This window comes from Periweissella cryptocerci, assembly GCF_004358325.1.
Lineage (GTDB): Bacteria > Bacillota > Bacilli > Lactobacillales > Lactobacillaceae > Periweissella > Periweissella cryptocerci.
In genome coordinates this window covers 2,880,740-2,938,410 of the sequence record NZ_CP037940.1, presented here as the reverse complement: position 1 = coordinate 2,938,410, position 57,671 = coordinate 2,880,740, and the positions used below count along the sequence as shown (strand labels likewise).

The 57,671-nt window shown below is 41.2% G+C and carries 51 protein-coding genes and 1 pseudogene (2 of these 52 running past the window's edge); 8 read left to right on the top strand and 44 right to left on the bottom strand.

Annotation, left to right across the window (positions count from 1 at the left end; translation table 11 throughout):
- The 14 genes from EQG49_RS13215 to EQG49_RS13150 form a co-directional block, all read right to left on the bottom strand.
- A protein-coding gene (locus tag EQG49_RS13215; protein WP_133364433.1) for a cation-translocating P-type ATPase crosses the window boundary here: on the bottom strand, positions 1-38 show its 5' end (the start). Its footprint begins 2,731 nt before the window's first position; the window shows 38 of its 2,769 coding nt (coding positions 1-38); the start codon lies at positions 36-38; the stop codon falls past the left edge of the window.
- A 332-nt stretch (positions 39-370) separates the two neighbouring features.
- Complete coding sequence (gene recO, locus EQG49_RS13210) at positions 371-1,156, bottom strand: DNA repair protein RecO (RefSeq protein WP_133364432.1); 786 nt, start codon at positions 1,154-1,156, stop codon at positions 371-373.
- A 16-nt stretch (positions 1,157-1,172) separates the two neighbouring features.
- Positions 1,173-1,940, bottom strand: a complete 768-nt coding sequence (locus tag EQG49_RS13205; RefSeq protein WP_133364431.1) for a tyrosine-protein phosphatase — start codon at positions 1,938-1,940, stop codon at positions 1,173-1,175.
- A 168-nt stretch (positions 1,941-2,108) separates the two neighbouring features.
- Entirely contained in the window at positions 2,109-4,130 is a 2,022-nt protein-coding gene (locus EQG49_RS13200; protein ID WP_133364430.1) for a cation:proton antiporter, read from the bottom strand.
- Between the two features lie 75 nt (positions 4,131-4,205).
- Entirely contained in the window at positions 4,206-4,448 is a 243-nt protein-coding gene (locus EQG49_RS13195; protein WP_133364429.1) for a hypothetical protein, read from the bottom strand.
- Between the two features lie 565 nt (positions 4,449-5,013).
- Positions 5,014-7,110 (bottom strand): type I DNA topoisomerase, encoded by a 2,097-nt coding sequence (topA, locus tag EQG49_RS13190; RefSeq protein WP_133364428.1) that lies wholly within the window; start codon positions 7,108-7,110, stop codon positions 5,014-5,016.
- A gap of 186 nt (positions 7,111-7,296) precedes the next feature.
- A complete protein-coding gene (gene dprA, locus EQG49_RS13185) occupies positions 7,297-8,160 on the bottom strand; it encodes a DNA-processing protein DprA (protein ID WP_133364427.1) in 864 nt (287 codons plus the stop codon).
- Positions 8,161-8,771: 611 nt separating this feature from the next.
- Positions 8,772-9,542 carry a ribonuclease HII gene (locus EQG49_RS13180; protein ID WP_133364426.1) on the bottom strand — a complete coding sequence of 257 codons (771 nt, stop codon included), beginning with the start codon at positions 9,540-9,542 and terminating at the stop codon, positions 8,772-8,774.
- 2 nt (positions 9,543-9,544) lie between these two features.
- Positions 9,545-10,432: a ribosome biogenesis GTPase YlqF gene (gene ylqF / locus EQG49_RS13175; protein ID WP_133364425.1), complete on the bottom strand. Its 888-nt coding sequence runs from the start codon at positions 10,430-10,432 to the stop codon at positions 9,545-9,547.
- A 2-nt stretch (positions 10,433-10,434) separates the two neighbouring features.
- Complete coding sequence (locus tag EQG49_RS13170; protein ID WP_133364424.1) at positions 10,435-10,656, bottom strand: YozE family protein; 222 nt, start codon at positions 10,654-10,656, stop codon at positions 10,435-10,437.
- Positions 10,656-11,249: a YpmS family protein gene (locus tag EQG49_RS13165; protein ID WP_133364423.1), complete on the bottom strand. Its 594-nt coding sequence runs from the start codon at positions 11,247-11,249 to the stop codon at positions 10,656-10,658. The genes EQG49_RS13170 and EQG49_RS13165 overlap by 1 nt, the downstream gene beginning before the upstream one ends.
- Positions 11,250-11,280: 31 nt before the next feature.
- Positions 11,281-12,156 (bottom strand): SGNH/GDSL hydrolase family protein, encoded by an 876-nt coding sequence (locus EQG49_RS13160; protein WP_165964911.1) that lies wholly within the window; start codon positions 12,154-12,156, stop codon positions 11,281-11,283.
- A 101-nt stretch (positions 12,157-12,257) separates the two neighbouring features.
- On the bottom strand, positions 12,258-13,103 hold the full coding sequence (locus EQG49_RS13155) for a DegV family protein (protein WP_133364421.1): 846 nt from the start codon (positions 13,101-13,103) through the stop codon (positions 12,258-12,260).
- 132 nt (positions 13,104-13,235) lie between these two features.
- Positions 13,236-13,718 (bottom strand): hypothetical protein, encoded by a 483-nt coding sequence (locus tag EQG49_RS13150; protein WP_133364420.1) that lies wholly within the window; start codon positions 13,716-13,718, stop codon positions 13,236-13,238.
- Between the two features lie 172 nt (positions 13,719-13,890).
- Between EQG49_RS13150 and EQG49_RS13145 the strand changes: the two genes are divergently transcribed.
- The 3 genes from EQG49_RS13145 to EQG49_RS13135 all read left to right on the top strand — a co-directional run bounded on the left by EQG49_RS13145 (position 13,891) and on the right by EQG49_RS13135 (position 17,132).
- The gene (locus EQG49_RS13145) at positions 13,891-14,103 is read left to right on the top strand and encodes a DNA-directed RNA polymerase subunit epsilon (RefSeq protein WP_133364419.1); all 213 of its coding nucleotides are present in this window, start codon (positions 13,891-13,893) and stop codon (positions 14,101-14,103) included.
- Between the two features lie 3 nt (positions 14,104-14,106).
- Positions 14,107-15,783 (top strand): ribonuclease J1, encoded by a 1,677-nt coding sequence (rnjA, locus tag EQG49_RS13140; RefSeq protein WP_133364418.1) that lies wholly within the window; start codon positions 14,107-14,109, stop codon positions 15,781-15,783.
- Positions 15,784-16,196: 413 nt separating this feature from the next.
- Complete coding sequence (locus EQG49_RS13135; protein ID WP_133364417.1) at positions 16,197-17,132, top strand: diacylglycerol/lipid kinase family protein; 936 nt, start codon at positions 16,197-16,199, stop codon at positions 17,130-17,132.
- Positions 17,133-17,190: 58 nt separating this feature from the next.
- Here EQG49_RS13135 and EQG49_RS13130 read toward each other — a convergent pair whose 3' ends face one another.
- Positions 17,191-18,159: an ADP-ribosylglycohydrolase family protein gene (locus EQG49_RS13130; protein WP_165964910.1), complete on the bottom strand. Its 969-nt coding sequence runs from the start codon at positions 18,157-18,159 to the stop codon at positions 17,191-17,193.
- A gap of 88 nt (positions 18,160-18,247) precedes the next feature.
- Here EQG49_RS13130 and EQG49_RS13125 point away from each other — a divergent pair, with 88 nt between their 5' ends.
- Positions 18,248-18,874 (top strand): HAD family hydrolase, encoded by a 627-nt coding sequence (locus EQG49_RS13125; protein WP_133364415.1) that lies wholly within the window; start codon positions 18,248-18,250, stop codon positions 18,872-18,874.
- A gap of 280 nt (positions 18,875-19,154) precedes the next feature.
- Here the strand turns inward: EQG49_RS13125 and EQG49_RS13120 are convergent, their stop codons facing one another.
- On the bottom strand, positions 19,155-20,543 hold the full coding sequence (locus tag EQG49_RS13120) for a C40 family peptidase (protein ID WP_133364414.1): 1,389 nt from the start codon (positions 20,541-20,543) through the stop codon (positions 19,155-19,157).
- 1,241 nt (positions 20,544-21,784) lie between these two features.
- On the opposite strand from EQG49_RS13120, the gene EQG49_RS13115 reads away from it, so the two are divergent.
- Positions 21,785-22,351, top strand: a complete 567-nt coding sequence (locus tag EQG49_RS13115; RefSeq protein ID WP_133364413.1) for a TetR/AcrR family transcriptional regulator — start codon at positions 21,785-21,787, stop codon at positions 22,349-22,351.
- Positions 22,352-22,430: 79 nt separating this feature from the next.
- On the opposite strand, the gene glpK is transcribed toward EQG49_RS13115, so the two are convergent.
- From glpK to EQG49_RS13065, 10 genes are all read right to left on the bottom strand, one after another.
- Positions 22,431-23,933, bottom strand: coding sequence for a glycerol kinase GlpK (gene glpK / locus EQG49_RS13110; RefSeq protein ID WP_133364412.1), 1,503 nt, complete (start codon positions 23,931-23,933; stop codon positions 22,431-22,433).
- An 88-nt stretch (positions 23,934-24,021) separates the two neighbouring features.
- Entirely contained in the window at positions 24,022-24,210 is a 189-nt protein-coding gene (locus EQG49_RS13105; protein WP_133364411.1) for a 2-hydroxymuconate tautomerase, read from the bottom strand.
- A gap of 119 nt (positions 24,211-24,329) precedes the next feature.
- Positions 24,330-25,253: a YitT family protein gene (locus EQG49_RS13100; protein ID WP_133364410.1), complete on the bottom strand. Its 924-nt coding sequence runs from the start codon at positions 25,251-25,253 to the stop codon at positions 24,330-24,332.
- Between the two features lie 209 nt (positions 25,254-25,462).
- Positions 25,463-26,941: a DEAD/DEAH box helicase gene (locus EQG49_RS13095; RefSeq protein ID WP_133364409.1), complete on the bottom strand. Its 1,479-nt coding sequence runs from the start codon at positions 26,939-26,941 to the stop codon at positions 25,463-25,465.
- A gap of 83 nt (positions 26,942-27,024) precedes the next feature.
- Positions 27,025-27,648 (bottom strand): TetR/AcrR family transcriptional regulator, encoded by a 624-nt coding sequence (locus EQG49_RS13090; protein ID WP_165964909.1) that lies wholly within the window; start codon positions 27,646-27,648, stop codon positions 27,025-27,027.
- A gap of 161 nt (positions 27,649-27,809) precedes the next feature.
- Positions 27,810-28,340: a GNAT family N-acetyltransferase gene (locus EQG49_RS13085; RefSeq protein WP_133364407.1), complete on the bottom strand. Its 531-nt coding sequence runs from the start codon at positions 28,338-28,340 to the stop codon at positions 27,810-27,812.
- A 422-nt stretch (positions 28,341-28,762) separates the two neighbouring features.
- Positions 28,763-29,866: a prealbumin-like fold domain-containing protein gene (locus EQG49_RS13080; RefSeq protein ID WP_133364406.1), complete on the bottom strand. Its 1,104-nt coding sequence runs from the start codon at positions 29,864-29,866 to the stop codon at positions 28,763-28,765.
- On the bottom strand, positions 29,841-30,662 hold the full coding sequence (locus tag EQG49_RS13075; protein WP_133364405.1) for a class C sortase: 822 nt from the start codon (positions 30,660-30,662) through the stop codon (positions 29,841-29,843). The genes EQG49_RS13080 and EQG49_RS13075 overlap by 26 nt, the downstream gene beginning before the upstream one ends.
- 12 nt (positions 30,663-30,674) lie before the next feature.
- Positions 30,675-32,501 (bottom strand): SpaH/EbpB family LPXTG-anchored major pilin, encoded by a 1,827-nt coding sequence (locus EQG49_RS13070; RefSeq protein WP_133364404.1) that lies wholly within the window; start codon positions 32,499-32,501, stop codon positions 30,675-30,677.
- Between the two features lie 85 nt (positions 32,502-32,586).
- On the bottom strand, positions 32,587-35,163 hold the full coding sequence (locus EQG49_RS13065) for an InlB B-repeat-containing protein (protein ID WP_133364403.1): 2,577 nt from the start codon (positions 35,161-35,163) through the stop codon (positions 32,587-32,589).
- A 497-nt stretch (positions 35,164-35,660) separates the two neighbouring features.
- Between EQG49_RS13065 and EQG49_RS13805 the strand changes: the two genes are divergently transcribed.
- From EQG49_RS13805 to EQG49_RS13055, 3 genes and pseudogenes are all read left to right on the top strand, one after another.
- Positions 35,661-35,825 (top strand): hypothetical protein, encoded by a 165-nt coding sequence (locus EQG49_RS13805; RefSeq protein ID WP_165964908.1) that lies wholly within the window; start codon positions 35,661-35,663, stop codon positions 35,823-35,825.
- 222 nt (positions 35,826-36,047) lie between these two features.
- Positions 36,048-36,311: a hypothetical protein gene (locus EQG49_RS13060; protein ID WP_133364402.1), complete on the top strand. Its 264-nt coding sequence runs from the start codon at positions 36,048-36,050 to the stop codon at positions 36,309-36,311.
- A gap of 18 nt (positions 36,312-36,329) precedes the next feature.
- Positions 36,330-37,340: pseudogene (locus tag EQG49_RS13055) on the top strand (ISL3 family transposase); the annotation flags it as partial.
- Positions 37,341-37,487: 147 nt separating this feature from the next.
- Here the strand turns inward: EQG49_RS13055 and era are convergent.
- From era to EQG49_RS12965, 18 genes are all read right to left on the bottom strand, one after another.
- Positions 37,488-38,402, bottom strand: a complete 915-nt coding sequence (gene era, locus EQG49_RS13050) for a GTPase Era (protein WP_133364400.1) — start codon at positions 38,400-38,402, stop codon at positions 37,488-37,490.
- Positions 38,403-38,610: 208 nt separating this feature from the next.
- Positions 38,611-39,993, bottom strand: coding sequence for an argininosuccinate lyase (argH, locus tag EQG49_RS13045; RefSeq protein WP_133364399.1), 1,383 nt, complete (start codon positions 39,991-39,993; stop codon positions 38,611-38,613).
- 30 nt (positions 39,994-40,023) lie between these two features.
- Complete coding sequence (locus tag EQG49_RS13040; protein WP_133364398.1) at positions 40,024-41,250, bottom strand: argininosuccinate synthase; 1,227 nt, start codon at positions 41,248-41,250, stop codon at positions 40,024-40,026.
- Positions 41,251-41,708: 458 nt separating this feature from the next.
- On the bottom strand, positions 41,709-42,134 hold the full coding sequence (locus EQG49_RS13035) for a diacylglycerol kinase family protein (protein WP_133364397.1): 426 nt from the start codon (positions 42,132-42,134) through the stop codon (positions 41,709-41,711).
- On the bottom strand, positions 42,112-42,594 hold the full coding sequence (gene ybeY, locus EQG49_RS13030) for an rRNA maturation RNase YbeY (RefSeq protein WP_133364396.1): 483 nt from the start codon (positions 42,592-42,594) through the stop codon (positions 42,112-42,114). The genes EQG49_RS13035 and ybeY overlap by 23 nt, the downstream gene beginning before the upstream one ends.
- The gene (locus EQG49_RS13025) at positions 42,594-43,571 is read right to left on the bottom strand and encodes a PhoH family protein (RefSeq protein ID WP_133364395.1); all 978 of its coding nucleotides are present in this window, start codon (positions 43,569-43,571) and stop codon (positions 42,594-42,596) included. Before EQG49_RS13025 ends, ybeY begins: the two co-directional genes overlap by 1 nt.
- A gap of 98 nt (positions 43,572-43,669) precedes the next feature.
- The gene (locus EQG49_RS13020) at positions 43,670-44,908 is read right to left on the bottom strand and encodes a hypothetical protein (protein WP_133364394.1); all 1,239 of its coding nucleotides are present in this window, start codon (positions 44,906-44,908) and stop codon (positions 43,670-43,672) included.
- A 564-nt stretch (positions 44,909-45,472) separates the two neighbouring features.
- Complete coding sequence (locus tag EQG49_RS13015; protein WP_133364393.1) at positions 45,473-46,447, bottom strand: Ppx/GppA family phosphatase; 975 nt, start codon at positions 46,445-46,447, stop codon at positions 45,473-45,475.
- A gap of 23 nt (positions 46,448-46,470) precedes the next feature.
- On the bottom strand, positions 46,471-48,648 hold the full coding sequence (locus EQG49_RS13010; protein ID WP_133364392.1) for an RNA degradosome polyphosphate kinase: 2,178 nt from the start codon (positions 48,646-48,648) through the stop codon (positions 46,471-46,473).
- Complete coding sequence (locus EQG49_RS13005; RefSeq protein ID WP_133364391.1) at positions 48,645-50,156, bottom strand: Ppx/GppA phosphatase family protein; 1,512 nt, start codon at positions 50,154-50,156, stop codon at positions 48,645-48,647. Before EQG49_RS13005 ends, EQG49_RS13010 begins: the two co-directional genes overlap by 4 nt.
- A 302-nt stretch (positions 50,157-50,458) precedes the next feature.
- The gene (locus EQG49_RS13000) at positions 50,459-51,097 is read right to left on the bottom strand and encodes a plasmid pRiA4b ORF-3 family protein (RefSeq protein ID WP_133364390.1); all 639 of its coding nucleotides are present in this window, start codon (positions 51,095-51,097) and stop codon (positions 50,459-50,461) included.
- A 48-nt stretch (positions 51,098-51,145) separates the two neighbouring features.
- Entirely contained in the window at positions 51,146-51,526 is a 381-nt protein-coding gene (locus EQG49_RS12995; protein WP_133364389.1) for a hypothetical protein, read from the bottom strand.
- Between the two features lie 576 nt (positions 51,527-52,102).
- Entirely contained in the window at positions 52,103-53,347 is a 1,245-nt protein-coding gene (locus tag EQG49_RS12990; protein ID WP_133364602.1) for a tetratricopeptide repeat protein, read from the bottom strand.
- 139 nt (positions 53,348-53,486) lie between these two features.
- Positions 53,487-54,797, bottom strand: a complete 1,311-nt coding sequence (gene der / locus EQG49_RS12985; protein ID WP_133364388.1) for a ribosome biogenesis GTPase Der — start codon at positions 54,795-54,797, stop codon at positions 53,487-53,489.
- Positions 54,798-54,939: 142 nt separating this feature from the next.
- Positions 54,940-56,142, bottom strand: a complete 1,203-nt coding sequence (rpsA, locus tag EQG49_RS12980) for a 30S ribosomal protein S1 (RefSeq protein WP_133364387.1) — start codon at positions 56,140-56,142, stop codon at positions 54,940-54,942.
- 76 nt (positions 56,143-56,218) lie between these two features.
- Positions 56,219-56,914, bottom strand: a complete 696-nt coding sequence (gene cmk / locus EQG49_RS12975; protein ID WP_133364386.1) for a (d)CMP kinase — start codon at positions 56,912-56,914, stop codon at positions 56,219-56,221.
- A 27-nt stretch (positions 56,915-56,941) separates the two neighbouring features.
- Positions 56,942-57,598: a hypothetical protein gene (locus tag EQG49_RS12970; protein ID WP_133364385.1), complete on the bottom strand. Its 657-nt coding sequence runs from the start codon at positions 57,596-57,598 to the stop codon at positions 56,942-56,944.
- A 63-nt stretch (positions 57,599-57,661) separates the two neighbouring features.
- Positions 57,662-57,671: the end of a RecQ family ATP-dependent DNA helicase gene (locus EQG49_RS12965; RefSeq protein WP_133364384.1), read on the bottom strand. Its footprint extends 1,436 nt past the window's final position; only the last 10 of its 1,446 coding nucleotides appear in the window; the start codon falls outside the window, past its right edge; the stop codon is at positions 57,662-57,664.

Here is a 57,671-nt window from a genome sequence, read left to right as displayed (position 1 = left end):
TTTAAGGTCGCGGTGGTACTTTTTGAATAATACTCCATTAGCGTGCCCCCTTATGTTTGAATACGTCTGTAAATTTCTGAATACCACCCTTCCCCCAAAGTCTTGAAACGATGCTTATTTTTTGTAAGCGTATTTATAGTTTAACACGAGGAGATATAAAAAGAAACTAATGATAATTATTAGCGATTTATGCGCACAAAAAAAGCGAAGATTATCTCGAGTTTGAGAATTTCTTCGCTTTTGTTTAATACTCACGTACCACGGAATCTATCTAAGGCACTAGTTTGAGAACCATTACTAACTAACGCAGTGGCAAATTTTATTCAATCACACGTCAGACGGAATATAGCCGTAAACTTAAGCACTACTATCACTGCTCTTCATCACCTTTTTCACGTTTAATCAAAACATTTTGCCACTTGGTCATTTGATCCAAGAAGCGTTTTGCACGAATATGAATTCCCACTGAATTTTCATACAACAAATCAATGAATTTTTGGATATTGGCTTTTGTGGGTGCACTGACATTAATTGAATTAACCTTCGCCAAGTCAACCACACTAAACTGTTGAATATAGAAGACTGCCTTAGCTGATAAGTCTAGGCGGTGCTCATCTTCGTCCCAGTGACGCGCACAAATCAAGCCGTTAAATTTTTCGGAATAATCTAGCTGCATATCGTTACGACCGCATAGTACACACGTCCGTAACTCTGGTTGAACCCCAAATGCCCCCAACAACTGAATTGCAAAAATATTAGCAATCACTTGTGGATCCATCCCCGCGTCGAGTTTGGCTAATGCTGATACCGTCATGTCAAACCAACGCTCCATCGGTTGGCCATCTTCAAATGCAGCATCCAACAAGCCGATGATATACGTAAAATAGGCATTAATCACAATATCTTCGGTAATGTTTTTAAAATGTGTCGTTTGGATTGCCGTATCGAGAAAGGACAAACCTTTTGGATTCAGCTTACCTTCATATTGACCTAACGTAAACGGTAGCACGTCACCAGCGAGTGGATAGCTTGGCCGCTTTGCATTTTTCAGCATAAACATTCGCTTACCTGCTTGGCGTGTCAAAATTTTAACTAATAAATCACGCTCGCGATAATCACGCCGATACATGATGATGCCATCAAAGCGATTTACCATCGGCCACCTCCCTCAATTATTTACTAAATAAACGTTTGAATAAACTTGGTTTCGTTAAGCTTGCTGCCATAGGTGCCCGTTTAATTGGTGTACCGTTAACGGCCGCTTTTGCATTTGCTTCATATTCAGCTGCCCGTTGTGAGCCGAGCTTTTGTAACGCCGCGGTCATTTCGTATTTACGTCCGGGCAAGACGTGCGCATCTGAGACAACAAAATTAACCCAGTTCGCTGCTACCAACTGTTCGGCAAATTCCGCAACCATTGTGCCAAAAGTCCCCACATACGAACTAGCGGTGAGCTGTGCTAATGCGCCTTGTTTAAGTAAATCCTTTAGCAACTCGGGATTATTAATAATCGCTGTATTCCGCTCTGGGTGGGCAATAATTGGTGTATGTCCCAACCGTTGTAATTCATAGAAATATTGTCCAGCATAGTCTGGCACTACGTTATCAGGGAACTCAATTAAGAGATACTTAGCATTTTCGTCCGCACCGAGCAACTCACCAGCAGCTAATTCATCCAATAACCCCCGTGTTAGTCGAATTTCTTGACTTGGAAAAACGGTCAGTGGTATTTCATTAGCATCCAATTCTGCTTGGAACGCTGCTGTTGCCGCTATTACACTGGCTTTGGGGTTTTCATATTTTTCATTCATGTGATGGGGAGTCATTAATACATGGGTCACCCCATCGGCCACCGCTTGTTGTGCCAAATCTAAGCTTGCCGCTAATGATGGTGAACCATCATCAATATTTGGTAATAAGTGACTATGAATATCAATCATGTTGTCTGCACCTCATTCGTTAATTTATTGGACTTGATAAGCATATCAACAACTGGACGGGGATTATAAATAATTATCCTAAAATACATCAGTCGTTGTTTGTTATGTACGGGGATGGCACATATAGCTTGCCATCTCCAATATTAATATTATAGCATTTCCGTCAACTTAGTCTTCATCACTCAAGTTACCAGATGAGAACTGCACCATTTCAGAACTTGAAATCACTTCTTGAAGCTTCTTAGCCAAGGCATTATTAATAATTCCTGCATTCAAACTATCTGTAACATATTGATATTCAAACTGGAATGCTTGGACATATGCTTCATGCAACTGTGCGTCATCGAGTTGTACATCAGCACCTTCCCGTGTGCGGTTAAATTGGCGCCAACGTACTTGGTAAGCACTATAAACCGTATTAATTTCTGTCAAATTATCCTCGGTTGTCTGAGCTTCCAAATATTGTTGCGTGGCAGCTTCAACTGCTGCTTGCACTTGTTTGGTCAATTCAATTCGATCAGAAATTTTTTGATAGCGCTCTGGTTCGCGTTGTTTAAACTTTTCAACTCGGCGTCCCTTATATTTGTCTTTTAACTTAAGGTAGCGGCGTTTATGCACCCGATGCCGCCACACTTTAAAGGCGTGTTTAAACGTTTTAACTGTAATTTTTTGTTTACTACTGGTGTGACGTAAACTTTGTCGTAATACTTTAATCGCACTTTTAGGCAAATTACCCTCATCAATGGCATTCATAATGGTATCCGTAGAAACTTCATTCACACCTTCAAGCAAGCGTTGGATTTCTTCACGATTACCTTCTTTGAAACCATTTTGTGTCAACAAGTTATCGCTCACGGCTGACTGAATCGTATTATCAATACCAGTTTCCTTTAACCGATGGAGTGAAAACTGAATCATCTCTTCGCGTTTAGCTTGCAATTCATCCAAGGTCACCGATTCAACTTTGGCCGGTAATATCCGTGGGAAAACAACCGCTGGTACCAGTAAACTAATGAGAATTACATTTGCAGCGATAAAAATTATTTCATCGCGGTATGGGAATGCTGCCCCATGGAGTGTGAGCGGTAATGACAAGGCCATCGCCAAAGTAATTGTTCCGTGCACACCACCTAAACCAAATAAAATCGCATCGAGTCCTTTAGCGTCTTTTGGCCAGTGTTGATCAGCCAAATTTAAACGTACAAATAAATACCGTATCGCAACCATCAACACATAGATGAGTAAAGCAACGGTAAAACTCATAGGCATTAATTGCGGTGAAACATTATACATTTGCACCATTACTGTAGGCAACATCACCCCTAGTAAAATGAATACAAATCCATTTAAAATATCACTGATAATATCCCAAATTTCGGTGTTCACCACTTGCATCCGGGTTGAGGTTAAGCGTAATCTCGTGTGGAAAAACGCTTGCACCATTCCTGTAGCAACCACCCCTAAAATCCCAGACACGCCCAAATGTTCTGCCAACATATAAACTGCAAAAGGTGTCAAAATACTCAATGGAATCATCACACCTGTATCTGTAATTTCTTTGGCCATCAACTGGGCACGTAAATTAACGATTATCAACCCGGCCACCAAGCCGACCAATAAACCGCCAAAGAAAACATAAGCGAAATTACTCAAGCCCTCGCTAAACGAAAACTCATTTGTCATAATTACGGATAATGCTAAATCAAAAATCACTAAACCGGATGCATCGTTGAATAATGATTCATATTCCAACGACTGCATCACGTGCTTGGGCATCACCGTTGTGGCAGTAACTGACTTGACTGCCACTGCATCTGTTGGTGCAACAATCGACCCAAGGGCAATCGCTAATGGCAGTGTAAAGACCGCCACCCGCCAATTAACGACAAAACCAATTAAGACAATCGTTAGTACGGCTAATATTACTGCCAAGGTAAACGTTGATTTGAAGTGGCGCAAAATTGATTTCAAATTAATATTTTGGCTATCATTAAACATCAATGGCGCAATTATTACTAACAAGAACAATTTTGGTTCCATTTCAAAGTGATTCAAAAGTGGGATAAAACTCAACCCAATCCCGATGGCAATTTGAATAAACGCTAACGGAATTTTATTCAGATTACCACCAATCAGTTGGGCGATGAGCACACCCACCATAACTAAAATTATTACGTAAAAACTTGCCATATTATTGACCTTTCAAATCATACTTTAATAGCATTTAATTATAACAAAAAAGGCTCACGCATGTTAGCGCAAACCTTATTGATCATGCAATACATCCCGAATAAAAATGGCATTAAGAATCATCACCACTGCTGAGATAATCAAAATTATCGCCAGGAATGGCTTATTCATGTCATCATAAACGTCTGAGTGAATAATATCCACGAAGACATCGAGCACGATAAACACTGAGTTACTAATAAAAGCTAGTTCCAGTAAACTCAATAGAGTAATTGTAATCCACTTGTGTACTAAAAAAAGGCGTTGCGAGTCTTTCACGGGCACGTACCTTACTTTCTACCTCATGGGAGAAGTTGATTTAAATTTATCAATTTTTTACGTCTTGCTAAAATGTTATTAACATTATAACGTAAAACTATCCTCATTTCGATAGCAAAAACATGTCAATTGACTTTCAGTACCAGTGACAAGCTTCAGCGTGCTAAATAACGAAAACATTTCAGGCATCAGTATTAGTGAATATCGTGCCTACAAAAATAGCCCAATTTCACTTTTTATGAGTGAAATTGGGCTATTTGCGGCTATATTTTTTCTAACGTGGAATTGTTTTTAATCATCAAATTACTGAGGTTCTATTTTCAGTTTTCCCATGCACTGCGCCTGGGGTGATATGTGTAAAACACATGTCGCCGCTGAGGATAAGATGAGGCTTCTTAGGGATCTATTCCTTAGAAGCCCAGCTTGTCCGAGTTTGCCAAGAACGCACTTCGGCTTGGCAATGTGCTTCTAGCGTGGTGCGCCAAGTAATTTACTGGCACGCAGTGACCAATTTTCTTCAATCCCACGTCAGACAAAATAGAGCATGGTTCGATAATGAATTTATTTATTTTTGCACATCTTCTTCGTAATCGCCATTTGGACAAACAACTTGCTTGCCGCCCTTGACCTTCTTTTCGACCAAGAAGTGATCATCGTGTGGACAGTTACGTGCCAATGGCTTATCCCATGAAGTGAATTCACATTCAGGGTAACGTGAGCAACCATAAAATACCCGGTTGCGACGTGATTTACGTTCAACTACTTGCCCGATGCCACACGTAGGACAAAGCATCCCAATTTCTTTGACGACGGCCTTGGTATTCCGACAATCTGGAAAACGTGAACAAGCAAAGAATTTTCCGTAACGACCGAGCTTAACGACCATTGGGGCACCACAAAGTTCACAGTTGAATCCAGCTGGTTCATCTTTTATCGTGATCTTTTCCAAGTTTTCTTCAGCTTCTTGGACTTCTTTAGAAAATGGACCGAAGAAGTTTTCGATGACTTTGACCCATTCTTCATTCCCAACTTCGACATTATCAAGTTCTTCTTCGACCTTGGCCGTAAATTTAATATCAATGATGTCTGGGAAGAAGTCTTTGATGACATCTTCCACAATCATCCCAATTTCGGTTGGTTCAAAGCGCCGGGCTTCCAACTTCACATAGTTACGTCGTTGAATAGTGTCCAACGTTGGTGCGTAGGTTGATGGTCGACCAACACCGTTTTCTTCCAACGCTTTGATTAATGCGGCTTCAGAATAACGTGCAGGTGGTTGAGTAAAGTGTTGATCTGGATTGGTCGTACTCAAGGTAACGTTATCGCCGATTTCAATATCGGGCAAGACGTTATCTTTTTCCTTAGCTGATGGATATGCCTTTGTAAACCCGGCAAATTTAGTTTTTGAACCATTAGCGCGGAATGTGACCCCATTTTGCTCGATTGTTACTGTCATCGTATCCAAAACTTCAGGTGTCATTTGACTGGCAACAAAACGTGACCAGATTAATGAATACAATTTAAATTGATCATTAGTCAGCTTGTCTTTGATTGAAGCTGGTGTGCGGAATACTGAAGATGGCCGAATTGCTTCGTGGGCATCTTGGGCACCTTCTTGGTTTTTGACTTCACGTGGTTTGATTGCGGCGAAATCTTCACCGTATTCTTCATGGATAAACTTTGACGCATCATGCTTGGCAATTTCTGAAATCCGGGTTGAATCAGTCCGCATATAGGTAATTAACCCAACGGTACCTTCTTTTCCGCCCAAATTAATTCCTTCATACAATTGCTGCGCAGCCATCATCGTTTTCCGTGTCCGGAAATTCAACTGGGTATTGGCCGTTTGTTGCATCGTGGAAGTCGTAAATGGTGGTTGTGGTTGGCGCTTACGTTCCTTGCGCACCACATTAGTAATATCAAAATCACCCGCTTGGTCAATTTTGGCCAAGACTGCTTGCACAGCATCATTATCAGGCAACGGTGCTTTTTTACCATTCAAGCCATAGAAATTCGCTTTAAAATTAGTTTTATCTTTTTTAAATTCGGTATCAAGTGTCCAGTATTCTTCTGGCACAAAGGCTTCAATTTCTTTTTCACGCTTAATAATTAAATCCAACGCAATTGATTGTACCCGACCCGCAGATAAGCCTTTTTTGACTTTCTTCCACAGCACTGGTGAAATTGAATAACCAACCAAGCGGTCAAGAATCCGCCGCGCTTGTTGGGCATCCACCAAATTCATATCAATTGAGCGGGGTGTTTTAAAGGCATCCTTAACGGCGTCTTTGGTAATTTCGTTAAACACCACCCGGTTATCATCTTCAATATCCAAATCAAGTAAGTGACTTAAGTGCCAAGCAATGGCTTCCCCTTCGCGATCCGGGTCACTTGCGAGATAAACTTTTTTAGCAGCTTTGGCTTCTTTACGTAAGCCCTTGATAACATCGCCTTTACCGCGAATTGAAATGTATTTAGGTTCAAAGTGATTTTCAACATCAACACCCATTTGTGATTTTGGCAAATCACGCACGTGGCCTAGCGATGCCACAACTTTATAGGTGCTACCAAGGTATTTTTCAATGGTCTTGGCCTTTGATGGTGATTCCACAATGACCAAGTTTTTCTTGCGTTTTGTTGTAGTTTTTTTAGCTGTCGCCATGTAAAACGCTCCTAATTTTTATTTTTTCTTCTATATAAATACTGGTACAAATTTTAATATCAGTCAAATAGGACAATACCACAACTACATAAAAGATGTCAAAAAAATAAATTAAAGCGTTCTCAATAAAAATGACTATTCGCACCTAACATCTGGCTTTTCACCTGTTCCAAATCGGACTAAACGTTAATATGCTAAGACTTCATCAATAATATCTATTGGCGTGGTTACGCAAACTGCGCCGGCTTTAATTAATTCGTTGCATCCCCGTGATGATGGTTCATTCACCGGCCCGGGTACCGCTAAGACATTGCGATTTTCCTGCAATGCCAAATTAGCGGTAATCAAACTTCCGGAACGTTCCTGCGCCTCGATAACGACCGTGGCTCGCGCCAACCCTGCAATAATTCGGTTGCGTTCGGGAAAATGATGCTTCAAGGGCTGACTACCATTTGGATACTCACTTAATAATAACCCAGTACTTGCGACTTTTTCTTGAAGGAATGCTGAACTTTTTGGATATGCTACATCTATGCCCGTACCAATCACTCCAATCGGTACCGCGCGATGTGCGATTGCCACTGAATGGACTGTATAATCTGTCCCCCGTGCTAACCCACTAACGACACCAATCCCGGCCGCTTGCACCGCTGGCATCAAATAGTGCAACACCTCTGCGCCATAATGTGTCGCCTGCCGTGCACCAACTAATGCTACAAGCGGCAACTGGAGCGCCCGCAAATCCCCACGGTAAAATAACACTAAAGGTGCGTGATAAATCTCCCGTAACGCCACTGGATAGACTTCATCAATAATTGTAATGTAAGCGTCTTGCGCTGCCATCGCCTTAAAATGTTCCGCAGATAAATAGTAATCATGTAGCACTGTAACTTGTTTTGTGTTCGCACCAATTATTTCAATCATCAATGAAGCCGTTAACGGCAATTCCACTTGATTTTCCTGCTGTAACCAATGCCAAATCTTTTGACGACTTGCGATACCAAGTTCTGGAATAAGTGTTAAGGCCAATAAAAATTCTCGTAATTGCATTGTTTGTTCTCCTTGTAATAACGTTTGCGCTAAATGTCTACATGAATAATATACGTACACGTGCTTTAATTTTTTTAATTTTTCGGTAACTACATCGATTAGTCACGAATCATTATTTTTTGCCATAAAAAAAGAACCCCAAACCGGTTAAATACCTAACCGACTTGAAATCCTTTTATTTTAAAAAATATTATTTAATTAAACTTATTTGGTTATATATTTTCTAGCGTGAGATTGTCGTTTCTGCAATTTTCAATTGTCGAATTACTGAGGTTCAATTGGCAGCGTTGTTTTTTTCACGCTACTGCTGCCTATGGTTGGTAATTGTTTTTTGCTAGTTCGAGCATTATACCTAACTAACGAAGTGCCGGCAAATTGCTTGGCGGGCGCAGCCTTTACACCGCGTCTGGGGGAATATGTGTGCAGCACATATTCCCGCTGAGGATGAGATGAGGAGTCTTAGGAATTTATTTCTTAGAGTCCCAGCTTATCCGAGTTTGCCAAGACCGCACTTCGGCTTGGCAATGTGCTTCCAGCGTGGTGCGCCAAGTAATTTGCTGGCACGTAGTGGCCTATTTTATTCAATTCCACGTCAGAAGGAATAGAGTCACTTACTTTTCTGCAATAGCTTTCACCGGTGCAAATGTTTTCCGGTGGATTGGTGTAACACCTAGCTTTTTTAAACCCGCCAAATGTTCTTTAGTACCATAGCCAGCGTTGTTTTCAAAACCGTAACCAGGATAAATCGTGGCAAAGCCTTTCATCATGTGATCACGGGTAACTTTGGCGATAATGCTTGCGGCACCAATTGACGCCGAGCGAGCATCCCCCTTAATTAACTTCTCTTGGGGAATATCCAAATCAACCGTCATGGCATCAATTAATAGTTGCTGTGGTTGCGGATCAAGTTTTTCAATCGCGGCTTTCATCGCTAACCGACTCGCTTGATAAATATTAACCTCATCAATCGTTTCAGCATCAACTATGCCCACTTCAACGGCAAGCGCTTGATCCATAATTAGTGGAAATAACTCCTCACGACGCTTATCTGTCAGCTGTTTAGAGTCGTTAACACCAACCACGTCGAAATCAACGGGCAAAATTACGGCCGCTGCAATCACGGGACCGGCCAATGGACCACGGCCAACTTCATCGACCCCGGCAATGTACTGCACGCCACCTTCCCACAATTCGTGTTCAATAGCCAAATGCTCTTGTAAAGCTTCTTTGGCTTTTGTGGCACGTTCGTATTGCCGTTGCCAGCTTTTTAACGCGCTTTGGACGCCTTTACGCTCATCGGTAGCTAATTGTATCAAGTAGTTATCATCTGGCTGTGTAATCGTTTGTAAATGCGTTTTAATTGCACTAATTGATTCGGCCATGCCTACTCCTTGTTTTTAGGGATAAATGGATCCGTCATCATTGGACCATCAACTTTTTCAAGTGTATAGCGTCCCAGCTTACCACGCCGTAATTCCAAAATCATGCGTTCAGCTGAACGATCATAATCATCCTTAAAGCCCATTTTTTGCGTAATTTCCAGCAAAATTTCAACATCAGTCATTGTATCGTAAGCATCTGCTTGTAAGTGATAACGTTCCAACAAGGCACTAGGATTATCTTCGCGGAAAAAAGCAATCATTGATAACGCAATGTCATCTTGTGCCACCAATGAATCTTTAATCGCACCGGTCAAGGCCAAATCCTTTCCAACGCGGGGATCTTCAAACTTAGGCCACAAGACCCCTGGCGTATCCAAAAGTTGTAAGTTGGTTGGTGTCTTCAACCACTGAATCTTTTTCGTTACACCAGGACGGTCACCAGTAATTGCCACGTTTTTCATCACCAGGTGATTCAATAACGTAGATTTCCCAACATTTGGAATCCCAGAAACAATCGCGCGAATCGGTTGATCAATAATTCCTTTTTCTGCATCGCGTTCAAGTTTTTCTTTCAAAACTTTCTTAGCCGCATTCGTAATGGTTTTTGGCGTCATATGATCACGCGTATCCAAACCAACCGCAGCAATGCCGTTTTTACGATAATAAGCTAACCAGCGATTAGTTGCATCTTCATCAGCTAAATCCATCTTAGTCATAATTAGCAAACGTGGTTTATCGCCAATCACTTCATCAAGTTGCGGATTACGTGATGCGACCGGAATCCGCGCATCAACTAGTTCAAAAACAATATCCACCAAGTGCATATTTTCCCGCATTTGCCGGAATGTTTTGGCCATGTGACCTGGGTACCATTGAATAATTTGTGCCATCTTTAGGCCTCGCTTTCTTGATAAAGACGCCATGCATCGTCAAAAATGTCCATATTGTGTAAATAACTTGCGCTCAACTCAAGATATTCTGTTAAGTAATGATAATCTTTACTTTGTTTAGGAAAGGTATGGTCGTAAAACGCGTTGTTAGCAAAGTTGCTAATTTCGTCGATGCCATCATCGTTCCGTTGTGTCATTAAAAATTGATAAAATGTTTTATGCACTATTTAAACCCACCTTCGAATACAAATTTGTCATTGGGGATGTCAATCGTCTTAGCCGCAAATGAAAGTCCACTTGGGCCATTAACTGATTGTAAATCTAAAAGAATCGTCCCGTGCGTTGCATCAATTGAAACCCACTTTGGTACATCATAAGCCGTGCTAAATGCCCCTAAAACCAAATTAACTGGTAAATTCAACTTACCCACGGCAATTGACTTAGTCTTCAATTGAACATTTCCATCAGCAGTCACACTTGGTGTAAGCGCCATACCAAAATCAACTGGTTGACCAAATACCTTCATTGACCCATATAACATCGCGTCGTCTTCAATCACGAAACGATATTTTTGGCTGCCAGAATTATACCGTTTTAAATAATGATCAGCTACACTATTAATTTGATCCTTGTTTAAAGAAACTTCAAAATTAGCATCACTAGGAGTGATTTTAGCAGTCTGGGTTTGAATATTGGGGGTCAATGCTAATTTAGCACCGTAGACCGTACCACCAATCAACATAACAATCAGCAACCAAAATAGCCAGAACCAAATATTAAATCGGCGTCGAACCCGCGTTTGTCTGTGATCCATCATTTATATCCTCAAATTCCTTTTTTTAATAATATTACTTTGCATATAACCATTGGTCATGTTTGAGCATTTGTTTCATTAGCAAGTCGGTCATCATGTCATAGCCTTTGCTATTTGGATGAAAATGATCTGCACTCGAAATGTACATGTTCCGTTCCGTATCATTTTTCGTCAACGTGCTAACTACATTCGCGTTACCCGCCGTGCCAGCATTAGCCAATTTGGCGTCTTTAACGAGTTTATTGCGCGCACTCGCGGTTTGGTATTGCCCATAGGTTAACTGCTTAAACGTTGGTACGTAATAACCATTGTATTGGCTAATTAATTGCTTGTTAATCGTGTTATATTCGCTAACACTTTGATTAAAGCTCTTGAAATTAGCAAAGTACACATACAAGGGATTGTAATTACCAAACAAGAAAATTGGCGCCTGTGAGTTGTACTTACGAACTTCTTTTAGTAATTTTTGTAAGTTATTTTCATACGAACTCGTTGATTTTTTAACTTGGTTAGTTAATTGGGTTGGCTGACTAATGAAAATATTTGCTTTGATTGTTTTCATTAAGTCATTTCCGCCCACCGTCATCAAAATAACATTGGCTTTTTTTAAATTTTTTTGTTGTGTTGGACTATCTTGTAGCCGTTTCAAAATTTGGTCTGAACGGTCACCGGATTTACCATAGTTGGTCATGCTCACCGCCACACCAGTTTTATTGGTTAAATCCTTTTTGATACGGCCGGTATACCCTTGCTTGGCAGTCGGATCACCAACCCCTTGTGTCAAAGAATCACCCAACGCGACCATTTTAACGGCTTGTATTTTTTGGGGCCCGGTGAAATGTTGATAACCTACCCAACCACCCCCAGCCACGACGACTAGCGCCAACATGCTAAGTATTATTTTCTTCATAGATTTATGCCTCGTTTTATGTGCCTCGTTTTTACTATTATACATAACAAGGCTGAGAGTATACACCCTCAGCCTTGACTATTTCTATTTACAAAACGACCTTATTCACCGTATTCATACATAATTGCAACAACGCCAGGTCCAACGTGTGTTGAAATGATTGGTGATGTTTGTTCAATATAAACTTCGGTACCAGGAAACATCCCGCGAACCTTTTCGGCAACCACTAATGCGCCTTCAAGTGCACCAGCGTGTGAAACCCCAATTCGTTTAATTGAGCCAAAAGTTTGCATTTCTTCATAAATGTGATCGAAATATTTATGAATTGTTTTCATGCCACGGCCTTTAGCTGCAATGGTAATGTGTCCCTTAACGACTTCAATGACTACCTTAATGTTCAAGAGACCACCGATAACACCAACTGCCTTGTTCAAACGACCACCAGCAACTAAATTATCCAACATAGGTACCGTCAAAAAAAGTTTTGTATGTTGTTTGATTTCCTCAAGGCGTGCTAAAATTTCAGCCATTGATTTACCTTCGGCTGCCATTTTAGCTGCCGTTAACACTTGAAAGCCCATTGCCCGATCGGTAACTTCTGAATCAATCACCGTAACGTCGGTTTTAGACAATTGTGCTGCTTGTTCAGCTGAGTGGACTGTTCCTGAGATTGACTCCATCATGTGGATACTTAGAACTTCAACATCGTCGCCAGCTAATGCATCGTATGCATCAACAAAAGCGCCAATTGGTGGCTGACTAGTCTTTGGTAAGGCTTTGGCAACTGCCATTTTTTCCATAAATTCGGTACGTGTGATTGTAACGCCATCACTGTACACCGTACCATCAATCATTAAGCTTAATGGTACGATTGTAATATTGTTTTCGGCAATTTCGTCCGGCGACAACTGAACTGATGAGTCTGTCGCGATTTTAATTTGGGTCATTTGATTATCTCCCCGCTTCTCATATCTAGGTGCTAACAGTCATTATAACTTCTGCATCTAGTCTTGTAAACTAGTTAATCTAAGAGTGCAACTTTTATATTGCCTAACTCCTATTATAACAAAGTAATATCGCTATTGCCCAAGTTTTTCCAAGTCACGAATGTATTCGCCAGTGGCTTCATTAACTAAAAACGCGACATCAATATGCCATTGCGCACCCTGTTCTGGAAGCGCTTGCCAAAAATCGGTAATCTTAAACGGTTGTACTAATTCATCATAACCATGGATATTTTCCTTGCTAGCATAATTATTTAATTCTTTTTCTAACGCAGTTCGCGCGATTGGGATGTTATCGATGTTTGCATTCGGAATCACAAATTCAAACGACATCACCCCACGCCCCCAAACGTTGGCAACTAAGGTTGAACTGGCACGGTCGGATGTTGCCGGAAAAATTGCTGGTAGCACAGCCAATGCAGCAGTCATTGCCGCATTCGTTGGTTGTTGGGCCGTTGCAATTAGCTTACCCGTTGTCCGGGTGGCAATTTGCCGACTCACAATCGTGTAAACCGCCAAGACAATTAAAAGGGAAATTACAATTATTGATATTCGCATATGCACTCCTCACGCAAGAATTTTTAATATTTCAAAACTTGCATTTCTTATTAACTCCTATTATACGCTTATTTGATTGACATCAATCATGACAACTACTCGGATATTTGTTACAATAGACTATAAATGTATGTCGTGAAAAAAATTTATATATTTAAGGAGCACCATATTCATGGTATTTAAGATCTATTACCAAGAAACTAAGCAACAAAACCCAAAGCGCGAAAGCACGCAAGTAATGTACATCGAGGCTGCTAATCAACCCGATGCTCGTGAAATCGTCGAAACTAAAACTAACCACAACATTGAATTCATTGAAGAATTGTCGACGGCGGCACTCGAATATGAAAAGCAAAGTGTTAGTTTTAAAATTACGGAGCTTTAATTAATGGATAAAATCGATATTCGCCCAGATGAAACTGCAGTCTTTGCAGTTGGTGGTCTTGGTGAAATCGGGAAGAATACTTACGGAATTCAATTCGGTGACGAAATTATCGTCATTGATGCTGGGATTAAGTTTCCAGAAGATGAATTACTAGGTATTGATTACGTTATTCCTGATTACTCGTATCTCAAGGAAAATGCTGACAAGATCAAAGCGTTAGTTATTACCCACGGACACGAAGACCACATCGGGGCAATCCATTATTTCTTAAACGCCGTCAATGTACCAGTTTATGCTGGCCCTCTCGCCCTTGCTTTAATTAAAGGCAAGCTAGAGGAACATGGTTTGTTGAATACGACTGAACTTCACGAAATCAATGAAGACTCAGTCCTTCAATTCGACAACATTAAAGTTGAGTTCTTCCGGACGACCCACTCAATTCCTGATACATTTGGGATTGCTTTGACAACGCCTTCTGGTGTCATCATCGAAACTGGAGATTTCAAGTTCGACCTCACACCAACTACACACCAGCCACCTAACCTACAAAAGATGGCTAAGTTCGGTTCTGAAGGTGTCCTCGCTTTAATGTCTGATTCAACCAACGCTGAACGTCCTGAATTCACGAAATCAGAACAATTCGTTGCTGAATCAATCAAAAAGATTTTCAAGAATGTTGAAGGTCGGATTATTTTCGCCACCTTCGCTTCTAACCTTTCACGGGTTAAAGTTGCTGCTGAAGTAGCGATTGCTGAAGGTCGTAAAATCGCTGTCTTCGGTCGTTCAATGGAAACAGCAATTAACAACGGCCGTGAACTTGGTTACCTAGACATTCCAGACTCATCATTGGTAGATGCTTACGAAATTAATCACTTACCTGCTGAAGAAGTTATGATTCTTTGTACCGGGTCACAAGGTGAACCCATGGCCGCACTTGCACGGATTGCTAACGGTACCCACCGTCAAGTTTCAATCCAACCAAATGACACCGTAATCTTTAGTTCTTCTCCAATTCCTGGTAACACTCAATCTGTTAACCGTGTAATTAATGAACTTGAAGAAGCTGGCGCCAATGTGATTCACGGTAAGATTAACAACGTCCACACTTCTGGTCACGGTGGCCAAGAAGAACAAAAGTTGATGTTATCATTAATCAAACCTAAGTATTTCATGCCTGTCCACGGTGAATACCGGATGCTCAAGGTTCACACTGGTTTAGCACAACAAATCGGTGTCCCTCTTGATCACAGTTTCATTTTGGAAAATGGGGATGTCTTAGCACTTACAGCCGACTCAGCGCGTGTCGCTGGTCACTTCCCTGCTAGCGATGTTTACGTTGATGGTAATGGTGTTGGTGATATCGGTAACGTCGTCTTACGCGACCGTCAAATGCTTTCTCAAGATGGTTTAGTTGTCGTAGTGGCAACAATCAACTTAACTAAGCAAGAAATCACCGCCGGTCCTGACTTATTATCTCGTGGATTTGTGTACATGCGCGAATCTGGTGAAATGATTAATGAAGGTCGTCGTCGCATCTTCCGGACAATCCGGTATGCAATGCAAGAAGAAAATGCAACCGAAAATTCAATTCGGTCTGCTGTCATTGATGACTTACAAACTTTCCTTTATGAAAAGACTGAACGTCACCCAATGATTTTACCAATGTTTGTAATGATCTAAACACGACATAATCAGCCAACTAGCGCATCTTCGCTGGTTGGCTGATTTTTTTGCTCCATTTCGTCTGACGTGGGATTAAATAAAATTGGCCACTGCGTTAGTTAGGAATAATGTGACTAACAAAAACAATTACCAATCACAAGGGCGTAGAAGCATAAAAAAACAACACTGGCAATTGAACCTTAGCAATTCGATACTTGAAAAGTACAGAAATGACAATCCCACGCTATAACAAATAGAACCGATTTTTTGTAATACAGCTCAAGTAGATTAGCTACATTATCAACGCAAAATTTACGAATGCTTTATGTGAATCTTGGTGACTTTGTAAAAAAAAGTGATTATTCTTTGTTTTATTATCTAATTATTTGTATAATTATTCTTATGTAATTTACCCGAAAGCTGGAAATGAAATGGCATTTAGTTACTTTATCATCATCAACAAATTTGCGGGCTCAGGCAACGCAGCCAAAATTTGGCCACATATCGAATCTACATTATTAGAAAAAAATGTGGCCTACAAAATGGTCACCTCAGATTATGCTGGTCATGTGACTGAAATCGCCAAAGAACGCGCTAATCAGCATCGTAACGATGAAATAATCATCGTAATCGGTGGCGATGGCACTTTGCATGAGGCGATTAACGGACTGAAACAAAGTTCATTTGAAGTACCAATCGCTTATATACCGGCGGGTTCAGGCAATGATTTCGCCCGGGGACTCGGCATGAGTAAAGATCCTCAAACTGCACTAAGTCAAATCCTTGCAGCCACCAAACCCAAGATTATTGATGTGGGTCGTTACGTGGCACAGGACAGCCCAACCCCACACTATTTCGTGAATAACGTAGGTATTGGCTTTGATGCAGCAATTGTCGCCTACACTAATCACTCACCCATGAAAAGTAAACTGAATCGACTCCATCTTGGATCATTAAGTTATTTAACTTCGATTTTTCATGTGATGAGCAATCAGCCAGGTTTCAAGATTGATGTTGTTAATGGTCAACAAGTTGCTCATATGGATAACGCCTTCTTGGTAACACTCTCAAATCATCCCTATTTTGGCGGTGGTGTGAAAATCTTGCCAACTGCCAAGATTGATTCTGGCGAGTTAGAACTTATCTTAATTGAAAAAATGACTTGGCTACAATTCATTCACATGTATTCACTCATGTTACGCGGCAAGCACTATTCAATGCCAATCGTACAGCACATTGTTGGCAAAAATATTCAGCTCCAGATTCATAGCGCCGAACAAGGCCAGGTCGATGGCGAAGAACTTGGCAAACATGCCTTTAATTTTGACTTCGATGTCATCAAGTATCCGTTTATGATTAAATTGTAGTTTGTGTATACCAAAAAGGTTCATTCTAGTAATTACAACTAGAATGAACCTTTTTTCATTATCCGAAATTATCTGAATCGCGTGCTTTTTGCAAGTAATCTTCAATCATGTCTTTAGCTTGCAACTCGTGTAACCATTCAACCGGAACAGAGTCAAAGCTCCCACTTGCAAGCAGTTCAAGTGCCCCAATTAGCGCACCAATCGAATCAGTGTCGTCCCCTAACCTTACCGCGGCGACAATGCTTTGTTCAAAATCATCATAGTTCTCAAACAGCCAAATTACTGCCTCTAGCGTGTCTACCACATAGCCTGAACTTTTGATTGCATCGACGGGTAAAGCCCCAAAATGAGCATCTATGAGCCGCTCATACGCCTTTAACTCCGTACGATAGCTCGGCATACTCATATAGCGGACATATGCTTGATGAATTCCCGCCCGAATCGCGGTATGCCGTTCAACTCCATTTAGCAGTTGATACATGATAGCTGCATAAATTCCAATTGCGATATGTCCCCGAACATGATTATGCGTCAATCCCGCAACCTGGTGGAGAAAAATTAAAGCACCAGGATTGTCCATTAAATTATGCCCGTAACGATGATATGTGTAAAAAATAGCTGGGACAATCCGCATCAATGCCCCATTTCCATTATCCCATTCAGTTGTTCCGCCAGCTGTCAGTGCATTTTGAGACCGTTTATACCGGCGCAACGCTGTCAATGTACCTGCACCTTGATCGTAGGCCTGCATAAAAGGCGTGTACGCGTCGTTTTCATTCCAATCCAGAAAACTATCCATAATGTCATCCAAGCTCGTCTCAGGGAAGCTGAGAGCGTCTAACGTGGCTAACGTCATGCTTGTATCGGCTGACCAGGTCCCCGCTGGCTGATTATAGGTTCCATAACCGCTCAATACAATTTCAACCGTTGCTAATTCCTCACGATTTAAAACCTGAAACGGTAACCCGAACGCATCACCGAGTGCGACGCCATAGATTGCGCGTGTTAGTTGATCATTATTAGGCATTGAAATTCCTCCATTTCTTAATTCTTCTTGCTGAATGTCGTAATCATTAATTGTATAATTAGTGTAATACAAATTAAGGAGTTTCACGATGAAAAAGAATTTTATTTTTGATGTTGATGGTACGCTGTTAAACACCGAATCAATGTACATGAAGTCACTTCAAGTTACGCTTGAAGCACACGATATCCACAAAACATATGCTGAAGTCTATTCAATTTTTGGTCTACCTTCACTTGATGCCTTAGAATTTTTCGGTATTGTCGATGCACAAAAAATGCAAAAAGAATGGCAAAGTCACTATCACGATTTCTGGAATGAAGTGGATTTATTCGCTGGTATTGAAACAATTTTAGACCATCTCCACAACCAGCCAGACGTTCAACTAGGCATCGTAACTTCAAATACAAAGCAAGAATTTGAAGATCACTTAGACCAATTTAACATTGAAAAATACTTTAACAGTTTTACCTTTGCTGGTGAAACTGCGCAAATGAAACCTTTCCCTGATCCAATCTTACGAGCCATGGAACTATTAAATGCGATCCCTGATGAATCAATTTATATTGGTGACTCAGTGCACGACATGTATGCCGCACATGCTGCAGGACTGGACTTTGGTTTAGCCGCCTGGGGTATTCAAGATGTGAATAAATTCAATGACGACCAAGAGTACACATTCAAAAAGCCTTCAGACATCCTACACTTATTGAAATAAGCTTGTAGTTAGCAATAACCTCAACCGCGCACCTTAAATTAACAAAGAAGCTCTCGATATTGTTATATACAATTTCGGAAGCTTCTTTATTTCATCAGATACTTTTTGGATATGTTACCTTTAAGTTATAGCGGTAACGTAATCATCAGTTTACTTTGCCTTTTTATAAAATAATCTCAAATAACAAATTAAAAGAGTAGGCTACCTCAATGGTAACCTACTCTTTTTGATAAAATTATTTAACCAGATTAATTAAAATCACTTAACTTTTTCGTACTAATTATGCTAACTTACCAACGTATGAAGGCATGAATCCTGCATAAAGAGTTTGTACTTTGACGTTATCACCAGGCTTTGGTGCAGCAACAAACTGACCATTACCGATGTAAACAGCAACGTGATAAGTAGCACCCTTAGTTCCCCAGAATAAAACATCACCAGGTTGTGCGGTAGCGGTTACATTTGCAGTCGACTTAACTGCTGTCATCTTGAAGTAAGCTTCTTGTGACACAGTGTTCTTAGGCAATGATGCAATGCCGGCATTTTGGTAAACGTATTGAACCAATCCGGCACAATCCATACCTTGCAATGTGTTACCACCCCATACATAAGGGATACTCATTTGTGACAATTTCAATGCAATACTTACTGCAGATCCAGTAACAGGTGCAGATGGAGTAGGTTCTGCTGGTGTAGTTGGCTTAGCCGGTTGTGCCGGTGTTTCTGGCTTAGCCGGTTGTGCTGGTGTCGCTGGTTGCGCCGGTGTTTCTGGCTGTGCTGGCTTAGCTGGTTGTGCCGGTGTTTCTGGCTTAGCTGGTTGTGCTGGTGTCGCTGGCTTAGCTGGTTGCGCCGGTGTTTCTGGCTTAGCTGGTTGTGCTGGCTTAGCTGGTTGTACTGGCTTAGCTGGTTGTGCCGGTGTTTCAGATTGTACTGGTGCACTTGGTGTTGCAGTTGTGTTTTCTGGGGCTGATTGTGCTGGCGTTTCAGTAACAGTTTCTGCCACTTTCGCTGGTTGTGCTGGAGTCACAGTTGCGGCCTTCTTTGGCGTTTCAATCGTCTTTACGGCTGAAGCAGTTGAAGTAACTTGTTTAGGCGCTTGCTTCGTTGCAGCTGGACTTGTTACTTGAACTGCTTTTGGTGTTTCAACAGTTTTCTTCACCGTGTTTGTTAACTTAACGGGAGCAGCAGAAACTGCTTTTGCCCCTACTGGTAAGTTTAACTTTTGGCCAATGCTCAACAAATCAACATCTGGGTTAACAGACTTAAGATCATTAACGGAAACACCATACTTGATTGCTAAATCCCAAAAAGTATCACCGGCCTTGACAGTGTATGTCTTACCTGATTGGTTGGCTAATTGCTTTGCGGCAACTTGCTTAGCAGGACTAACGGGTGCCTTTGATTCAGTGGTTTTTGCTTCAGCTTTATCAGGAACATTTAAAGATTGGCCAACGTAAATCATATCTACATCATCTTTTAATGTCGTGATGTGGTTAGCTGATTCAATAGTTTCGCGATCAACATTGAACTTCTTAGCAATTGACCAAACCGTATCACCTTGTTGAACCTTAACGGTAGCGGCGTGAATCAAGGGCATGTTACTCGCAGCAACTAAACCCACGGCACCTACTGTACCAGCGATAATTTTTGACTTTTTAGAATGCAACATGTTGTTTCTCCTTAATTTAACTTTTTTATTATGAAATTACGTATATTGACTGAGAATTTTATATTCAACCATTCTGTAAAAAACTCCGCAGTCAATCAACCTCGATATCCACACTATAAATTCAAGATTTGTCTTTTGCAAGTAAAAAGTATGAAGAATTTCAGAACTTTTTGTCCACTACAAATTATTGTTCGATAAACGTTAAAATCTAAGTTATCGGACGAATGTGGGTTCCCCTCCCCCGAAATTAAGTTCAGAAGTGTGACAAACATATTACATACGTTACAGCGATGTTTCTAAAACCATTTGTGAATGCCAATAAGCGCTCTTTAGGCATTTGCGAAACTCCCCCCGCTACCAGTTCCTCCCTCCCCTCCTGACTAGTTGTTAATTACAGCTATTGAAAGCTAACTGTACAGCTCAGCAACACCGTTTTGCCAAATTTGAACATGATTTTGCAAATCGTCTATTAAGGTGGTCAATGAATCGCATTAACCCATTTCTACTGCTTCTTAATATTCGTTGATAAACTTTACTATATCTATAACTTTTTGAATTTTTATAGTCACTAAAAAAAATCGATGCTTTGTCGTTTTCTAAATCAAAAATTTAATTACCGTTCTCAAAAGCATAAATTCGTTTTTTAAGAATACGTTCTGATAATTTTCTGCCCGACTAAAAAATTCCAATATTCTGAATACTGCATCAGCCAATTTTACATCGCAAAAAAAGCCGACAAATTCTCGTCAGATTTTTTATTGTTTTTGGAATTTAATTTTTTAGATTTTAGATTTTAGATTTTAGATTTTAGATTTTAGATTTTAGATTTTAGATTTTTCCAATGGTGTTTCAAACCGTCACAAGAAAACAACTTTTATTCGAAATTTTGGTCAATCTTAAATATTCGTAATGTGATTAGTGAGCAGTGTCGGTTGTAATCAATAAACTTAATATTGATCCAGTATCCTCACACACAATTTTTCAATCTGAACTGCACAGTAGAAAAATACACTTTAGTAATCTCAAACGGTATGACAATAATTTATACCCTCTTGCTGCCACTTGGCATCGATTGCACCGTCTGAACTTTTTTAAAACCGACAAAATTACCCTCATCTACGTATTCGGAACCATTCAAGGTTTGCGAAGCATCAAATAAGAGAGTGAACTAAAGTTCATTTTGATTTTAAAATGTGCTATTATATAGGAAGAAACTTTTCAATTTAAGGAGACAATGGCTTATGCTAAACGATAATCCCACCAATCAACAAGTCCTAAAGCACACGGCCTTAATGGACGCCGGTAAACGTTTATTCATTGAACACGGATACCAGAAGATTAATGCAAAACAGATTGCAGCTGAGGCGAATGTTGCGACTGGGACATTTTATCGTTATTTCGAAGACAAAGCATCCTTACTTTTAGCCATCTGGGATCGCGATTTTCAACACCATCTACCCCATGTGAATCCATCCATGCCAGTTTGGCAAACTATTCAAGCTACAATTCAACAAGAACTCGATGACTTAGCCGAATTTGGACTGCTTAATGTGGTAACTTCAGTTAGTTTGTACAATGAAGCGGTCGCAGAAAAACTTGCCGCAGAAAATGCCGAATCACGACTCGTTCTTGAGCGCATCCTAAAAACCGCTCAAGCAACCGGGCAAATTCGCAACGACATCAATTTGCGTTTGGCAGCCTGGGCGATTATGACAATTGTGCATGAACTTGTTTTGCAAGACGAAGCCCAACATACGCAAGTTACCGATTTAGAAAATTTGATTAGTGCAATGCTCTCGCCACGATAACTTGTCAGCGCGATTCCTACTAATATACTTATTGGCATACGCAAAAAAGGTACTGAACTATAGTTCAGTACCTTTTTTATTAGTTAGTTTTAAAAACTTGCGCTGCTTTGACCGCTAATTGCCAACCAGCATACTTTTCTTCACGTTCATCAGCTGCCATGGTTCCTTTAAACTCATCACGTAATTGCCAGAGCTTTTCAACTTCAGCTTGATTTTGCCAGAAGCCAACCGCGAGTCCCGCCATAAAGGCCACACCTAGTGCCGTCGTTTCACTGACCATTGGCCGGCGAATGGTCGTATCTAAAATATCTGCTTGGAATTGCATTAAGTAATTATTATTAGACGCTCCACCATCAACTGCTAAGGCTTTGATTGGTAAGCCAGTATCCTTGGCCATCGTATCAACTACGTCGCGTGTTTGATAAGCCAATGATTCAATGGTTGCGCGCACAAATTGATTTTGCGTCGTTCCCCGCGTTAACCCAAACACAGCTCCGCGCATTTCTTGATCCCAGTATGGTGCACCCAAACCAGTAAATGCTGGTACGACATAGACATTGTCAGAGCTGCCGGCAGCCTCAGCCATTGCTTCGGTTTCACTAGCATGTTCCACCAAATGCATTCCATCGCGTAGCCATTGAATTGCAGAACCAGCTACAAAAATACTACCTTCAAGTGCATAGTAAACTTTATCATCAATTCCATAAGCAATTGTGGTTAGTAAGCCATTATCCGAAAGCTTAGGATCGGTCCCCGCATTCATCACAATAAATGCCCCGGTCCCATATGTGTTCTTGACCATGCCTGGTTCAAAGGCGGCTTGCCCAAACAGCGCGGCTTGTTGGTCACCAGCAATCCCGGTGATTGGCACTTTGATACCGTAAAAGCCATAATCTTGCGTGTACCCAAAGTGACCTGATGATGGCTTAACTTCTGGCAACAATGAAACTGGAATATGCAATAAATCCAAGATTTCAGTGTCCCACTTCAATTCGTGGATATTGTAGAGCATCGTCCGACTTGCATTAGAATAATCAGTTGCATGGACACGACCATTGGTTAACTTATACAAAATCCAAGTATCAATCGTCCCAAACATCAACTCGCCACGTTCTGCCCGTTCCCTAACGCCCGCAATATTTTCCAAAATCCACATAATTTTCGTGGCGCTGAAATAAGAGTCAATCACTAACCCAGTCTTGGCATGAATCATTTCTGCCAAACCGTCTTCTTTTAATTGGTTCGCAATTTCTGAAGTTTGCTTTGATTGCCAAACAATCGCATTATAGACTGGTTCGCCGGTAATGCGATCCCAAATTACCGTTGTTTCACGTTGATTCGTAATTCCAATCCCCGCAATTTTGTAAGGCTTAATATTTGATTGAATCAGCGCATCAGAAATAACTTGTTGGACAGTTTCCCAAATGGTATTAGCATCGTGCTCAACCCACCCTGGTTTTGGAAATATTTGCGGGAATTCATGTTGTGCTTGTTGCACAATCTCACCATCGTGGTTAAAAATAATGGCACGAGTACTGGTCGTCCCCTGATCAATCGACATGATGTATTGTTCATCTGACATAGTGAAAGTTCCTTTTCTTAATATGATATGTATGAAAAAAGCGCGGCGGGTTCAACCGTCACGCCAAAAGCCATGCAAGCATAGCCAACTAGTCTTCGTCGCTCTTTAAAACACCAGCAACTCCGTAACGATTCTTTTCCATTTCGTTAACAATGACGTGAACGTGTTCAGCTGGTGCACCAGTATTTTCAACTACTGCATTTGTAACGTCTTGCACCATCTTTTTGATCGCATCTTGTGAACGACCGGCAACTAATTCAATATGCACAAAGGGCATGATAACACCTCAACTTATTCGTTATTTGATTTTCTTTAATTTAATAATTATACCTTTTATCACTCGTGGGCGCAAAAAAAGGTATCAACAATTTGCTAAAATCGTCGATACCTAATAAATTATTTACTATTTACAGCACTAGTAATTGTGCCCGTTTTACGAATCTTGTTTTGAGCATCTTCATCCCAGAAATTCCCTGACAAGTTAACGGTATTTACCAGGTTGATAAATGCGTCATTATCAACTTCTTTAACAATTTGTTCCATTTGATAAAGTTCGTAACGTGAAATCACCATCATCAAGGTTTTTGATTCTTGGCGTGAAAATGCACCTTGTGAAGGTAAAATTGTAATTCCGCGAATCAATTCCGCATGTAATGCCGCGATCACCGCATCCGCTTGGTCGGTGACAATAAATGCGGTCAGCTTTTGGTGACGGGTGTGAATCATATCGATTACCCGTGATGTTGCATAGATGCCGATAATCGTATACATGGCATTATTCCAGCCAATATTTAATCCGGCAATTGCTACAATCACCGTATTAATTGACATAGCAATTGTTCCAATCGACTTACCATTTATCTTTTGTACGACCATGGCCACGATGTCCATACCACCAGTCGAGAACCCAAATTTAAATGTCAAACCAATTGATGCACCGACTAAGACACCCCCAAACAAACTTGCCAATAGTGAGTTTGAGGCGACTTTAGAAACGGGAATCATCATCGTCAAAACTGATGTTAGTAATGAATTCAAGAAACTCAGCACCGTAAATTGAGGACCAATTTTCCACAAGCCAATAATCCCAATCGGAATATTAATCAATAGGATAAATAGTCCGGTTGACAGCGACACGTGAAAAATAGCATTTGATGCCCATGACATCAATTGCGCAATCCCGTTAAAGCCACCAGAAAAAATATCGTTTGGAATTAAAAATTCATTTAGCGCGACGGCTTGAATTACAGCCGCGCCAATCAAAACGATGAATTTCAAAGTATATTCGTATGCTACGTGTTTGTGTTTAATGTATGCCATGCTTTCACCTAAGCTACCTTTACTTTTTGTACTTTTTCTTATTATTACATACTCGATTACATGTGACTAGACCCATTAGCTAGGTTTTTGGTCATATACTTTACGAAAGCGATTTCATTTTAGCATGTAATATTAATAATTACAGACTGCCATTAACGTAAAAAAAACGGTTACCCTCACAGGAAATCGTACTTTTTGGCAGTGCATATTTAATTTTGTTTCTTTATATCTTTTTCGTATTGTGTTTCATTAGCTTTACTTACTTTGCGAATTCGACCCTTGATTGGTTCATTTTGGAGGGCCCGCAAAACTTTGGCGCCCTTACCGTTCAAAATTTCCACAAAAGTTGACACGTCGATAATGCTAATAACGCCCACATCAGTGCCCGCCACACCGTCGATGTTCGTAATTGCCCCAACGATATCACCCGCGCGCATCTTGGTTTTCTTACCGGCATTTATGTGTAGCTTCATGATGTCAGACTTAAACTCAATAGCTTTCGTCTTTTTAATCTTTAACTGGCGACTTTGCTTCGCTTTAAATGATGCCAAACGATCTTGTACTAACATTGGTCGTGGTAACTTCATTTCGATCAGTTGATGATCTTGTTGTTCATCAATTGGTTCAAATCGTGGCGTATCGAATTGGTTCACGAGTGAAATGGCTTTCCCCTTCTTATCGCCACGCGCAGTCCGACCAATCCGGTGCGTATAGTGTTCAGCTTCTTCAGGTAAATCATAATTCACAATTAATTCAATATCAGCAATATCCAACCCCCGTGCTGCGACATCAGTGGCAACTAAATAACGGAAGTAACCTTGCTTAAATTCTTGCATCACGCGGGTACGATCACGTTGTTCCATACCACCGTGTAATGTTTCGACACTGGCACCAAGGTCCGCAAGCATCGTGGCAATTTCATCAACTGTGACCCGTTGGTTGGCAAAAATGATGCTCGTATCTGGATTTTCAACAATCATAATATCCTTCAACGCAGCCATCCGTTCGTCTTTGTTGACCCGATAGTATTGTTGAATAATCCGCGTTTTCACGTCACTTGGGGAAGCAACTTCAATTTCTGTGGGATTGACCAAATAATTTTCTGCCAAGCCAACAATTTCATCAGGGAAAGTTGCTGAAAATAATGAAAGTTCAAAATTCTTAGGTAGCTCACGTAACACGTCTTCGATTTGGTCAATGAAACCCATGTTTAGCATTTCATCAGCTTCGTCAATGATGACCATTTTAATTTTACTCAAATCAATTGTCTTTTGATCAATGTGATCGAGTAATCGACCAGGGGTTGCTACGACAACGTGTGTGCGTTGCTTCAAGTTCGTTGCTTGTCCCCGAAATGAAGCATGCCCAAATAATGTTTCAACCTTCAAACGTTTAAAGCGACCAATATTGAACATGTCTTCACCGATTTGACTGGCGAGTTCTCGCGTTGGTGACAGAATCAATGCTTGTGGTGCCCGTTCATCCCAATCAATTTTTTGTGCTAAAGGAATCCCAAAAGCAGCAGTTTTACCAGAACCGGTTTGTGACTTTACCAGTAAATCATCACCTGCCAGCAAATGCGGAATGACTTCGCTTTGGACTTCAGTTGGTTCCTTGTAACCTAAAACATTTAAGGCTCGGACAATATCATTGCCGATGCCCATTTCACTAAATTTATTATCTGACATTATTTTCCTCATTATTCCCGTGGCTTTTAAAATCAGCCCAGGTTTCTATCCAACCGTCATTATACCATGAAGTAAGCCACTACCTACTTCAAAATCGACCGCAAGAGCAAATCATAACTTTGCGTCAGAAATTCAGGTCTTTGCGTACTTGTAAGCCGTAATGGCCCGGTCTTTGTATCAGCGTAATGCAAAATCCCTTGTAAACTCGCCCATAAAAATTGGCGCGTCGCAATATTATTGACCTCCGCGCGCAGTACACCCTCGTAAACACCCTTATCTAATAAGTTAAGGAACAATCGATTTATTTTTTCTTGTAACAAATTAATTGTTTGCCACGTTGATTGGCTGTGCTGTGGCACATCCTCACTTGCTGGCATTGTCATGATTTGATCGTAGTATAAATCATAATTTTTCTGGAAATCCGCAACTATCCACCAAGACTTCAACAACGTTGCAACGACACTATCGCCTGCCAAGCTCGCAACTCCAAGTTCTTTAACTAAATCAGTTAAACCTTGCACTCCAAGATATAAAACCAAATCCTCTTTACTTTTAAAATAAGTATAAATCGTGGTCTTGCTGTAGCCAGCAATTTTCGCAATCTCGTCCATTGTCGTTTTGCTAATGCCTTGCTCACGGAAAAGTGTATCTGCGACTTGAGCAATTGTCATTTGATTGAATTTAAACAGCGCTTCTTTTTTTGCCATTTCAACACCTCGCGTCCATTTATTATTACCTGGGTTCATTTACTGAACTCTCAGTTCATTATTTAGACTAATAGTACTACAAAACCACAAAGCCGTCAAAAAAAGCACGATTCTAGCCTTCAAATTTAACAAAGGAAAAATCGTGCCTATATGAGTTATAACTAATCGACCAACATTTCGTAAGCCAAGCGTTTGGTACGAATACCACTTTCAATCAACCACACTACGCCGACATAATCGAACCCTGCTTTTGTGATAACATGTTGCATAATCTTATTATCGGGATGGGTGTCAACGCGCAAGTCAGTAAATCCGTGCTCGCGGGCGATTGTCGTTAATCCTTGCATCAGCGTTTGGGCTAAATGTTGCCCGCGAAAATCATTTGAAATTGCCGTCCGATGAAATGAAGCATACCCATCATTTTTACCATTTAACCACGCACCATCCTCGATGTTCGTATAGGCCTCTTCAACACTTGTCAAAATAGTCCCACTAGCAGCAACGACGCCATCAATCACTAGTACGTAATTTTCACCGGCCTCAATATCATCAATTAACGCTTGCTCATCTGGATAACCATCTTGCCATTGATCAATATTTTGGGCCGCCAAATATTCCTTTGCAGCTGTATAAATTGCCATAATTGCTGGTAAATCCGTCATCCGACCGCGCCGGAGGTATTGTTTCGTCATATCTTTTACTCCTCGTTATGCCTATCCAGTCAAGCCATCGAAGTCAAAAAAATCATTTCATTCTGGATTCACTTTTGCGCATAGTTATTTTCAAATATTTTACCAGATTCGTACTTTACATAGGTAGTAATTTTTTAGCAACTAAACAAAATTGGCAGCCCTCGGGCAAGTTATCGTAATAAAAAAGCTAAAATTTTTCTAGCCTGGAATTTAGATATGTGGCTCAGATTGATTCCCACTACGTGCCTGGAACCAGTCACCGTGATGGCATAATGTAATTTTCAGGCACGCAGTGGTATCATACATCTCATCACATTTTATAAATTCCACGTCAGACGAAATAGAATCAAAAAAATCGTGAACCAAACTTACGACATAACTCGTCTTAAGTATGAAATCCACGATTTTTTCTTTTTATTAACTTAGTGCCGTTTTCGTCTAACTAGGTATGCGCTGAGCACAATTCCTACGCCAACTACGATAAAGGCAATTGGGCGGATAATTTCACCCGTTGGTGGGAAAAATGAAGACTTCCCATTTTTTGTGGTTGTTTGCGAATCAGAACGATTACCCTTGTTACCATGCTTTTTTGAATCACCATATCCGTTTCCGTTTCCGTTTCCGTTTCCGTCCGCATCATCGGTATCCGGATATAAAACGTCCATCAATTTTTGAAACCACGTTTTTTCATTAGTGACGCTAATTGACTGTTGCCATTTTTCGGAGGTCACAGTAATTTTAATGGAATCATCTAGTAAATGATAACCTTTCAAGTTAGCAGTTTCTTTGACATAATATGTGCCCACTGGTAATTTTTTGAAAACTAGCCGACCTTTGCCGTTCGTTTTCAAAGTATAGTCGTGGCCGTTTACTTGGTAGTATTTACCTTGATGCAGATTTTTCAAGCTGGTTGCAAGTTTAAACTCAACCCCCTTCAAGGGCTGCTTAGAAACGCGATCGGTTTTCAAAATTTTGATTTCGCCGGCCTTAACCAGCTCATCATCGGTATTTGGTAACGGATTAACGCTTGGCTCGTCCGACCCAGTCGGTTTAACATCTGGTTTGGTCACTGGACTAATACTTTTTGGATAGATATGCATCCACCAGAATTCCCCGGCGATGTTCACAATGTGAAACGGCAAACTAATCGTGAGGGGCTCCATGCCAACTTTAATCCGCGAATTCGGTAATTCCTCCACCAAATAATCGCCGCGGACCAGCCCATCTGCTTGGGTCAGATCAACAACACCACTGGCATTAGTCGCTCGTTCCCAGACATGACTCGTTTTCTGCCCATCTTTCAATTCCGTGACCCGATAAGTTATGCCGGCCATTGGTACTAAATGTTCGGTGTTGGCTAATTTACCAGTTTCGATTAAATTATGCTTTGGCTTATCGTTTTGATCATATTGAAACTTGGTAATTGTAATCCGAGGTTCATTACTCGCCTCAGCCTGGATGACTGCACTTAGAAATCCAAAAGTAGCCGCAAGGACAACACTAAATGCTATTTTTAATATTTTCATGCGCCTCACGCCCCTTTCTTCTTTTCCACCACAGATATAGTAGCAATATCACAACTAACAGCAAAGCCACTGCCGCGATGATTGCCAGGATGGTTGGTCTAAATTTACTTTTTTCCATGCCATCCATCGGTACGCGCTCACCGCGAATCAATAGACGATGACTATTCACCCCAATCGGCGTACAAGTAATTAGCGTCACGTAGTCTTTATCTTTTTGAATTTCAAGATTTTTAACATCATTGGGTAGCACTGACCGGATTTGATTCACCCGATATTTATGCGTTTTACCCAGAATCCCAATATAGAAATTATCACCATATTTTAACTGCTCGAGTTTCGCAAACACTTTCTCATCGGAAGCACTACTATGACCCGAAATGGCAGCGTGGGTTGATTTCCCGCCAATCGGAATTGATGTTTGCGCCATGTGTCCCAACCCACGTGCTAACACTTGCATGCTAACCCCATGGTAAATCGGTTCGTCTTTAATGCCAATTTTAGGAATTGTCAAGATTGCCATAATTTTATTAAAGCTCAAAATGTCGGCATATGGCACGGGTTGTTTAACGGCAATGCCATGCCGTTGCTGATACAAAACCGCGTTGTATTTCCGTGCTTCGCGCCAATTTTTTTCAGCACTTGCGGATTTTAAAAACTTGACTGATTTCTGATACTGCTGCACCTCATATTTATTCCGGAAGTTGGCAATTGAATCACCAACAAACGGATAAAGCAGGATTGCTAAACCAAGTAAGAGCATCAAAATCAACGATCCATTTACAATACGCTGTTTCATGATTTTTGTTAACTAAACACGGGCCTTAGCTTTGCGTTGATTACGAATTAGCAAGAATCCTGCCATCCCAACCACGACAAAACCAAGGAGGAAAAGCCACCATCCAGCAATCCCAGTGAATGGAAGGGTGAACTTTTTAACGTTAACAATGGTTGAATATTCATCAGTTTTTTCAGTTGATGAAAGTTCATCTGGTTGTACCGCACGTGGTTCCGTCAATTTTTCATAACCAGCCGGTGCTGACATTTCCACAACAAAGTATTTCATTTTAGTAGGTGTCAGATTTTCATTCTGGGCACTCTCGATATCGCCATCTGGGTCATCTTCGTCTGGGGTCGTATCAACGTCTGAACCGCTTGGCGCAACGTATTTGTATTTTTCATAAACAGGCAAGCTGTTAAATTCAACTACCCCACGCTTATCTTCATCAGCTGAAGACACTGCTTCATAATATTCAGTAGCGTCATCATACCCATCATCACCAGGTAAAAGAACTTTCGTAATCGTACCTTCATCATTTTTGATTACTTTGACATATTGAATATCGCCATTCACTTTAACCCCAACCCGGAAAGTTGCACCAGGTAATTGGTCAGAATCATCCGTCATCTTAGTGTATTTAAACCCACCAGTATGCATTGTGGCTTCTTCAACCGTTTTTTCATTAATCGTCACATCGTCTGGTATACTTGCATCACGCCAGTAGTTAACTTCAATATCATTGGGGAATGTTTGGTAGCCATCCGTACTAGTATTCTCAACTTCAAAACTGAAATACAGACGATTATAAGTATCTAAAAATTCGTTAAGCTCCGCTTGATCACCCGGATCCCCTGAAATATTTTGAATAGTTACCTTTAATTCATTCCGACCATCGCCGTTTTTAACATATGAAAATTCAAAATACTTGGCAATTTCATCGGCATCAATTTTTTGTGACATATCCCCAAACATGTGCGGATTGCCGTAAACTGCAACTAACTTATCTAAGTCCGTTGCCGGATTTTTTAATTGTAATGCCTCGGGGAAAATGTCGGAAATTTCAATCTTGGCATTGGGAATATTTGCATCAACATAACCTGGGCTTATTTGCAAACTCATTGTATAAAAATTTGAGCCACCGACCCCGATACCACCTTCAGTTGCACCAAAAAGTTCGTATAGACCACCACCAGCCTCGCTAACCATTTGCATTTCACCAACCCGCTTTTGGGGCGCAAATGAAAGTACGAGCCCCTTGGGGTACACGTGAATATCTTTAATTTCTTGTGTTTGCCCATCATTAGTAATATTGGTTGGTACCCGAACTACGAATGGCGCAGATTGTGGTAAGCTTACGTGTCGCGCTGCTTGCTCAATCACAATGTAGTACTTATCTAACGCCAACTCATCAATCGTCAAATTACCATTTTCATCTGTCATACTATCAGCTATGTTAGCTGGGCTAACTTTTGCAAGATTGATTTTCAAATCATCGACAGTTAGTGTTTCATTAGTTTTTGTCAAATCATGCAAAGCTTTGACAATCGCAGGATCTTCTAATGCACCATTTAAATCGCTTAATTGCTCAGCCGTTAAGTTACTTGAAATTTCATACACGAAGTATGGCACATCAGCAATTGGATTACCCATTTGGGCTACTTCTGCAGCATCAAGTTCTTGCCCATCACCGGCCTCACCTATACCACCAGCTTCGTGCTTATGAATTGTAATTGAACCGGTATCATCAGCGTGAATCGTGCTGATGCCAATTAACGACGTCGCCGCGCCACTCAAGAATAACAATGTGGCAAATACCATTGTCATTAATTTATTTATTTTTTTCTTTGTTTTTTCCATTTGTCTTCACCTCAAATTTTTTTGAAAATGTAACCGCTTATGCCTATAAATGGCTAAATCAACTTTGATTTACTCGTTACTCACCTTACACTGATTTTTGTTTACGTATCCATAAACCGATGATTGCTAGCATGGCAATACTGCTACCGATTGCCACGGCCAGTAAACGTTTATGATTAGGCGCTTCACCCGTAAATGGCAGTACCAGCTGTGGTTCCCAGCCGGCATAGAATGTGTAGTCAGCTATCAATGTTTGGTACTTCGCATCCGCAAAATTAATTCGCTTGCCAGCACTATCAAACCATCCGGTAAATGTATATCCCGGTCTAGTTGGGTTTTGCGCCTTATCATAAGCTAATAATTTACCCTTGTACGCATATTCATAAGTGCGCACACCCTTAACTGGTGCCGGTGCCCCAACGCTCGCTGCAAATTCACCACCATTCGCATCGTAATTAATGTGCACCGTCATGGCACTTTCAGTGAAGATTGGGTAGAATGTCACGTCATGGGTCACTTGATAACTCGTTAAATCAACTGGTACATTGCGATCACCGTCTTTGTAGTACCACCCAGTTTCATAAGTGGCGTTTTTACTTTTCCAAGCATGTGTACTCTTGGCAGCCCGCACAGTTTCTGCAAGGGTGCCGTATTCTACCTGACTTGTAGCAACCGAACTAGGTGTCGCATTCCGGTTATCACCAATTTTTACTGTACTATCATTATCGGAAGCAAATGTGACCGTATAGTAAACTTTTTCCCAGATTGCTTCTAAACAAGTGTCGCCAAGTAATAAATACTGGGCGGGTTTAACATAGATGCTATCAGCGGTTTTTGACTTAGTATCGTGCCAACCTTTAAATTCATATCCTGGTCTAGTCACTGTCGGGAAAGTAATATCAGTTGCGCCCGATAGCATCTGCCCATACATAACTGGCGCGACTTTATCGTTACCAACATACTTCAAGCTATCTTTGGCAAATTCACCACCTTTTGGATTGAACATATATTGATATGCCAAGTCAGTCGGCGGGTTATAAATAATTTCAACGGTCCGCTTGTATTGGTCCTGACCAGAAAAGGCTAAAAACAGCTCCGTAATTTTATCATTGGCGGTTTTTAAGACATCATTTTGGTTACTAGAAATAATTTTATCAATCGTAAACTTAATTTCTTTACCTTTGTTATCCGTTCGATACAAGTGCTCAGGCAAAAATTTAAACTCATCATTTAGCTCGATATCGATATCATCATCATTTAATAGCAAGACATCATCTTTACCTAATGATTGACCAAAAACATCCAGATACTTCAAGCGAATGTATGGTTGCAGCGGCACTTCTTTAACCGCTTGGGTTTCTTCGGCTTTTTGGTTGTTGTACTCAGAAAATTCAACATAGTAACCTTGATTATACGTAGTATCGTAACTCCACTGCGGCCGATCATTCCAAGCCGGCCGTGGTACCTTAGTATTCCCCGTACTTAACTTACCAAACTGCAACACATATTCACCATCGTATGAAGTATTGGTTCCCGTATCACCACTGAAATTGGGAATACTGACTAGGCTTCCGTTTGGCGAAGTCCGATCGTTGTTTTTGTGATAGTTATTTGGTTCATTATCATCACGCGCCCAGGCATTGTAACCGTCACCTAGTGTATTGGCACCCCGGAAAATTTGCTGGGTTTGGTTTTTGTTATTATAGGCCAACGTGGCTTCGGTCCCAGCGATGCGGTCATCGGTATATAACTGATATGTTGGTCGTGATAGGAAATCTTGACCAGCTTCAGGACCATCCGCCCAATACCAAGTAGTTTGCGCTTTGGAGGCCGCACTATCGGTATTCGCCCAAGTAAACACACCATAGTTAGTACTTAACTTATTTCCATAATATAATGCCTCACGGATGTCCGTTCCGTTCGATTTTGCTTCAGTAAGTTGTTGGTCATCGACAATTTTTTGGGGACCATTGGCTGTGAGCTTACGCATTCGTGTTCCACCTAGCCAACCGGGATTAGTCGCGATTGAATCAAAAATGAATTGATGCTCTTCTGTTGAAGTAATCGTTGCTAGGTAACCTTGCAAGCCGCGGTATTCCATTTGCTTAGCTAAGTTATAAGCTTGGAGCCACGTGACCGCTTTACCGCTACCTTGGGCTTCGACGAATTCGTAATAGTGCTTGTTACCCTCGCCATCGACCCACGTCGCAATCTTGCCACCTTCCAACGTGATTTTAATGTCACCACCCACGGTTTGTTTGGACGTAAACGCCAGCGCACTTAAAAAGTTTTTAACTTCGGCTTGGTTATTAGCAGTCCCATTGGCGGTATTAATATAGTTATAAACATTCCCGCCTTGCGTCTGTGACTTCCAGCCGGCTGGTAGTGTCGCCGGTACAAGGGTCAATTCCTTGGGAAATTCAATTGTGATTGAACCAATATGTTCAAGTTCATCGGTAATCACCGGATCAATGATTGTATATTTGGCGGCCCCATTATCCTGTTCTGTTTTATGGATTGTGAAGTCTAAAATTTTAACATCATCGGCCGCGACCTTCACATGTTTATTGGAGTCACTATTTGAATGAAAATACGTCATAACCGGTTCAAAGCAAACCACCATCGTGATCACAAGTATTAGCATTGCAAAGATTTTTTTCATTTTCGGCTCCTTTCAATTAAATTATTTACATAAATTTCGATATCTCCATTGTAACTAATAAATTTTGTGCTTTTTTGCTGATTCTGTGAATTATCATAAACAACTTCACCTACGTTAAAAACCACATTTTGCCGTTAATTATCTATTTGTTAGTTATTAATGAACTAAATCAAGCAAACACTAAAAATAGCCGTCCAAAAAACGCCCAAATTACTGATAACGACAGTAATTTGGGCGTTTATTTGAAATAGTTGTTGGGTCCGCAATAGTATTAATGACCGTAGTTACGTGATTGTTCCATCGGCATTCTTAATTACTGTGGCCATATAATAGGAAGAAAAAATTCTTAACTTCCTCTACGTACCTAACACAGCGCTAATAAATTAGGCATATTTTGCTCAGACAGTGGCTATTTCCAGTGATCTTAAACTATTGCAAGTAGTTTAATTTAGGAGTATTATTATCTCGAAAAAAGAATAATAGAAAGCGTGATGCATATGCAAACACAAATCTTTGCCGGTCACAATCGGCTTGCCCTAATTAACAAAGTTGATGATTGGCTTGTCTCAAACGATTATTCATTATTCGGTTCCAAACCAATTGCAACCACATTTGATAACGGTATCTGGGAACTGACCGTAACTTATCGCAAAAACAACTAACAAAAGGCCACCGAGATTAATCTCGCTGGCCTTTTTGGGCTCTATACTTTTTACTGTTGGTGGAGAAATCCGTCAGCAGTTTTTTATGTTCTTCGCGAGGGTGGAGCAAAGCGACAGATGAGCCTAGAATAGATAATTATGTACAAAACAAAAAGGACATATTAAATGTCCATCACCACGTTCCAACCGACAAAAATCAAAAAGTATGCGAGGTTATTTATTATGTCCCAAGACAATTGTATCTTACGTGAGTTAAATTTAAAAGATAAAAACATCCATTTTACCGACAATGAAGCAGGAGAATGGAACTATTTTGATTATCGTGGTCGCGGAGACAAGCGACATAAATGCTTAATTTATACCGCTAATTTAACCTATTCCGTTAGCCGATGCAGTGACTGTGGTTTTCGTGATTGCGTCGAGCACTGGGGGTGGACTTCAACCGAGATGCGACTCACTGGCACGAGCTTGTGGGATGTGCGCTAGCGCTGCGTAAAACAAACGTTTCACTGTAAGAATTGTGGTAATACATTTACAGCAGCGTCATCCGACTTCGAAAAGAACTGCCAAATTTCACGAAACACGAAAGTAATCGTAAAACAGAATCTAAACGAAGATATGATGACAGAAAAAACTGTAGCTAAGCACCTTCATATCTCACCTAATTCTGTACAACGAATCGAATATGACGCAATATACGAAGGCGGACAATACAAGTATCAATACAATTTTAAACAACAATTACCCGAAGCTATTTCCATGGATGAGTTCCGCTCAGCCAATGATCAGTTTAGCTTTATTTGGTGTGATGCCACTTCAATCAAGCAATTTGAAGTACTGCCCAATCGACTAACCAAAACAATCAAACAATATTTTCTTGGATTTTCACTAGCTAATCGGAAGCGTGTTAAGCACGTTGTCATGGATATGAACGCTCAATACGCCAGTTTCATTAAGTTCTTATTTCCGAACGCAGAAATCATTATCGACGGCTTCCATATCGCTCAGCGTATCGGTAACGCCTTGGATAGTGTTCGTAAGAACATTCAAAAACGCATTGATGATAAACAAAATAATCGAGCCTATAAAATCATGAAGAGTCAATGGAAAATCTTCCACATGATGTATGAGGATCTCGAAAAAACGAAACCTTATTACATGCGTGGAATTAATGAATATCTAACACAAGAACAAGCGATTGGCATCGTCTTCGACGAATATCCTGAATTTGGTCAGGTTTGGACTGCATATCAGGAAATTATGAAAGCAATGCATAACAAAGATTTATCAGGTTTCGAAGACATCATCACTCATTACACGATTATGGGAAACGATATGGACAGCGCAATTTCGACTTTCGCCAAGAATTATAAGGGAATTCAAAACAGCATCACCTCGAACTATTCAAATGGACGCGTTGAAGGTATGAACCACAAAATCAAACAGCTTAAACGTAACTCGTGTGGTTACAAAAATATGGCTCACTTACTCTGGCGAATCCGTCAGATTTTTTAAGATGTCCCAATCTCCATTTATTTGGCTCATATGTCACTCCGTTCCATCCTCGCAAAATAAACAAAAAAGGAACCAGAATCCATTAAGATTCTAGTTCCAAAATAGTCCTACCAACAGAATTTGACACAGAGCCCCTTTTTGCTGTGTTTAATAATCTTCGGCTGAATAACCGTAGCTTTGCAGTGCTTGGGGCTTATCACGCCAACGTTCTTCGACTTTAACCCATGTTGTCAAGTTCACACGGTCACCGAGTAGACGTTCGATGTCTTTACGAGCACGAATACCGATTTGCTTGATGACGGCACCTTGCTTACCGATAATGATGCTCTTTTGGCCAGGACGGTCAACCACGATAGTTGCTTGAATTTGAATCTTTTCGTCAGATTCGCGTTCAATCTTTTCAATCACGACAGCCACTGAGTGTGGTACTTCTTGAGAAGTTAATTGGAGCACCTTTTCACGAATTAATTCACCAATAACAAAACGTTCTGGGTGATCAGTAATTTGGTCAGCTGGGAAATATTGGGGACCAGCTTCCAACTTACCAGCGACGTTATCAATCAATTCTTGCACGTTGGCACCAGTTTTAGCAGAAATTGGGAATACTTCGGCCCATTCCATACCTTCGATACCTTGGTAAGTTGCGATAATGTCTAACAATTCATTTGGGTGGACCAAATCAATCTTGTTAATCACTAAGTAAACTGGGGTTGTCTTAACATCCTTCAAACGTTCAATGATGAAATCATCCCCACGCCCGCGTTCTTCATCCGCATTGACAACAAACCAAATTGCGTCAGCTTCGTGTAAGGCAGAAAGTGCTGACTTAACCATGAAATCACCCAAGCTGTTTTGTGGCTTGTGAATCCCTGGTGTATCAATGAAGACAATCTGTTCTTCATCCGTCGTGTAGATCCCTTGAATCTTGTTCCGCGTTGTTTGGGCTTTGTTTGACATGATGGCGATTTTTTCACCAACAATATGGTTCATCAAAGTTGACTTACCAACGTTTGGACGACCAACAATCGCTACGAAACCTGACTTAAATCCATCTTTACTCATTAATATAATAATCCTTTCATCCCCGCCTCAATTAGACGGACAACTACGTAAGTGTATGACACCAAATCAGTGCCAATAAGGATTGTAACACGAACTAGCCGTTGAATGTTGATATTTGTCTATATCGCGTTAATTAGTAAGTCACTTGCAATGCGTTTTGATTATCACGGTTATTTTTAACATTCCTACGCTCAAATAAATGCGCTCGTTAGCGTTGCTCCAAAATATGCTTTGCCCGTGCGACTTCATTTTTAACATTCACGACCGCCGTCCCGCCTAATGAAGTCCGTCGATTGACTGCAACATCCGCTTGTAAATCTTCGTACACGTCAACTTCAATTTGTGGTGAAGCTTGCTGTAATTGAGCTAAGGGCATATCTTGTAAAGTCGTATTCGTTTGTAAGCCAGTTAATACTAGTTCGCCAACAATTGCATGCGCTTCACGAAATGGCACGCCTTTGTTTGCTAGATAATCAGCTAGTTCAGTTGCATTTGAGAAATCGCGTTCTGTCGAGGCTCGCATCCGTTCTTTATGCACTGTCAGGCCTTGGAGCATACCAGTAAATACTTTCAATGAAGCCAAGATAGTATCCGTTACGGCGAAAACTTGCTCCTTATCTTCTTGCATATCCTTATTGTAGGCTAAGGGCAACGACTTCATGGTGGTCAATAAAGCCATTAGTGCACCGTATGTCCGCCCAGTTTTCCCGCGGATTAATTCTGCAAAGTCCGCATTTTTCTTCTGGGGCATGATTGATGAACCGGTAGAAAAGGCATCGCTCAATTCAATATAGTTGAACTCATACGTCGACCAGAGAATTAATTCTTCGGCCATCCGTGACAGATGCATCATCAAAATTGCGGCATTACTCAAGAATTCTAGCGCAAAATCACGATCGGCCACGGCGTCCAAACTATTATGATATATCTGTTCAAACCCCAATTCTGCGGCAACAAATTCACGATCAATTGGAAAAGTTGTGCCAGCGAGTGCTGCTGCCCCTAATGGCAAAATATCCGTATGCTTTTGATTAAATTCAAACCGCTCATAATCACGTTGCAACATCTCAAAGTATGCTAATAGATAATGGCCGTATGTGATTGGCTGGGCATGTTGCATATGCGTATACCCTGCCATAATCGTACCGGCATGCTCATCGGCTAGATTAACTATTGTCAGTTGCAACTCACTCACTGCTTCCAAAACGTGGGGCAACCGATGCTTGAGCCACAAATGAAAATCCGTCGCCACTTGGTCATTTCGTGATCGGGCGGTGTGTAATTTTCCCGCTACCGGGCCAATATTTGCCGTGAGCATCGCCTCAAGATTGAGATGTATATCTTCATTTGCAACGGTAAATTCCAGCTTTCCGGCTGCTAATTGCGCTTGTAAATCTATTAAACCAGCGGCGATTTTTTGACCGTCATTTTCACTAATAATACCTTGTTTTGCTAACATTTTGACATGCGCAAGTGAACCTTGTAAATCCTCGGCCGCCATCTGTTGATCCACAGTAATAGATGCACCAAATTCATCAACCCACTCGGCAGCTTTGGTGGTAAAACGTCCACCCCATAGTTTATCTGACATCGTGTTCCCCTTTCGCTGATGTATGATACATTAATCTTTGAGTTTACTTAAATTTGCTTCACTATGCACGTGGTTAACTTGTTCATAGACGGTTCCTGGTAACGTCCACATTTTGATAAATCCTTGGGCGGCTTCCTGATCAAAACTGTCAGCACTCGTATACGTTGCGAGGTTCTCATCATACAACGAATTTGTATCAGACTTACGTGCAACCGCAATTGCTTGGCCTTTGAATAATTTCATTTTCACAACACCATTAACGACTTTTTGTGTTTCATCAATAAAGCTCAGTAATGCGTCAAATAAAGGTGAAATCCACAGCGCATTGTAGATTAAGTTTGCTAACTGCTGCTCAACGATTGGCTTAAAATGTGCGACGTCCCGTTCTAATGTTAAATCTTCCAAGTCTTTATGCGCCGTCATTAACACGGCTGCAGCGGGCGCTTCATAAATTTCGCGGGATTTAATCCCTACCAGCCGATTTTCAATATGATCAATCCGCCCGATTCCATGCGCACCAGCAACCTCGTTCAATTCATGAATCAAATCTGCTAATTCCATCTTGGTGTCATTCAGCGCCACCGGTAGTCCCTGTTTAAATGTAACATCAATAAATAGTGGATTATCTGGTGCTTCCTCAGCAGCGACAGTTAAAGCATATGCATCTGCTGGCGCTTGGTTCCACGGATTCTCCAAAATCCCCGCTTCATTTGCCCGGCCCCACAGATTTTCGTCAATTGAATATGGGCTCGCTTTCCCAATTGGCACTGGGACATTGTGGGCCAACGCATAATCAATTTCTTCCTCCCGCGACCAGTGAAAATCACGAATTGGTGCTTCGATTTTCATCGTTGCATCTAACGCATGAATTGCCGCTTCAAACCGCACTTGATCATTGCCTTTGCCGGTTGAACCGTGGGCGATTGCGGTGGCGGCATTTTCGTGAGCGATTTTAACCAGTTTCTCGATAATCAAAGGTCGCGACAATGCTGAAACGAGGGGATATTCACCTTCATACATCGCATTTGCTTTAATAACTGGTGCAACGTACGACTCCGCAAATTCTTGCTGGGCATCAATCACAATGGATTGTACCGCACCAACTTGGGACGCCTTCTGCTGAATCATGTCCATGTCCTTACCGGATTGACCAACATCTAACACTACGGCAATCACGTCGTAACCTTTTTCGATTAACCATGGTATTGCAACTGAAGTATCTAACCCCCCGGAGTACGCTAAAACGATTTTTTCCATCTCAATATCCTCACTATTTACATTAATAAATTTTCTAATTATTTTTCAATGTTCACAGCATACTGCCATTTTAAGCGTCATGCAACGTTTTTGCATACTTATACATTTTGGTGCTGTATATGTTAAAATTCAACGTATAAAAAGGCCTAGAATCACTTATGATTCCAGACCCGCAAAGATTAGAGCTAAAATTTTTCTAGCATGGAATTTGGATATGTGTCTCAGATTGATTCCCACTACGTGTCTGGAACCAGCCTGGACACCAAACTGTCCTAAATGCATACCACTCTCGCCTATCTAATTTTTGTTTCTATTTATTCTAGCGTGGTGCACCAAGTAATTTAGTGGCACGCAGTGGCCAAGTTTATTCAATCCCACGTCAGACGAAAAGGAGCCTAATTTTCTTGCAAAAAAAAGGCTTCGCAACTACTTCGTTAGTAATCGCGAAACCCAATTATTTAGTGTGTTTGAATCCAATAGCGTACGTATGGTTCAAAAATCAAAATCCCAATCACCACCGCAAAACCAGCGGCAAGCAGTGTGCTACCTGCTGCCACGTCTTTGGCAGTTTTGGCCATTGCATCATAGCGACTACCGATTGTTAAATCGACTAGCGCCTCAACGATTGTGTTCAAGAACTCGGCAGTAATCACCGAGGTAATCGCCACAGCAATCCACAACCAATCCGCCCGGCCAATGCCAAGATAGAGCCCTAATCCAATTGTTACTACACTCATCAAAATGTGAAACCGCATATTGCGTTCATTTTTGACTACTAATAACGCCCCATCCAGTGCATGACCAAGCGACTGAAGGAAGTGCCGGTTCTTCTTCGTTTGCGTCTTATATGACGCAAGCCGTTTATCGAGCCAACCCAAACGCATCAAGAATATCCTTTTGTAAGGTGAACATTTCTTTTTCTTCACTAGCTTCCATGTGGTCATAGCCGTTCAAATGCAGCATACCATGGACTGCCAAGAATCCGAGTTCTCGTTCAAAACTATGCCCTAAAAACTCAGCTTGTTCCGCAACCTTATCCATTGAAATCAAGATATCACCAATGTTTTTGCCGAGGTCTTCAAGCATTTCTTCATCCATGATTAAGGCAAAATCATCATCATCTTCTTCTTCAATGGCAAAACTGATTACGTCCGTTGGCTTATCGACACCACGGTAATCGCGATTATACTTTTGGATTTCATCATTATTCATGAATGTGACTGACATTTCGGTATCTTCAGGTAGCTTAATGTAATTACCCGCAAATTCTAAAACATCATGGACTAGTTGTTGGTGTTCATCACTAACATGTTCTTTGGTGTTATCAATTAACGCTAAATCCATTATTTACTTCCTTTTTCTTCTGCTTCAAATTTATCATAAGCATTAATAATCAAACCAACTACGGGGTGTCGCACAACGTCTTCAGCTGCAAATTCAATGAATTCAATGTGCTTGACATCCTTAAGGACCAGTTGTGCTTGCTTAAGCCCTGATTTAGCATTCCGGGGCAAGTCGATTTGCGAGACATCTCCATTCACAACCATTTTTGAGCCAAAACCGAGTCGTGTTAGGAACATCTTCATCTGCATGACTGTCGTATTTTGCGCTTCATCCAAAATGATGAACGCTCCATCTAACGTCCGCCCCCGCATGTAGGCAAGCGGTGCAATTTCAATCGTACCGCGATCCATTAACCGCTCAGTATGCTCCTTACCCAAGACCGCGTGCAAAGCATCATAGATTGGGCGCAAGTATGGATCAACTTTTTCCTTCAAATCACCAGGCAAAAATCCCAGTGATTCACCGGCTTCAACGGCTGGTCGTGTAATGATAATTCGTTCGACGTCACCACGTTTCAACGCCGCAACTGCCATTACAACTGCGAGGTACGTCTTCCCCGTTCCAGCTGGTCCGATACCAAACGTAATATCATTGTTGCGGATGGCATGAGTATATTGCCGTTGGCCGTAGTTTTTAACCCGAATTGCATGACCCTTAAAATCGCGCAATAACGTTTCTGAATACAAATCTTGGAAATACTCTAAGGTCCCACGTTCGGCCATCTTCATTGCGCTAACGATATCAGTTGAGTTAATCCGAATTCCAGTTTTAATCAAGTGTGTTAATTGGCGCAAAATTTCCATGGTGTCATCAACTTTTTCATCTTCACCATTTATCTTAATTTCATCGCCAAATGCACGTAAATTTACATCCATACCTTCTTCAAGCAAGTCTAAGTAATTGTCTTGCGCACCGAGTAAACCCGTTTGTTGTTCGGCATTTTCAATTTTGAAAATTTTTTCTTTCAAGTGTGAAATCCCCTTTTCTGCATGACATATTTATTACAATTATATCACGTAGAACGCAGATTAAATACGAAAATAGCCTGACCAATCAATCGGCCAGACTATCATAATTAACCTTTTAAATGCTTATAAGCGTAAATCTTTTTTTGGAGTGCTTTGTATTGTTTAACAGACATCGTCTTTTTAGGTTTGGGTAATTTAGCATGCGTGTGCTTTGCTAAGTAATCAATCGGGTTGGTGTGTGCATGTTTACCCATATATTCTTTCCAAATGTTTGGACTAATGTGTTGCTGTTTTGCTTGTTGATCCAACAAAATCCCCGCAAAAGCACCGATATTATATGACCCGGCAACCGCACCGGTATCCAAGTAATCTAACCGGTATTGCTTGAGAATCGTTTTCAAAGCGCGCGTAACATCTTTACTATTGTGAATTTTGTTTGGATATGCAGACATTAATGAAGTGTGTAATTCATAGTAATACGCAGTTCCTTCCGCGCGATTATACATAAAACCAGCTTTGTAATCACTCGGAAATTCTTTTTTATAATCCTTGTAGGTTGCTAAAGCGGCAAGTAAACTGGATTTTTTACCATCCACAACTGCCTGCCGTAATTGGTCAACCAATTGCAATGTTTTGGCGCGCGCTTTGGTATCCTTCATGCGTTCGCTACCTTGTACATTCACTTGGTGCTTCGGTGTTTTCCAATTCGCTTGTGTAATCGAGTGGAACATTTCATGGGCGTACGTAATGAACACATCGTAAGTGCCCAAATGTGGGTAGCGCTTATAGTTATTCGTGTTTTTTAGTTCTTTGTTGCTGACATTAAAGTAACCACCCGAAATATGCTTACCGGCGTACTTCATTTTAAATTGTGACCAGTACCCGCTTTGCTTTAATGGCATGTTTTTCATCATCGCTAATTCTTTGGCGGGAATCTGGGCGGCAACGGCGGCTGGAATGTTAGTGTCTAGGAATGGCAACTTAAACGCTAATAATTGTTGCCGGGTTAACTGGGTAACTTGACCAGTCGGTGTAATTAACCAGGCGCGGTGATCTTCAACATCATTGAGTAGCGCATATTGGTTGATTTCCTTATTATTTGGCCACATTTTCGGTGCAACTTGATTATACCTTTTGATTTGGTGCGCCAAAACTTGCACGTACTTACTCATTTCCGTAATCCGTGGCTGCGCTTTTACGCCAAATGACCAGCCCTTGGCAGTTGCCGTTTTTGAACTTGTGCCAGTTGACGCGATGGTACTGGCAGACACACTTGAAATCGTTGCGCCTAACGTCAAAATTGCCGTGGCGGCGATCACAATTTTCTTGATAGCTTGTTGCTTCACGTTTAATTCCCCCGAAAATATATTAGTAATGTTTCTATAACAATAGCTATACTAACACCTCAATGCAAAAAAGCGTAGCTAAAAGTCTCAAATGTTGACTTTTTATTGCGTTGCGGCCTGACGATAATTGCTTGCTAATTTAACTAAATTTTTTCTAGCGTGGAATTTTGATATGTGTTTCAGATTGATTCCCACTACGAGGCATTCTGACTAGTAATATGCCGTAATCCTTGTCGCTGCAAGTTTAGCGGTAATCATACATCTCATCGCATTTTATAAATTCCACGTCAGACGAAATGGGGCAAAAAAAGCAACCCACCAAAACTGCGGTTGCCTTCGTACATGATTCTTGATTAATATTTTTTGTTAGTGATTGTAAATAATTGCTTCAAAGACATCAAAGACCCAAAACAACAAACAAGCACCCAATACAATGTTTAACCAAATTGAATCTTTTTTCATGATTAGTTTACTCTCCCTAAATGCAAGGTTATTCACGGACAACCTTATTAATTCACTAACCATACTTTAGAACTTTTAGTGCATTAATGCAAGAATTTAACCCTAATCTTCAGCATCAACGGTCATCGCCGCTGGTTCTGGTTCAACCACTGATTCACCAGTCGTCGTTTGAATATGTTCAAACAAAATCCCTTCACGAATCCCCGCTTGTGAAAATGTCACCCGATCTGAATCCAAATAACGTAAAAGCAACATCAATGGCGTTAAGCCACCAATAATAATATCGCCCCGTTCTTTGGACAAACCGGGGATTTTTTTTCGATCTTCTAAGTCCTTGCCTAGCACATCTTCATAGAGTTCAAAGGCTTCCGTATTACTAATCCGATAGCCATGAAGCGGTGTATCTTGAACTTTGTTTTTGCGCCGTGACATTTTACCTAAAGTCCGATTTGAGCCACCCAACACAATCATTGGTAACTCGTTGGCGTCATGCAGCCATGAAATGCTGTTGAATAATTCATCAACGGCCGTAAATGCGGTGAAGAGTGATTTGGCGGACACTTTATCTTTTTCAAGGTACATTTCCGTCAAATTCACGGCACCAATAGGCAAGCTCACCTCATGGAGCGCTTGTTTTCCTTGCACTAAGATTAGTTCTGAAGACGCCCCACCGGTATCGAGAATCACCACATTTTTGGCTTTCAAAGTATTGGTAACCCCGAGAAAATCGTAATGGGCTTCTTCTTCACCAGTTAAAACTTCGAGGTCCAAATCCGTTTTTTTCTTAACATGTGCCAAGAAATCGGCCTGATTGCTAGCTTGTCGCACAGCCGCAGTTGCAACCGCGCGTACTGTGATATCCTCGTACTTTTCTAATGCTCCTTGGAATTTTTCCAAAGCAACTAAAGTTCGTTCGATTTCTGGTTTTTGGAGAATTTTCTCCGCCCCCATATCTTGTGATAAACGTACCATTTCTTGCATGCGTTCCAAAACAATATATGAACCATCTGGATGAATTTCACTAACGGTCATCCGGGCTGAGTTGGAGCCTAAATCAATCACTGCAAATTTTTTCATACAAATTCCTTTCCGTCGTGCAATTATTCTTGGGTATTTGTGGGTTTATTCGCATCATCAAATGGATTATTCAACGGCATAAATTGCTCCCGTTGGGCTTCTTTTGCTGCCGCTTTTGCTTGGGCTTTGACTTGCATCGCTGCAGCTTCCACAAAACTCATTTGCGCATCCAATGCGGTGGTCGAACCACGGCGATCTACTTTTTGATAGCTACCGTCGTCTTGCATCACGCGTGTTTTAACATTATCATTCCACTGCGTATCAAAAATATCCTCAACGCGTTGTTTTAAGGCTGGATCTTCCACTGGAAAGAGCAATTCAACCCGGCGATTTAAATTCCGCGTCATTAAATCAGCACTTGATAAGTAGACTTCCGCAGCACCATCATTGGCAAACATGTAAATCCGGCTATGTTCTAGGAAACGGCCAACAATTGAGTGCAATTCAATATTTTCACTGACATTTGGAATTCCTGTTTGCAAAATTGAAATGCCCCGGACAATCAAGTCAACTTTTACACCCGCTTGGCTCGCAGCGTACAAATGTTGCACGATTGGCGCATCAGAAATTGAGTTTGCTTTAAACTTAATGTATGCTGGACGGCCAGCTTTGGAATTAGCAATTTCTTGGGCAATCTTTTCTTCCAAGAATTCCCGAATACCATCTGGTGAAATGTGTAACTTATGGAAGTACTCTGGTTCAGAATACCCCGACAAAATATTAAAGACATTGGCCGCATCAATGCCCATATTCGTATCTGACGTCAGGAGTCCTAAGTCAGTGTAGAAATGCGCCGTGACGTCATTGTAATTCCCAGTTCCCATATGCAAGTAACGCCGAATTTCATCACCTTCGCGGCGCACGACTAATGTTAACTTACTATGCGTTTTTAAACCACGCAGACCATAAATCACGTGCACGCCCATCCGCTCAAGTTCTTGCGCCCAGTGTACGTTGTTTTCTTCATCAAAACGCGCTTTCACTTCGACTAAGGCCGTAACTTGTTTCCCATTCCGGGCTGCCAGTCCAAGCGCCTTGATAATTGGCGAATCACCCGAAACGCGGTACAACGTCATTTTAATGGCGAGGACGTCTTCGTCTTCAGCGGCTTGTTGAATGAAGCGGACTACCGAATCAAAAGTGTCGTATGGGTGGTGCAACAGTTGATCTTGATTGCGAATTGTATCAAAAATGTTGCCTTTAGCTAAATCTGTGGCTTGGTATGCTTGGAACTTTGGATAGCTCAGTTCAGGGAAATCTTTGACTACTTTTACAAGTTCTGACATGAACGTCAAATCAATTGGTCCGCTGACCGCATACGTCCGGAAATCATCGACTTTCAAAGCATCCTGTAAACGCGTCTTGATATGCTTACTCATCGTACTTTCGATTTCGAGCCGAATGACTGCTCCCCGTTCCCGTTCGACCAACTTAGCTTGCACTTCTTTTAATAAATTAGGGGTATCATCTTCGGCAACATCTAACTCCATGTCACGCAAAACACGATACGTGGCGGTTTCTTTGACGTCGTAACCAAGAAACATCTTGGCGACAAATTCCTTGATGACGTCTTCGAGTAAAATAAAATGATTACTGGTACCCGGCACCGGAATAATTCGTTTAAACACATTATCGGGAACTTGTAAGGTGGCAAATAGTTTTTCCTTCTTATCAGTTTCCGTACCAGGCTTGGTCAAACGGACGGCAATATTAATTGAATCGTTGGCAAGGAATGGAAATGGGCGCGTTTCATCATCTGCCATCGGGGTCAGTACAGGAAATAATTCCCGATCGAAATAATCTTCAAAGTAATCGTATTGGCGTGAATCTAAATCAGCTAAACGTAATAGTTGGATATCGTATTCTTTTAACGCTGGTAACAAGACCCGCGATAATGTTTGATACTGTAATTTAACTTGGTCACCAGCTGCGGCACTAACGGCGTTTAGCTGCTCGATTGGTGTCATGCCGGCGGCGTCTTTGCCGTCATAGCCAACTTTAACCATTTGGGCTAACGAGGCGACGCGCACCATGAACCATTCGTCCAAGTTGCTCTGGCTAATCGCTAAGAAACGAACGCGTTCCAACAATGGATTTTGCTTGTCGCGGGCTTCCTCGAGGACACGATCGTTAAACTTTAACCAGCTTAACTCACGGTTCACAAAATTTTTAGGGTTGGCAAATTCTTTTTTCTCACTCATGCACGACTCATCCTTTTCTTTAAGATTGGTTGGATGCCAAACACATCCATAAAGAACTTAGCTTTTTGCTGGAAAACCCAACTTTCAAGTAAAATATTTTCACTCGTGACTGCTGTAATGACAACTTCATCACTTCGCAACGAGACGGAGATTTGTTGGATTTTTTGTCCGCGTGAATCATCCAATGCATCTGCAACCCGTAAAATAGCGGTTAATTTGGCAATTAACAGGCGTTCAGCACGGTTAAACCGCTGTAAGACGTATTCGTCCGAGTCCGGTGTCTGCGAGCTGTGATAGCGTGCCACAGCCGCAATGATTTCGGTCTCACGCGTTGACATGCCATGAAAATCAATCCCCCGAATCAAATCTTCGGAGTGGAGATAGTGCGCATGACTATTCACAAAACTCCCAATATCGTGTACCAAACTGACCACGTTGAGCAATAAGCGTTCCCGACTATCTAACTGGTGAATTGGCTTTAGTTGATCAAATAAATGCAAAGCAAAATTTTCAACTTGATCGCGGTGCTTGGCTTCTACCCGGTATTGCGTAGAAATATCGCGGGCGGAGGTAATGATTTCAGCATCGCCAATGTGTTTAGTATCGCTGTCAGCAAAAATAAGCCCATCAACGACTGACATTTTCACAAGTGTAATTAGTTTGGCATGGGTAATCGCAAATGCCCGTTCCAGCAAGAAGAGTTCTGGTAATACATAGCGCACCATAGCTGGTTCAATGCCATATTCATCACTGATGGCTTGTTGTGACATGCGCTGCATCTTACGTTGTAACTTACTGAAATCCGACAGCGTGATTTCTTGTGATTGGCCGCGTGGTGCGATAAAAATATCATTTAGCACTGTCGAACCCACCAGCAACAAGTTTTCACTGGGTTCCGTAATCGGTAAAACCCGCGTAAAATCGGCAATTTTACTAGCAATGAAATCGCGTAAAAATTGCGGATAGTCAACAATTTGGCTCTCAATATCTTCCACTTCTTCGGCAATGCGCACTGGTCCCAATGCCACGCTTCGTGAATAGCGGAAATCATTTTGCGCATAATAGCCTAAATCAATCCGCCCATTATTCATACCAATAATATATAATTTATCAGCTGCGAGTTCCTCAAACATTGGGTAGAATGTGCGGATTGCTTGGTTACGGTAGAAAACTTCCTGACTGCTGTTCAACCAATGAATCGTAAATCCGGTCGCTAGATAGATTTGATCGGCGATATACTCGGCGTTCGAGGCATGTGCAAACATTTCACTACCCCAGACACGGACATTCTGCACATCATAATCCGCTAAAATTTGGCGAAAACCTTGCAGTGCCGCCAATAAACGATGCACTAACGCAATTGGTAAGGCCCCGGAATCATAAATTTCGGAACCATCTTGCATATTTTTTTGAACACTTTCGATTACTTGTAATGTCCGTGTGTTACTGATGACAAGTTCAATACTAGTTGTCCCAACTAATATCTCACCAATTAATTTCTTAGCCATCTAATCGCCCCCATTTCGTAATTGTTATTAGTTACTATTATACGTTATTGGGTGTGAAGATTTTGTAAAGACTACTCGTAATTTAGATAAAACATGTAATTTAAGGGCATTCATAGATTTTTCTACGGCTTAACGTTCGTAATACTATGATATACCGCTGTTTAAGGATACCGCCTATTGAGTTTGACGTGGGATTGAATAAAATTATAGAAATGAGAATTCCACGCTAAAATAGCTAAAACCGCAAAAAGCCCCAAATTCCATTTTATCCGCGGATAACTGAAATCGGGGGGCGCTGCTTGTTATTTAAAAAATTGCTGAATCATGTTGTTTAATCCCCATGTAGTGGGCACATTGATTTCGGTGTCGTGCAGCCACGCGACATAGTCATCATATTCTTCATTACTTGGATCGTCCAAAACAGCTTGCAGATGCGCTAAACCCACCGGACCACCAATACTTTCAATAATATCTGATCCGACTGTCTTCAGGACAACTGGTGAATCAGTTTTTTTGGCATTTTCATCGATCGCACCACGCGTTATTGCGATTTCCCAATCATCATTAAAGTCATAAACGTAAACAAACGGCTGGCTCGGCACAATCACTTCATCAATGCTCAACTCATCTTCATACCAAATTGTTTTATCAATCGGTTTTTCAAGCAAGTTGCTCGTCGCCGCGCTTTCTTGATAGTAAATCGCTTCGTCGTAACCTTCTTTATCAAAGGTCGCAAAAACCTGAACAACATCGTCGGTGGATTTGAACAGGTGCAAATGGGAATCTTGCATACCATACAGCAATTGGGTTAACGTATGTAGTTTGGCAAAAGAAAAGTTTTCAGGTACTAAAACCTCCCGCGTTGAGGGATTCACAGCGTCGAGTAATTCAAAATTAAGTGTAAGCATCGCAATTTCCTTATCGTAAGTTATTCTTTCCATCTTACCATTTTAGCTCTGCTTGTGTTAATTATTATTAACTCGGTCAGCCTAATTTAGAGCTGATTCATCAACCTTCCCTAGTCGCCGCACAGCTTGCCTCTTAGCTTTCACACACGCCAAAACATTTCCTAGCAAAATAATTACGTAGACGCCCCAGACAAAAAAGCTCAAAGACCAAACAACACCTGATTTGTCATTGCCCCCCATTGTAACAAGCCAATGGCCAACTTTACTAAACCATTCGGGGCTGTGGGGATGCGAACCTTCCAAGAAGTCATACATTGGGGGCGACGCCAGTACAAACAGCGCCATGAAAGTTACCAGCCCAATAGTATTAAGCCATAAGCTATTAATATTAAATAAAATAATGCCGACAGCTGTTGGTACAATAATAAGACAAATTAGTATTGTTATTAGTTCAATGATCATTTTAAATATATCTCTCAAACGACTTTCCTAGTTTTCATTTGATAAAATTATAGCACTATAATGCTCATTAATACACAATAAAAACATATATTTATTTTTCGGCGATAATGAATACCATTATTAGAATACCCTAACCAAATCATTGATGGAACAGCATTTGCACCGCACAATAACATACTCACGTATCAATTTTAACTATCGACATTAGCCGTCCTAGTGAGATAAAATGCAAATATGTGAAAAAACGTTCAATAAACCGGCGCTGAATTAATTGCATTTTGATATTGCGCGTTTTCTTTGTCACACTATATTACTCGTTGTGCAGATTAATGGCGACATAAATATTATTGCATTTGTAAAATATGAAAAAAGGCTCCATTTAGCGTGAGATTCTCATTTGTTTAAGAATACTCACGTGCCACGGAATCTACCTTAGGCACTAGTTTGAGATTTATTACTAACTAACGGAGTGGTAGCACGCAGTGTGATCAATTATATTCAATTCCACGTCAGACAAAATAGAATCACAAAAAGACGACCTCTGTATCGCTACAAAAGTCGTCTTCGGATACTATCTTAGTAATTTTCGAGCGAATCTACGGCATCAATCATTTCCGTATCTTCAGGTTCAACCTTCAAGTACGCTTGTCCTAAGACAATCGCATTGGCAGAATCACCGTCTTCACGCCAGAAATCAAATGCTTCGCGTAAGAAATCACCATTTTCCATGAAATATGGTTGTGCTGCTTCCCAGTATTTCCGGGCCAAATCCCATTGGTCAACGCGGGCTAATGACTTAGCGGCATTCCAGTAGATTTGGGGATCAATTTCATCATTTTGGACATAGGCGCTCAACAATTCAACGTTTTTATCATCTTCACCCTTTTGGACATAGAGGTTTGATAATTCCAACACCATCGTTGTATCATCGGGTTCGATGTTTAAGCCTTGTAGGAAGTACTTAATGGCTTGGTCATCATCAGACAACTTAATGGCCGTTTCTGCTGCCAAACGATACAAGTTTTCATTGAATTCATCAACCGCTAACCCTGCTTGGAACGTCCGCAACGCATCTTCCAAACGGTTTAACTCAACATAAACTTGGCCTAAATATGGATACAAACTACCATACTGGTTATCCATGTCTTCCAAACCTTCAAAGGCTTTGGCAGCTTTTTCCCATTCTTTCAATTGGAAATACGTAAAGCCCAATTGGAATTGTACGTCGGCCGTCATATCGGCTTCGTGAATTTGTTCAAGATACCCAATCGCGTTGTCAAAGTTACCAGCTTGGGCGTATGCGACCCCAATTCGTGAAACTAAATCAACCCGTGAGAATGATTTCAGCCCTTGCAACAACATTTCCTTGTAGAAAGTAATCGCCTGCTTGAATTGGCGCATGTTGAAATAAAATTCACCCAAGGCAAACAAAATCACTGGTTCATCCGGTGCGAGTTCATAGGCTTTCAAGAGCTTTTGTTCACTAGCTTCGTATAATTCTTCAGTTTGATACAAGTCAGCTGTTACTAATAATGCTTCGACATATGCATCAGAAGTTTCTTCAATTTCGCTCAAGTAACCCAAAGCTTCATCAATTTCGTCTTCATCAATGGCAACATCGGCCAAACCAATCCGAATTTCATCGGCGTCGGGATAAGTTTCCAATAATTTCGAATACGTCCGCTTGGATTGTTTTAAGAAACCTAAACCATACAATTCTTCCGCTAAACTAAATAACATATCATCGTCATCATGCCGTAAAGCTAACGCAAACACGCGTTGTGCTTCCTCGAGTTGACCGGCGCTTAACGCTGTCAACATTTGTTCAGAATATGCAGTTTCCAAAGTAATTCACCTCGTATTTCATCAGCTTGGAGCCATTCCAGTTAAGTAACTCCCGCATAACCAATTTGACTAACATAGGCCTAGCCAATTCAATGACTAGACCTATTGTTTTTATTTACTTACGTTCACGAATGATTAAGTGCACTGGCGTTCCAGTGAAATCAAAGGCATTCCGAATTTGATTTTCAAGGAAACGTTGGTATGAGAAGTGCATCATTTCAGGGTCATTAACGAAAATAACAAATGTTGGTGGTTGAATTGCCACTTGCGTACCATAGTAAATACGCAAACGCTTCCCGTGAACAGTTGGCGTTGGTGTTGTAGCAATAGCATCCAACAAGACTTCATTCAAGGTAGAACTTGAAATCCGCTTCTTGTGGTTTTCGTTGACAGCCTTGATCAACGCTGGTAATTTATCCAAACGTTGGTGGGTTTTTGCAGAAACGAAGACAATTGGCGCATAATCCAAATACTTGAATTCGTTGCGAATGTGTTCTTCAAATTCTTGCATTGTGTGGTTGTCTTTTTCAAGTGTATCCCACTTGTTGACAACTAAGATGATGGCCCGGCCTGCTTCATGGGCATAACCAGCCACGTGCTTATCTTGATCACGGATACCAGTTTCGGCATCTAAGACCATCAAAATCACGTTAGAATCATCAATCGCACGCATGGCACGCATAACCGAGTACTTTTCAGTATTTTCGTATACCTTACCACGCTTACGGATACCAGCCGTATCAATCATGACAAATTCATCACCATCTTCATCGGTAAACTTAGTATCGATGGCATCACGCGTCGTTCCTTCGATTGGTGACACGATAACCCGTTCTTCACCGAGCAAAGCATTAACTAATGATGACTTACCAACATTAGGCCGACCGATGAATGAGAACTTAATCTTATCTTCATCATCGTCACCAGTATCTTCAGGGAATGACTTGATCACTTCATCAAGCATATCACCAAGACCGATACCGTGTGCACCAGAAATTGGGAATGGTTCGCCAAAACCTAACGCATAAAAATCAAAGATTTCCGCACGTTTTTCGACATTATCAACCTTGTTGACGGCGAGAATGACCGGTTTATCAGCTTTATACAAAATTTTTGCGACACGTTCATCGGCATCAGTTAACCCTTCAAGGGCACTAACCATGAAAATAATTACGTCAGCTTCATCAATGGCGATTTCAGCTTGTTCCGTAATTTGTTTCATAAATGGTTGGTCGTCAATATCAATCCCACCAGTATCAATCAAGCGGAATTCACGTCCAAGCCATTCGCCACGCGCGTAAATTCGGTCACGCGTCACACCTGGTGTATCTTCAACGATCGAAATACGATCACCGACGACACGGTTAAAAATAGTTGATTTCCCAACATTTGGGCGACCAACAATCGCTACGAGTGGATAAGCCATAAGAGCCTCCTTTGGTTCTATACGTTAAGTTAAGTTTCCGAAACGACACAAACGCGTTTCTCAATTAGAAAAATATCGGCCAGATACTTTTCATTTAAATAAAAAAGAGACCGGCAAGCCGATCTCTCTTATTAAAGTCAAATTACTTCAACAAATCAGCGAATGGTGTGAAACCTTCGTCATCGTCGTCAGAAGAATAGTTCTTGATATCTGATGATGATGCAGACTTGTTGTCTTCACGACGGTTGTCGTTAGACTTTTCTGATGCTGGGCGTTCTTCAAGGGCCTTGATTGAAAGGCTCAAGCGTTGCGCTGCTGGATCAACTGACAAGACCTTAACCTTAACAGTTTCACCTGACTTCAATACATCAGAAGGTGATTCGATGTGCTTGTGTGAGATTTGTGAAATGTGAACCAAACCTTCAACACCGGCAGCAACTTCAACAAACGCACCAAAATCAGTCAAACGCTTAACAGTACCATCAAGGATTGCGCCTTCTGGTGCTTCTTCAGCAACCTTGTCCCAAGGACCTGGTTGTGTTTGCTTGATTGACAATGAGATACGTTGCTTGTCTTTGTCCAATGCAAGAACTTTAACCTTAACATCTTCACCAGCTGACAATACGTCAGAAGGCTTAGAAACGCGGTCGTATGAAAGTTCTGAAACGTGAACAAGACCGTCAACACCACCGAGGTCGATGAATGCACCGAAGTCAGTCATGCGAGCAACCTTACCTTCAACGATGTCGCCAACGTTAAGAGTAGAGAAGACCTTTTCGACAGCTTCTGAACGTTCAGCGTCAAGAACGGCACGACGTGAAAGGATCAAGCGGTTGTCCGCTGGGTCGATTTCAACGATTTGTGCACGAACAGTTTGACCCTTGTATTGGTTCAAGTCTGAAACAAAACGGTTTTCGATCATTGATGCAGGGATGAATCCACGAACACCAGCGTCAACTACAAGACCGCCACGGACGGCTTGGATAACTGGTACTTCAAGGATATCACCAGGCTTGTGGTCTTTTTCAAGAGTTTCCCAAGCCTTCTTAACTTCAAGGCGCTTCTTAGAAACAAGGAATGAACCGCCTTCCTTATCGCTACCGATTTTACGGATAACGACAAGATCTAAGACATCACCAATTTTTAATTCGGTTGTCATATCAGCTTCTGGGTTGTTTGAGTATTCCCGAACAGGAATAACTGCTTCAAGACCAGTGCCTTCGATTGATACTAAAGTTTGACGTTGTTCGTCAAAACCTAAAACTTGTGCCTTAACAACATCGTTGACGTTAATTTCGTCAGCGGCGTTAAGTGCTGCTAAAAATTCGTTGTTTTCTTCACTCATGAAAAACAATCCTCCAATAAAACGACTCTAGAGTATATAATACCCTATTTCGTTCTAATTTACTATCTTTTTATTTTTATTTCAACTTTTCGTTGATGATTGATGCAATGTTCGCTGATACAGTTGGAATATCGATGCCAGTTGTATCAACAAGTTGTGCATCAGCAGCTTGGACCAATGGTGAAACTTCGCGGTGAGAATCAAGGTAATCACGACGAGCAATTGATGCTTCGATTTCGCTTAGCGTATCGTTAGTATCAATCCCCTTTTCTTGATTTTCCTTAAAACGCCGGGCCGCACGTTCTTCAACACTAGCTACTAAGAAAATCTTTACTTGTGCATCAGGTAAAACAGTAGTTCCAATATCACGGCCATCCATCACAATGCTAGCTGAGGCCGCGATATCACGTTGGCGCTTAACTAAATCTGTCCGCACAGCAGGAATTGCTGAAATCATCGAAACTAACCCATTCACATCACTGTGACGAATAGCTTCGCTAACATCCTCATCATTCAAGAAAACCCGTTGTCCGGCTGGATCAGGTGTAAAGCCAATCAACGTTTTTGGTAACAAAGCCGTTACAGCGGCTTCATCGACCGTTTCTTGGCCAGGCACAATTAAGCCTGCGCGCATTGCTGCGAGCGTAATTGTCCGGTACATTGCACCAGTGTCAACGTAGATATAACCAAATTCTTTAGCGATAATCTTAGCAATTGTTGATTTACCGGCCGAAGCTGGGCCATCAATTGCTACTTGCATTTTGTCTGTCATTTTTACTACGATCCTATCCAAAAATATTTACTTAACACGTAAACTTTGACCTTGGTGAACACTACTTAAATCAACACCAGGGTTCAAATGTTGTAACTCAGCCAATGTTAACCCATGCGCGAGCGCAAAACGGTAACCATTCACTTCTGTCACAGTCGCATATGTCTTGTCTTTGTCTTTTTTGGCCTTAGCAGCAGCTTTGCTTGAAGCTTTAGCGGCTTTCTTTGAAGCTGCATTTGCGGCTTTTTCAGATGATACCTCGGCAGCTTCCTTAGCTGCTATCGAAGAGCTTTTGGCAGCTTTAGCTTTAGCCGCCTTAGCTGCTTTTTGACTGCTTGCTTTAGATTTTTCAGCTGCTTTTTCTGTGGCAGCTTTCTTGCTGGCAGCACTATCATCAGACTTTGACTCAGCCTTGCTTGATGAGGGCTCCGAAGTTTTCACCGTTGTTTGGCTACTTGCAACGTCATCACTCGGTGTATTGGAACTGTTCACATCGACCACAAATCGATAAACCGGAATTGCGGCAAGTAAAATTACAGCCAGAATTAGGAGACTTAAAATAAAAGTTGAACGTTTGCTACGTTTACGGATTGATGTCCGCGATGGCAAATTTTCTTCTGACTGTTCGCCACCAAAGGAAGAATCCCAAGGTTGCTTTTGTTGGTCATTATTATTCTGACTCATGCTTCTCCTCCTAAAAAATTTCAAACATTATTGTACCATATATCGGCTAGAAGTTGATGATTTTCAGCCAAAC

Coding starts and splice junctions, on each gene's coding strand:
- cmk (WP_133364386.1), bottom strand. CDS start 56,914: ATGACAGACAAAATGCAAGTAGCAATTGATGGCCCAGCTTCGGCCGGT.
- EQG49_RS13180 (WP_133364426.1), bottom strand. CDS start 9,542: ATGGCCGAATCAATTAGTGCAATTAAAACGCATTTACAAACGATTACA.
- EQG49_RS13010 (WP_133364392.1), bottom strand. CDS start 48,648: ATGAGTGAGAAAAAAGAATTTGCCAACCCTAAAAATTTTGTGAACCGT.
- EQG49_RS13205 (WP_133364431.1), bottom strand. CDS start 1,940: ATGATTGATATTCATAGTCACTTATTACCAAATATTGATGATGGTTCA.
- EQG49_RS13060 (WP_133364402.1), top strand. CDS start 36,048: ATGTCCCAAGACAATTGTATCTTACGTGAGTTAAATTTAAAAGATAAA.
- EQG49_RS13065 (WP_133364403.1), bottom strand. CDS start 35,163: ATGAAAAAAATCTTTGCAATGCTAATACTTGTGATCACGATGGTGGTT.
- EQG49_RS13135 (WP_133364417.1), top strand. CDS start 16,197: ATGGCATTTAGTTACTTTATCATCATCAACAAATTTGCGGGCTCAGGC.
- EQG49_RS12995 (WP_133364389.1), bottom strand. CDS start 51,526: ATGATCATTGAACTAATAACAATACTAATTTGTCTTATTATTGTACCA.
- EQG49_RS13090 (WP_165964909.1), bottom strand. CDS start 27,648: ATGGCAAAAAAAGAAGCGCTGTTTAAATTCAATCAAATGACAATTGCT.
- EQG49_RS13120 (WP_133364414.1), bottom strand. CDS start 20,543: ATGTTGCATTCTAAAAAGTCAAAAATTATCGCTGGTACAGTAGGTGCC.
- EQG49_RS13155 (WP_133364421.1), bottom strand. CDS start 13,103: ATGACCCAAATTAAAATCGCGACAGACTCATCAGTTCAGTTGTCGCCG.
- topA (WP_133364428.1), bottom strand. CDS start 7,110: ATGGCGACAGCTAAAAAAACTACAACAAAACGCAAGAAAAACTTGGTC.
- recO (WP_133364432.1), bottom strand. CDS start 1,156: ATGGTAAATCGCTTTGATGGCATCATCATGTATCGGCGTGATTATCGC.
- EQG49_RS13000 (WP_133364390.1), bottom strand. CDS start 51,097: ATGGAAAGAATAACTTACGATAAGGAAATTGCGATGCTTACACTTAAT.
- EQG49_RS13125 (WP_133364415.1), top strand. CDS start 18,248: ATGAAAAAGAATTTTATTTTTGATGTTGATGGTACGCTGTTAAACACC.
- EQG49_RS13165 (WP_133364423.1), bottom strand. CDS start 11,249: ATGATGGATCACAGACAAACGCGGGTTCGACGCCGATTTAATATTTGG.
- EQG49_RS13085 (WP_133364407.1), bottom strand. CDS start 28,340: ATGACGAAACAATACCTCCGGCGCGGTCGGATGACGGATTTACCAGCA.
- EQG49_RS12990 (WP_133364602.1), bottom strand. CDS start 53,347: ATGTTGACAGCGTTAAGCGCCGGTCAACTCGAGGAAGCACAACGCGTG.
- EQG49_RS13070 (WP_133364404.1), bottom strand. CDS start 32,501: ATGGAAAAAACAAAGAAAAAAATAAATAAATTAATGACAATGGTATTT.
- EQG49_RS13160 (WP_165964911.1), bottom strand. CDS start 12,156: ATGAAGAAAATAATACTTAGCATGTTGGCGCTAGTCGTCGTGGCTGGG.
- EQG49_RS13805 (WP_165964908.1), top strand. CDS start 35,661: ATGCAAACACAAATCTTTGCCGGTCACAATCGGCTTGCCCTAATTAAC.
- EQG49_RS13015 (WP_133364393.1), bottom strand. CDS start 46,447: ATGAAAAAATTTGCAGTGATTGATTTAGGCTCCAACTCAGCCCGGATG.
- EQG49_RS12970 (WP_133364385.1), bottom strand. CDS start 57,598: ATGAGTCAGAATAATAATGACCAACAAAAGCAACCTTGGGATTCTTCC.
- glpK (WP_133364412.1), bottom strand. CDS start 23,933: ATGTCAGATGAACAATACATCATGTCGATTGATCAGGGGACGACCAGT.
- era (WP_133364400.1), bottom strand. CDS start 38,402: ATGAGTAAAGATGGATTTAAGTCAGGTTTCGTAGCGATTGTTGGTCGT.
- ylqF (WP_133364425.1), bottom strand. CDS start 10,432: ATGGCACAAATTATTCAATGGTACCCAGGTCACATGGCCAAAACATTC.
- EQG49_RS13150 (WP_133364420.1), bottom strand. CDS start 13,718: ATGCGAATATCAATAATTGTAATTTCCCTTTTAATTGTCTTGGCGGTT.
- EQG49_RS13130 (WP_165964910.1), bottom strand. CDS start 18,159: ATGCCTAATAATGATCAACTAACACGCGCAATCTATGGCGTCGCACTC.
- EQG49_RS13095 (WP_133364409.1), bottom strand. CDS start 26,941: ATGTCAGATAATAAATTTAGTGAAATGGGCATCGGCAATGATATTGTC.
- EQG49_RS13115 (WP_133364413.1), top strand. CDS start 21,785: ATGCTAAACGATAATCCCACCAATCAACAAGTCCTAAAGCACACGGCC.
- EQG49_RS13005 (WP_133364391.1), bottom strand. CDS start 50,156: ATGGCTAAGAAATTAATTGGTGAGATATTAGTTGGGACAACTAGTATT.
- EQG49_RS13035 (WP_133364397.1), bottom strand. CDS start 42,134: ATGCGTTTGGGTTGGCTCGATAAACGGCTTGCGTCATATAAGACGCAA.
- rnjA (WP_133364418.1), top strand. CDS start 14,107: ATGGATAAAATCGATATTCGCCCAGATGAAACTGCAGTCTTTGCAGTT.
- EQG49_RS13145 (WP_133364419.1), top strand. CDS start 13,891: ATGGTATTTAAGATCTATTACCAAGAAACTAAGCAACAAAACCCAAAG.
- EQG49_RS13200 (WP_133364430.1), bottom strand. CDS start 4,130: ATGGCAAGTTTTTACGTAATAATTTTAGTTATGGTGGGTGTGCTCATC.
- EQG49_RS13105 (WP_133364411.1), bottom strand. CDS start 24,210: ATGCCCTTTGTGCATATTGAATTAGTTGCCGGTCGTTCACAAGATGCG.
- der (WP_133364388.1), bottom strand. CDS start 54,797: ATGGCTTATCCACTCGTAGCGATTGTTGGTCGCCCAAATGTTGGGAAA.
- EQG49_RS13040 (WP_133364398.1), bottom strand. CDS start 41,250: ATGGAAAAAATCGTTTTAGCGTACTCCGGGGGGTTAGATACTTCAGTT.
- argH (WP_133364399.1), bottom strand. CDS start 39,993: ATGTCAGATAAACTATGGGGTGGACGTTTTACCACCAAAGCTGCCGAG.
- rpsA (WP_133364387.1), bottom strand. CDS start 56,142: ATGAGTGAAGAAAACAACGAATTTTTAGCAGCACTTAACGCCGCTGAC.
- ybeY (WP_133364396.1), bottom strand. CDS start 42,594: ATGGATTTAGCGTTAATTGATAACACCAAAGAACATGTTAGTGATGAA.
- EQG49_RS13100 (WP_133364410.1), bottom strand. CDS start 25,253: ATGGCATACATTAAACACAAACACGTAGCATACGAATATACTTTGAAA.
- EQG49_RS13080 (WP_133364406.1), bottom strand. CDS start 29,866: ATGAAAATATTAAAAATAGCATTTAGTGTTGTCCTTGCGGCTACTTTT.
- EQG49_RS13075 (WP_133364405.1), bottom strand. CDS start 30,662: ATGAAACAGCGTATTGTAAATGGATCGTTGATTTTGATGCTCTTACTT.
- dprA (WP_133364427.1), bottom strand. CDS start 8,160: ATGCAATTACGAGAATTTTTATTGGCCTTAACACTTATTCCAGAACTT.